Here is a 56,134-nt window from a genome sequence, read left to right on the forward strand (position 1 = left end):
ACGCTGGCCGCCGCCGTCGGGCTGGGCCTGCAACTGTGGATTCCTGGCGTCGTGCTTTGGATCGTCGGCCATTCGCTGGCGGTATGGGGTGCGCGCGTCGATCCGCAGTTCATGGCCGTGTTCGCCCGGCACATCAAGCACCGCCCGCTGCTGGACGTGTGAGGGGATGCCGCCATGCTGAACCTTGCCGAATACCGCCAGCGTCCCGCGCTGCTCGCCGACTGGTTGCCCTGGGCCGGGCTGGTGGCGCCGGGCGTCGTCTTGAACAAGGACGGCAGTTTCCAGCGCACGGCCCGGTTTCGCGGGCCTGACCTCGACAGCGCAACGCAAGGCGAGCTGATCGCCACGTCGGCACGCTTGAACAACGCGCTGCGCCGGCTGGGTTCGGGCTGGGCGCTGTTCATCGAGGCCGAGCGCCGCGCTGCCGCCGATTACCCGCATTCCGAGTTTCCCGAGCCGCTGTCGTGGCTGGTGGACGAAGAACGCCGCTCGGCCTTCGAGGATACCGGCCATCACTTCGAGAGCGGCTATCACCTGACGCTGGTGTACCTGCCGCCCGAGGAATCCCGCGCCCGCGCCGCCAAGATGCTCTACGAGAACACGCCGACGAATGGCGTGGACTGGCGCGAGCGGCTGCAGGCCTTCGTCGCGGAAACGGATCGGGTCTTCGACCTGCTCGATGGCGTCATGCCGGAAATCGCCTGGCTGGACGACAGCCAGACGCTGACCTACCTGCACGCGACCATATCGACACGGCGCTACCGCATCGGCGTGCCCGAAGTGCCGTTCCACATCGACGCGCTGCTGACCGACTCGCCGCTGGTCGGTGGCCTGGCGCCCATGCTGGGCGACCAGCACCTGCGCGTGGTGTCGGTGCGCGGTTTCCCGACCTCGACCTGGCCGGGGATTCTGGACGACCTCAACCGCCTGGGATTTGGGTATCGCTGGAGTACGCGCTTTCTGTGCCTCGACAAATCCGAGGCGGAACGGGAGTTGGGGCGCCTGCGCCGGCAGTGGTTCGCCAAGCGCAAGAACGTCATCGCGCTGCTGCGCGAAACGATCTTCCAGCAGGAAAGCCCGCTGGTCGATACCGACGCGAACAATAAGGCGGCGGACGCGGATGCCGCCTTGCAGGAACTGGGCAGCGATCAAGTCGCCTTCGGCTACCTGACGGCGACCGTCACCGTCATGGACGAGGACGCCGGCGCAGCCGACGAGAAGCTGCGCATGGTGGAGCGCGTCATCCAGGGCCGGGGCTTCGTCACCATCCCCGAAACGCTCAACGCCGTGGATGCGTGGCTGTCCTCGCTCCCCGGCAACGCCTACGCCAATGTGCGCCAGCCCATCGTCTCGACGCTGAACCTGGCGCACATGATGCCGGTGTCGGCGGTATGGGCCGGGCCGGAGAAGAACGACCACCTCGACGGCCCGCCGCTGATCGTCACCCGCACCGATGGCGCGACGCCGTTCCGGCTGGTGACGCACATCGGCGACGTGGGCCACACGCTGGTCGCCGGCCCGACCGGCATGGGCAAGTCGGTCCTGCTCGCCACGCTGGTCATGCAGTTCCGCCGCTATCGCGGCTCGCGCATCTTCGCGTTCGACATGGGGCGTTCCATGCGCGCCACCATCCTCGGGCTGGGAGGCGAGCACTACGACCTGGGCACGGATGGCGAAATCGCCTTCCAGCCACTCGCCCGCATCGACCGCGAGGGCTACCGCACCTGGGCGGCTGAGTGGATCGAAGGCCGCTTGCTGCACGAAGGCGTGGCGGTCAGTCCAGACGAGAAGGCGGCCATCTGGTCAGCACTCGGCAGCCTGGCCGGTGCGCCGGTGGAGCAGCGCACCATGACCGGCCTGTCGGTGCTCTTGCAGTCCAACGCGCTGCGGCAGGCGCTCGCACCCTATGTGCTGGGCGGTGCCCACGGCAAGCTGCTGGACGCCGACCACGACCGGCTGGGTATGGCGGACGTGCAGTGCTTCGAGATGGAGGAGCTGATGCACAGCAAGGCCGCTGTCATGGCCGTGCTGCAGTACCTCTTTGCGCGTTTCGACGAACGCTTCGACGGTGCGCCCACGCTGTTGATCCTCGATGAAGCGTGGCTGTTCTTGGATGACCCGGTGTTCGCAGCGCGCATCCGCCAGTGGCTCAAGACGCTACGCAAACGAAACGTCAGCGTCATTTTCGCCACGCAGTCGCTCGCGGACATCAAGGATTCGAGCATCGCGCCCGCGATCATCGAAAGCTGCGCAAGCCGCATCTTCCTGCCCAACCCGCAGGCGACCGAGCCGCAGATTCGCACGATCTACGAGGGCTTCGGCCTCAACAGCCGCCAGATCGAAATCGTCGCCACCGCGCAACCCAAGCGCGACTACTACTACCAATCCCGCCTCGGCAACCGCCTGTTCGACCTCGACCTGGGGTCGGCAGCGCTGGCGTTTGCGGGCGCGTCCACGCCGCAAGACCAGCGCGACATCGACCGCGCGCTGCTGGACGCCGGCGTGCCCGGCTTCGCGGGCGCCTGGCTGCGCCATCGCGGCCTCGATTGGGCGGCCGACCTGCTGCCCTCGTTCCCCGGCCTCGCGCCGGGTTCCCTCGCTGACCCCCCCCTGGAGAACCTGCCATGAAAAAGCGCCTTATCGCTGCCGCCGTCGCAGCCATGCTTTGCACCGCCACCGCCCATGCGCAATGGGTCGTGGTCGATCCAACAAACCTCGTGCAGAACACGCTGACCGCGATCCGCACGCTGGAGCAGATCAACAACCAGATCCAGCAGCTCCAGAACGAAGCGCGGATGCTGATGAACCAGGCGCGCAACCTCGCCAGCCTGCCGTCCAGTGTGGTGAACCAGTTGCGCGCCAACCTGGCGACGACCGAGCGGCTGATCGCCCAAGCCAGAGGCTTGGCCTACGACGTGACGAACCTCGATCGAGAGTTCGCGCGCTTGTACCCCGAGCAGTACGCCGCCACCGTCAGCGGCGACCAGATGTACCGCGACGCGCAGGAGCGTTGGCGGAACACGCTCAACGGCTTGCAGACCACCATGCAGATGCAGGCCCAGGCATCGCAGAACCTCCATGATGACGAGGGCGTGCTGGCGGATCTCGTCGGCAAGAGCCAGTCGGCGCAAGGCGCGCTGCAAGCGATGCAGGCCATGAACCAGTTGCTCGCCTTGCAGGCCAAGCAGTCGATCCAGTCGCAGCGGCTCCAGATCACGCAAGACCGGGCCGCCTCGCTGGAACTGGCGCGGCAGGCGGCGGCCACCGAGCGCGCCCGCGAAGTGCGGCGGCGCTTCCTCGGGGAAGGCACGCCGTACACGCCGCAGTCCGTCAACTTCTACCGCGACTGACGGGGGCCGACATGCGATGCGTCCTCGTCCTTGGTGCCGTGCTGCTGGCCGCCTGCGGCGAGCAGCCGGCCGATCACCTCGCCAATGCCCTGGCCGCCGATCCCGTGCGGCTCAAGGCATTGCGCGCGCAATGCGCGGCCGACCGGCAGGCCACGGGCGAGGACGCTTGCCGCGCCGCCGCCGAAGCCTTCCGGCGGCGCTTCTTTTCCGGCGAGGCCGGGCCGGATGAATACCGGACGCTGGCCGACCTGCCGCCGATCCCGCCCAGCTTCGAGGAACCGGCCGATGGCACCGCGCCGGCCTTGCCTGCCGCCCAGGAGGACACGCCATGAATGACGTGACCATCATCGACCAGTTCCTCAACACCTTCGCCACCTACATCGACTCGGGTTTCGGGCTGCTGCGTGGCGAAGTGGCGTTCCTCACGGCCACGCTGATCGTCATCGACATGACGATCGCCGGGCTGTATTGGGCCATGAGCCACGCCACCGGCCAGGGCGAGGACGTGATCGCCAAGCTGCTGCGCAAGGTGCTCTACGTCGGCTCCTTCGCCTACATCCTCAACAACTTCAACTGGCTGGCCAGCATCGTGTTCCGCTCGTTCGCCGGGCTGGGCATCACCGCCACTGGCTCGGCCATCACGATGGAGAACTTCTTGCAGCCGGGCCGGCTCGCCAAGACCGGCATCGACGCCGGAGCGCCGATTCTGGAGCAGATCGGCGAGATGGCGGGCTTCCCCGAGGTGTTCGTGAACCTCGATCCCATCGTGGTGATGTTCCTTGCGTGGCTGGTCGTGGTGCTGTGCTTCTTCGTACTGGCGATCCAGCTTTTCATCACGCTGATCGAATTCAAGCTGACCACGCTCGCCGGGTTCGTGCTGGTGCCCTTCGCGCTGTGGAACAAGACCTCGTTCCTGGCCGAGAAGGTGCTGGGCAACGTCGTGTCCGCTGGCGTCAAGGTCCTGGTGCTGGCCGTGATCGTCGGCATCGGATCGGGCCTGTTCTCGCAGTTCCAAGTCCATCCCGCCGAACCGAACATCGACCACGCGCTGGTCATCATGCTGGCCTCGCTCACCTTGCTGGCGCTCGGGATCTTCGGCCCTGGCATCGCCACGGGCCTTGTGTCCGGTGCGCCCCAACTCGGCGCGGGCGCGATGGCCGGCGCCGCCGTCGGCGCGGCCGGAACCGCAGTGGCCGTCGGTGCTGTCGCGACGGGCGTTGGCGGCGCGGTGGCCGCTGGTGCGCGCATGGCCCCGGCCGCCGCCAAGCTGGCCGGCAGCGGTGCGCGCGCCGCCACGTCGGCGGCCAGCAGCGCGAAGTCGGCGTTCCAGACCGGTTCCGCCGCAGCAGGCGGCGGCGCCAAGGGCGCGATGGCGGGACTGGGCAACGTCGCCAAGACCGGCGCGCAGTCCGCCGGACGCGCTGCCGCATCCCGCGCTTCCGCTGCCGGGCAACGCATGGCCGCGCCGTTCCGTGCGGGCTGGAACGGCGACGCTGGCGCGTCAGCCGGCCAGACCACCACTAGCGAAGCCCCCGCAGGCGCTGCCGCTGCACAGCCCGCCGAGCAGCCCGCCTGGGCCAAGCGGCTGCAACGCCGCCAGCAACTCACCCACGCCGCGACCACCACCGCCCACACGCTGCGCGGTGGCGACGGCGGCGGCTCAGGGCAAGGCCCGAGCCTGCGCGGCTCCGACGACTGACGCGATTCACAAGGAGAACAGACCATGCGATTCAAGAAACCGCAGGTGCGCTACGCCGACACGCCGCAGCCTGCCACGCCGTACCAAGCTGCCGGCCAGGTATGGGACGACCGTATCGGCTCGCCGCGCGTGCAGGCGAAGAACTGGCGCTTGATGGCCTTCGGCTGCCTCACGCTCGCGCTGCTGATGGCCGGCGGCCTGGTGTGGCGCTCGGCGCAATCCATCGTGACGCCCTACGTGGTGGAGGTGGACAACGCCGGTCAGGTGCGCGCCGTCGGCGAAGCCGCTACGCCGTACCGGCCCAACGATGCGCAGACGGCGCACCACATCGCGCGCTTCGTGACGCTGGTGCGCTCGCTGTCCATCGACCCCATCGTCGTCCGCCAAAACTGGCTGGACGCCTACGACTACACGACCGACAAAGGCGCAGCCGTGCTCAACGATTACGCGCGGGTCAACGACCCGTTCGCGCGCATCGGCAAGGAGTCGGTGACGGTGCAGATCACCAGCGTCGTGCGCGCCAGCGACACGTCTTTCAACGTGCGCTGGACGGAACGGCGCTACGTCAACGGCGCAGCGGCGGGCCTGGAACGGTGGACGGCGGTGGTGTCCATCGTGCTCCAGCCGCCGCGCACCGAAGAGCGCCTGCGCAAGAACCCGCTTGGCATCTACGTCAACGGCCTGTCGTGGAGCCGCGAACTGGATTCTTCCGAAGGAGCAAAGCCATGAATGATGTTTTCCGTAAATCCGCCTTGCCGCTGATCCTGCTGGCCCTGGCGGGCTGCGCCACGCAGGGCAAGCCGCCGCCGACCATCTCGCTCGATGAGCCGGTGCCGGTGCAGGCCCAGCCGATGCCGGAGCCGCCCGCGCCCGTGGAGGTGGTGGCCGTGCCCGAGGTGCTGCCGATGCCGGCGCAGTTGATGCCGACTCCCGAGGCCGAGGACGCCAAGCCCACGCCTGAACCTGCCGACGAGAAGGTGCGCGTTTCGCGGGCCAATGCCGAGGCCCGTGTCGCGCCCACGCGCGAGGGCTACGTCAACGCGATTCAGGTGTGGCCGTTCACCGATGGCGCGCTCTATCAGGTCTATGCGGCCGTGGGTCGCGTGACCGTGGTGTCGCTCCAGCCGGGCGAGGAACTGGTGACGGTGGCCGCCGGCGATACCGTGCGCTGGATCGTGGGCGACACGTCCAGCGGCAGCGGTGCCGACCTGCGCGTGAACGTGCTGGTGAAGCCCATCCGCTCGGGCCTCAAGACCAATCTGGTCATCACCACCAGCCGCAGGACGTACTTGCTGGAGCTGACTTCCACGGACAAGACGTGGATGGCGTCAGTCTCGTGGGAGTACCCGCGCGACCGGATGCTGGCCTTGCAGCGCCAGGCGCAGGCGGCCAGCGCCGCCGCGCCGGTCGATCGCGGCCTGTCGCTGGAGAACCTGCGCTTTCGCTACGCGATCAGCGGCAGCAATCCGCCGTGGAAGCCGCTGCGCGCGTTCGACGATGGCGCGAAGGTCTATATCCAGTTTCCCGCAGGCATCGCGCAGGGCGATCTTCCGCCGCTGTTCGTGATCGGGGCCGAAGGCGACGGGCAACTGGTGAACTACCGCTTCCGCTCGCCGTACTACATCGTGGATCGCCTCTTTGGCGCGGCCGAGCTGCGCTTGGGCGGCGACAAGGGCGACGTGGTGCGGATCGAGCGCACGGATGGCGTGGCACGGAGGAACTGACCATGAGCCAGGACGACACCCCCGACCTCGCCACGCCGCAGGCGGGCAAGATCGCGCCCGAGACGGTGGCGCTGCGCGCCCAGCCGCGCCCGGTCACGCGCCTGAATCGCCGCACGCTGGCCGTCCTCGTCGGCGGCCTGTCGGTCGCCGTACTCGGGGCCACGATCTGGTCGCTCCAGCCGCAGCGGCGCGGGGCCAATGAGCAGACCGAGCTTTACAACGTCGATCGCGTCTCGAAGTCCGAAGGATTGGACGGCCTGCCGGCCGACTACTCGAAGCTGCCGCCAGCCTTGCCGCCCGCTGTGCCCGAGCTGGGGCCGCCGCTGCCCGGTGACCTTGGCCCGGCCATCGTCGCTTCGCAGCAGCCGGTAACGCCGGGCTATTCGTCGCCAGGCCATGATCCCGAAGATGCCTTGCGCAAGGAGGCGGACGCGGCGGCGGCCTCGTCGGTGTTCTTCCGCTCAGGCGGCCAGAGCCAGGCCGCCGCCACGGTCGCGCAAGCTGCGCCGGGTGCGCCTGGTGTTGCAAACACACTCGCGGCCTTCGATCCTCTCGCTGCCGGGCCTGCCCCGACGGCGGCCCAGCCCGCCGACCCGACGACGGTGCAGGATCGGCAAGACCAGAAAGAGGCTTTCCTGAAAGCCGGTTCTACGGAAACCCGCAATTCCGGCAATCTGGCGTTGCCTGCGTCGCCTTATCAGGTGATGGCCGGAACGGTGATCGCCGGCGCGCTGGTGACAGGCATCAAGTCGGACTTGCCGGGCGACGTGATCGGCACCGTGACGGAGCCGGTCTATGACACGGCCACCGGCAAGTTCCTGCTGATCCCACAGGGGTCGCGCATCCTCGGGCGCTACAACAGTCAGGTCAGCTACGGGCAGAGCCGCGTGCAAGTGGTGTGGAACCGGATCATCTTGCCCGACACGTCCTCGCTGACGCTCGACAACCTAGTGGGCACCGACCCGGCTGGCTACGCAGGCTTGGAGGATGACGTGGACTGGCACTGGAACCGCATCTTTGCCGGTGCGGCGCTGACGACGCTGCTGGGCGTCGGCGCCGAGCTGGCCGCGCCGGAGAACCGCCAGGATGGCAACCGCATCGTCATCGCCGGGCGCGACAGCGCCCAGGACAGCATCAATCAGGTCGGCCAAGAGATCACCCGACGCAACATGAACATCCAGCCGACGCTGACCGAGCGGCCTGGCTTGCCGGTTCGCATCATCGTCAACCGTGATCTGGTGCTGCGGCCGTACCAGCCGCTGTTCTTCAATCGGGGAGCTTCGCAATGAGCACGACCAAGAAGCTGCGGCTCGGGCCGCTGCCCAAGACCGAAAGCGTCAAACTGACCTTTGCCTGCCCGGCCAGCTTGAAAGCCGACCTCGACCGCTACGCCGCGATGCACGCGCAGACGTATGGCGAGGCGGTCGATGCAGAGAAGTTGATCCCGCACATGCTGGAGGCGTTCATGGCGGGGGATCGGGGCTTCAAGCGAACACAGCCCAAAAACGGAAAAGCCGCCCCTGCGTGAACAGGGGCGGCTCTGGATTGGTGCCCGAGGCCGGAATCGAACCGGCACGCCTTTCGGCGAGGGATTTTCTTACCACTTCGACTTTCGCCGCCGCCCTGCTCAACGCATGGCGTTCGTGGTCTGGAGCACGCCTTCACCATAGCCTTGCGGCCGTAGGTGCCCGCCGTCTGCTCTCTACACCTTCCCAAGCTGTGCTTGGGCTTGGCTCGGCGTTGGCTCGGGTGCAGAAGCATCCAGGGCGTTCGCCGACTTTGACGGGCTTCACTTCGGGCGTTTCCCCCCGAAGGCTCAAATTGTTCAAGTCCCTTGTGTCTACCGATTTCACCACTCGGGCGTAGTGCTCAACGCACCGAAAACACCTACCTCCATCTACTGGCGCCTAGTTGGCCCCTGGCCCTCAAGCCAAACTGCAAGGCTACAACTTGGATGCCCGCAAACCGTTGTCACTATTGACCTTCTGGCCCGGTAGTTCTAGCAGAAAGGACTTGACAAAACAGATTTTAAGTCCCTTGCGTCTACCGATTTCGCCATCCGGGCAGGATCTCGCTTCAAGTGAGCCGGCAACGGGAACCAAACCGGCATCCCAACCCGAGACCCACCCCAAACGGTAGATAAATCATTGTCTTACGTTACCCTAGCCGGCGCAACAGTTAATTTCCGTGGGCTCCGCCCAGGTTGCCGGGCGATTCCAGGGGAAGCACGATCCGGAAAGCGCTGCCGACTCCCGGCTGGCTACGTACCTCGATGGTGCCGCCGTGTTTCTGGACGATGCCGTAGGAGAGCGACAACCCCAGGCCGGTCCCCTTGCCTACCGGCTTGGTGGTGAAGAACGGATCGAAGATGCGCGGCAGGATCTCGGGGGAGATACCCTGCCCCGAGTCTTCCACCTCGATCCAGGCATGCTCCACGGTATGCCCCGTGCGAATCACGATGCGACCCCGCTCCGGCCCCATCGCCTGGGCCGCGTTCATCACCAGGTTCATCACCACCTGGTTGATCTGCGACGGCAGGCACTTCACCTCGGGCAGATCGCCGTATTCGCGGACCACGTCGGCCCGGTACTTCAGTTCGCTGGCGACGATATTGAGGGTCGACTCGATCCCCTGGTGCAGATCGGTCCACTGCCAGTCGTCCTCGGCGTCGACGCGGGAGAAGTTCTTCAGGTCCTGGACGATCTTGCGCACCCGCCCTATACCTTCCCTGGATTCGCGCAGCAACACGGCGACATCCTCCTTGACGAAGGCCAGTTCGACCCGCTCACCGAGCTGCTCCAGGCGTCTTGCCAGCGCCTCGTCGCGGATCGCGGGGCGAGCCTCTTCATAGGCTTCAAGTACCTCCAGCAAACGCCTGACGTGCTCCTCCAGGGTGGTGTAGTTGGAGGAAACGTAGCTGATGGGGTTATTGATCTCATGGGCGACGCCGGCGGCCAGGTGGCCGATCGAGGCAAGCTTCTCCGTCTGCACCAGTTGGCTTTCCAGTTCCTTGCGCTCGCCGATCTCTTTCTCCAGCGCCTCCTTGGCCTGGCCGACTTCCCGGGTGATCTCCTGGATGGCAGCCTCCATCCGGCTCATCTGCAACTGGAGGTGAGCCGTCACGTTCCACTTGGCGCTGAGATTGCCGGCCATCTGGCGGACCTCCTGTCCCTGCAAAGGCAGGCCGAGGAGCAGCAGGCGCTCTTCCGCAGCCCACGGCGCCAATAGCGGAAAATCGGCGGGAGGCGCATGCACCACGACCTGCAAGCGGGAGTCGAGACGCCAGAACCGCTCTAGAACGGGAATATCCGCGCCTACCGACGGCATCCCGAGAAACACCACGGCATACGGCGCATCGGCCTGGAGGGCCGAGCGTATCCGCCCCAATGCCTCCTCGGCGCTTCCCGCCGTATCCACCTGGTAGCCCCGCTCAGGCGCCACGGGAGGCGATTCGGCCCCTAGGGTTCCCTGCAACAACCCGCATACACGGTCTCGATCCGCCTGCCGCTCATCGATCACCAGCAAGCGCCGGTTCCTGATGGGTAACGTCTCCATGATCCGCACCTCCGCTCGCCCAGCCGCCGCGTGCATGCGCCCTCGTCCAGGCCAGACTCGGACTATGCTTGCCTGAAGTATTCAGGCAAAACTCACCCGGTGGACAGACACTCATGAACGATAGCGCACCTCCTTCCAACGAGACGGAGATCCGCTTCAGCGTGCTGCTGGTCGACGACGAGCCGCTGATCCTCAGCAGCCTGCGCCGGCTGCTACGAAACCAGCCCTACGACCTGTTGCTGGCGGAGAGCGGCGAACAGGCCCTGCAACTGCTGGAAAGCCGGCCCGTGGACCTGGTGGTGTCCGACGCCCGCATGCCGAACATGGACGGTGCTGCCCTGCTCGCGGAAATCCATCGCCGCTCCCCGGAAACCATTCGCATCCTGCTCACCGGCCATGCCGACCTGCCAACCATCGCCAAGGCCATCAATGAAGGGCGCATCCACCATTACCTGAGCAAGCCGTGGAACGACGACGAGTTGCTGCTGACCCTGCGCCAGTCGCTCGAATACCTGCATTCCGAGCGCGAGCGGCGGCGCCTGGAGCGACTTACCCAGGAGCAGAACGACCGCCTCCAGCAACTCAACGCCACGCTGGAAAAGCGCGTTCAGGCGCGCACCGCCGAACTGCAGCAGACCGCCGACATGCTCGACCTCGCCTATGAGGAGCTAAAGCGCAGCTACGTGGTCGGCACCGAAGTCTTCTCGCTGCTGGTCAACCAGCGCCTGCCCAAGGACAAGCAGACCAACCAGCAAATCATCGAACTGGTCCGCGCCTGCTGTGCCAGCGGCCTCGTCGACGAATCGGATGGTCGCGACCTGGCGATGGCCGCAGCGCTCTACAACATCGGCAAGCTGAGCTGGAACGACACCCTGCTCAGCTCGCCCTCGGACCTGCTCTATCACCACGACCGCGATCGTTTCCGCGGCTACCCGGAGCTCAGCGAGTCGCTGCTGATGTCGCTGGAACCGATGCAGGACGCCGCCCGCCTGATTCGCCATCACCAGGAGCACTGGGACGGCAGCGGCTATCCGGACCACCTCAAGGGCGAGGCCATTCCCCTGGGCTCGCGCCTCTTGAAGCTGGCGGTGGATTTCGTCGAGCTGCAGCGCGGACTGATCCTCGAACGGCGCATGAATCGCGACGAAGCACTGATGTACATCCGCAAATACGCCGGCCGGCTGTACGACCCCGAGCTGATCGAACCGTTCATCCAGGTCTGCGCGACGACCCTTGCCGATGTCACCCTGGCCGATCCGCAAGTCCGTGCCCATGGCACCCGCGACCTGGTTCCGGGCATGGTGCTGGCGCGCAACCTCACCGCCAACAACGGCATGCTGCTGCTCAACGCGGGCAAGGTCCTGAACCTGGCGCTGATCGAGAAGCTGATCGCCTTCGAAGCGATCGAAGGCGCACGCTACACGCTGTTCGTGCGCCTCCCGGAGTCGACGACCTAGGCGGCTCCCGTCAGATCTTGAAGCGCTCCACCGACGAGCGCATGGTCGCTGCAACCTCGTTCAGGCGCCTGGCGGTGGCGGCCATCTCGTGCATCGCCTGGGTGTTCTGCTGCGAACGCTGGGCGATGAGTTCCACGCGCTGGGCGATTTCATCACTGGCGCGCGACTGCTCGCGGATGGTCTGGGAAATCTCATCGACCACCGACGCGGCATGACGGGTTCCATCGAGGATCTCGTTGATCGACACCCCTGCCTGACGGGCGAACGACACCCCCTCGTTGACCCGGCTCACGCCGGCCTCCATGCTGTTGATCGCTTGCCCCGTGCTGGCGCGGATGCGCTCGATCATCGCGGTGATCTCCTGGGTCGACTGGGTGGTCCGCGCCGCCAGCCCGCGTACCTCGTCGGCGACCACGGCGAAACCGCGCCCGGCCTCTCCGGCCCGCGCCGCCTCGATGGCGGCGTTCAACGCCAGCAGGTTGGTCTGCTCGGCGATCCCCTTGATCACCTGGATGATCGAATGGATCTCGTCCGACGACTGGCCGAGAGCGGTGATGCTGGTGGAGGACTGGTTGACCACGTCGGCGATGCGGCTCATCCCTTCCACCACGTTGAGGATCACCTGCCCGCCACTGCTGGCCAGCTCCTCGGACTTGGCCGAGATCACCCTGGCGTTGTCGGCGTGGTCGGAAATCTGCGAGATATTGGTGATCATCTCTTCCATGCTCGCAGCCATGCTGGTGGCGCTGTCGGCCTGTTGGCTGGCGCCGTGGACGATCGACTGCGAGGTCTGGCCGATGGATTGGGAGGTGTCGTGGAGCTCTTCGCTTTCCTGGCGGATGATGGTGATCATCTGCCGCAGGTTCTCCTGCATCTCGCCCAACGCCCGCTGCAACTGGCCGGCCTCGTCATTGCTGTCGACGCCGATCGGCTCCTGCAGGTTGCCCTGGGCGATCACCCGGGCCGATGAGACCAGTTTGCGCAGCGGCTGCAGGACGGCGCGCAGCAACTGGCGACAGAGCTGTCCAAGGACCAGGCAGGCGACCAGGATGCCGCCCGCGAGCATCCAGGCGGAATAGCGCATGCTGTCTTCGCGCGCCCGGTTGGTCTGCTCGACGTGTTTCTCGATCAGGCTGCTGAGCGCTTCGTTGCGCCCTTCCAGCTCCTTGAAGGCCTGGACGAACTGCGGCAGCTCGGCCCGCGCCGCCACGGGATCGAGCAACGCCTTGCCGACGATGCTCTCGGCGGCGCCGATGTAGGCTTCCAGGTCGGGCCGCAACTCGACCAGCGCCTGGTGGATGGCGTCGTTGAGAGGCAGCCCCTGGTTCTGCTCGACCACCTTGCGAAACCACTGGCTGTGCTCCTGCAGGTCCTCGCGGACCTGCTCGGCCGCCGCGCCGTCGCCGGGCTGGACCACGAACGCCGCGAGGACGTCGGCGCGCAAGGCGTCGTGCATCATGTCGCCTTCCATGTGGTTGCGCAGCGCATTGACGCTCAGCTCGTTCTCCGACAGTGCCTTGCCCAACCGCAATTGCCCCCAGAAGCCGACCCCGCCGAGCAGCACCACAGCCACGATGCCGATGGCGCCCGAAGCGAGGATTCTCTGCCGAATGTTCATCCCTGGGCTCCTTTCCGTGCCGAGATATCGCTAAGGATAGTCAACCCCAGGCAAGGCGGGATTGCCCGAACGAAGAGCTATTCGGGCACGGAGCGGGGACGCCGGCCATTCTCAGGAAGCTGCCGGCCGCTCGCTCTGTTCGGCCGTCAACTGGAACTCTTCGCCCGCATAGTAGGCCCGCACCTTGGGGTCCATGACCGCCCGCCACAGCGGCGGGATCAGCGCCAGCACCACCATCCCGGCATAACCGCTGGGCATCTGCGGGCTATCGTCATAATGACGGAGGACCTGATAGGGGCGTTTGGCGAAGGCATGATGGTCGGAATGCCGTTGCAGATGGAACAGGACCAGGTTGGTGAAGACGAAGTTGCTGTTCCAGGAGTGGGTATGGTTGGTCCGCTCGTAGCGCCCGTCCTCGCCCTTTCGCCGATGCAGGCCGTAGTGCTCGACGTAGTTGATGATCTCCAGCAGGGTCACCGCGACGAACGCTTGGCCAAGGAAGAAAACCATCCCCAGCCAGCCGAACGCCCAACCGAAACCGACCAGCAACGCCAGGCTCAGCAGGTACCACCAGATCAGTTCGTTCTGCCAGCCGAACACCGGCAGGCCCTTCTTGCGCAGCCGCACCGCTTCAAGGCGCCAGGCGTTGAGGAAGTTGTACTTGTAGGCATGCGGCAGGAACTGGTAGACCGACTGGCCGAAACGCGCCGACGAAGCGTCCTCCGGCGTAGACACATGCACATGGTGGCCGCGCACATGCTCGACCTTGAACCCCGCGTAGCACACGGCGGCCAGCAGAATGCCGCCGGCAGCCTGCTCCAGCGCCGAGTCCTTGTGGATCAGCTCATGGGCGACGACGATCCCCACCGCTCCCATCACCGTGCCCATCGAGAGGATCCAGCCCAACCGGCCGAGCCAGCCCCACTCCTGGAAAGCGACGAACACGCCAGCGGCCCACACCAGCGTACCGATGAGCACCGGCACCGTGGCCAGGGTCAGCAATACGTAATAGCCCTGGCCGAGCAACTGCGGCGTCTGCGTTTCCTCGTCGGGGTTGGCCGGGTCGCGGCCGAACAGCATGTCCAGCAGCGGCCCGATGCCGAATACCGCAATCACCAGGGAAAATGCCCAGAAGGCCGGATGTGCGCTGTCCTGGGCCATCCAGTAGTTGAACGGCATGGACAACGCCAGCAGCAGCCAGAGCCAATAGGCGTACTTCTTGATGGCCAGCATGGTGCTGGGAGAGAAATTTTCAAACATCGTGCGCTCCAGTTTTTGTCCGACAATCCTACAATCGAACCATCACCGAGCCGGGCTGCCAGGTCACCATCACTAAAGGTTGGCCGCCTCCCCCGCCTTCACCCTGCTTGACCTGAATCAAAGGCCAAGTCCTCGCGGTTTTATGCCCATCGACTTTCTCGATATTCCATTTTCATCCGTACTTGCCGTCTCTCGCTGCCGGCCGCGCTGGACCGTGGATACCCGGCTTTCCTGGAGAAGCCGGGTATCCATCGCATCAGCCGATAGGAATCACCGGTTATTTCCCATTGATCTCATCGAGGCCGTCGCTAATATCGAATCCAATTTCCAAACAAGGAGCCTCACGATGTCTGACGCATTCCTCTCCTCCATCAAGAACCGCCGCACCATCTACGCCCTGGACAAGCAACTGCCCGTCTCCCAGGAGAAAATCGTCGAACTGGTCAAGGAGGCCGTCTCGCACAGCCCTTCCGCGTTCAACTCGCAGAGCTCGCGGGTGGTCGTCCTGTTCGGCGCCGAGCACGAGCAGTTCTGGAACATCGCCAAGGACGAGTTGAAGAAGATCGTTCCCGCCGACGCTTTCGCCGCCACCGAAACCAAGCTCAATTCCTTCGCCGCCGGTGCCGGCACCGTACTGTTCTTCGAAGACCAGACGGTAGTGCGCCAGCTTCAGGAGCAGTTCGCCCTCTACGCCGACAACTTCCCGGTGTGGTCGGAGCAGGCCAGCGGCATGGCCCAGTTCGCGGTCTGGACCGCCCTCGCCGAGCACAAGGTCGGCGCCAGCCTGCAGCACTACAACCCGCTGGTAGATGCGCAGACCCACAAGACCTGGAACCTGCCGGAAAGCTGGAAGCTGCGCGCACAGATGCCTTTCGGCGCCATCGCCGCTCCGGCGGGCGAGAAAGCCTTCATCGCCGAAAGCGAACGCTTCAAGGTCTTCGGCAACTGATCGGCCGAGATCGCCGTAGAAAAGCCCCGCCTCGTCGCGGGGCTTTTTCTTTCCCCCGCGCCTCAGCCGCGACGCACCGCCGGCCTCGGCAGGCGCACGCTCCAACCCTGCTGCATGCCCGCCGCGGCGAGCAGGATGGCAGCCACGCCAAGCCACTGGGCCAGGCTCAGGCGATGTTCGAAGACCAGCCAGTCCACCAGGATCGCCGCGACCGGATAGATGAAGGACAAGGCACCGGTCAGCGCCGTCGGCAATTTCTGAATGGCGCCGTAGAGCAGTACGTACATCAGCCCGGTATGGACGATTCCCAGGGTCGCCAGGCTGGCCCAGGGAGCAACGTGCCGGGGCAGTTCGGCAAGGTTCGCCAGCGGTGCGAGCATCAGCACGCCGGTGCCCACCTGGATCAAGGCGATAAGATGCGGCGGCGTGCCTTGCAGGCGCTTCACGATCAGCGCGGCAAAGGCATACAGCAGCGCGGCAGCGAGCGCCAGGAGGATACCGAACAGGTAGTCCCCGCGCGGGGCGTCGCTGTCGCCGTGGGCGCTGACGATCGCCAGCATGCCGGCGAACGAAAGCCCCAGCCAGCCCAGCTTGCGCGCCGTGACCTTCTCGCCGAGAAACACCGCGCCTAGCCCCACCAGCATGAACGGCTGGACGTTGTAGACCGCGGTACCGATGGCGATCGAAGCCCGTGAGTAGGATGCGAACAGCAATACCCAGTTGCCGACGATGAACACCCCGCTGAGGAGCGCCAGCAGGAACGCCTCGCGCCCCAGGCTGCCGCGGCGCAGGAAACCCAGCGCGGCACAGGCGACCAGCAGCGTGGCGAAACCGAATACGCAGCGCCAGAACACCACGTCCAGCACGGGCTGCCCGGAGAGCAGCACCAGCCAGCCAATGGTGCCGCAGATCAGCATGGCCGAAGTCATTTCCAGCGTACCGCGACGGATCGGATCGTTCATGGGCGCTCTCCCGCAAGACAGGCCTATGATTATCCAAAGTCGTCTTCCAGCCCTCCATCGCATTACTCAGGCAAAAACCCGTGACGACCTTTTTTATCAGGGCTATTTTGAAAAAAAACTTTCGAGGCCGACATGACCGACGACATCGACCAACGCCTGATCAACGCCCTCATGGCTGACTCGCGACTGTCCCTCAAGGCTCTCGCCCAGGTCAGCGGGCTATCGGCCCCGAGCGTCGCCGAACGCCTGCGCAAGCTGGAAGAACGCGGCGTGATCCGCGGCTACACCCTGGATGTCGACCCCCGCTGTTTCGGCTACCAGTTCCAGGCGATCGTGCGCATCCGCCCCCTGCCCGGCAGGCTGCACGAGGTCGAGCGACAGATCCAGGACATCGCCGAGTTCACCGAGTGCGACAAGGTCACCGGTGACGACTGCTTCATCGCCCGCCTCCAGGTTCGTTCGATGGAACAGCTCGACACGCTGCTGGACAGGATCAACGGCTACGCGGAAACCAACACCGCCATCGTCAAGAAGTCCCCGGTTAAACGCCGGCTCCCCCCGATGACCTGAGCGAGGCACTCCGCATGCCCACACCCGGCACGGGTTCCGTCCCGGAACTGCAACTCGTCCCGTTCCAGCTGGAACACTTCCCAATCCTGCAACGCTGGTTCGCCACGGAAAAGGAGCTGGTGCAATGGGCCGGCCCCGCCCTGCGGCATCCGCTGAGCCTCGAGCAGATGCATGAAGACCTCGCGGAAAGCCGCCGGCGACCGCCGCTGCGCCTGCTCTGGAGCGCTTGCCGGGATGACCAGGTCATCGGCCATTGCCAGTTGCTGTTCGACCGCCGCAACGGCGTCGTCCGCCTGGCTCGCATAGCCCTGGCGCCAAGCGCGCGCGGCCAGGGCCTGGGGCTGCCGATGCTGGAGGCGCTGCTCGCCGAGGCCTTCGCCGACGCCGACATCGAGCGCGTTGAATTGAACGTGTACGACTGGAACGCTGCCGCCCGTCATCTCTATCGACGCGCGGGGTTCCGCGAAGAAGGCTTGCGCCGCTCCGCCACCCGGGTCGGCCGGGAACGCTGGAATGTCGTTCTCATGGGGCTTTTGCGGCAAGAGTGGGCGGCGGGAGGCGCCGGCAACGACTGAGGCGCAGGCGGATGCTGCGCCTCATCCGGTACTACAGGTTGGAACGGAGCCGCCACAGTTCGGGGAAGAGGATGGTATCGAGCATGCTGCGCAGATACCCCACTCCCTCGGTTCCGCCCGTGCCGGGTTTGAAACCGATGATGCGCTCCACCGTGGTCACGTGACGGAAGCGCCACTGGCGGAACGAGTCCTCCAGGTCGATCAGTTTCTCCGCCAGCTGATACAGGTCCCAGTAGCGTTCCGGCGCCTGGTAGACCTGTCGCCACGCCGCCTCCACCGAGGCCTCGTAACAGGTGCCGGCCGCCGCGTCCCGGGCGAGCCGCTCCTGGCTTACCGGCAACCCCTGGGCGGCCATCAGGCGGATCGCTTCGTCGTATAGCGACGGCGTATGCAGGGCCTGCTCCAGGGCCGCCAGCAGCTCGGCACGGTGAGCATGGGGCTTGAGCAGGGTGGCGTTCTTGTTGCCGAGGATGAATTCGATCTCGCGGTACTGGTAGGACTGGAAACCGGAAGACTGGCCCAGGTACGGGCGGATGGTGTTGTACTCGGTCGGCGTCATGGTCGCCAGCACCGCCCAGGCGTGTACCAGCTGGTCGAAGATCCGCGAGACCCTGGCGAGCATTTTCAGCGCCGGACCGAGCTTGCCTGACTTGACGTGCTCCCGGGCGGCCCGCAGTTCGTGGAGCATCAGCTTCATCCATAGCTCCGAGGTCTGGTGCTGGATGATGAACAGCATTTCGTTGTGGTCGGGCGAAAGCGGGAACTGGGCGTCCAGGACCTTCTCCAGCTTCAGGTAATCGCCGTAGCTCATCGCATGGGTGAAGTCCAGGGCGGCGTTATGCCACTCAGCCTCTCCGTCCGTTTCTCCCTGGGTCTGGGAGTGAGGGCAAGGACACATGTGAATCTCCTGAATTCGGCGGCAGGCGTCGGAAGTCGATGAGCGACCTGCCGGCAACGTTGTCGGGGGTGGCTTCGACACGGTCGAAGCGCGCTCATTTTACGATGCGCCCATTCGAATATTCGTGCAAAGCATCCTTTCCTGCCCGTCCCCGATGAAATCTAATTCGACGGATCGATGGAAAAATCGAATTTCGGATCACTCGCGGGTCGTGGCCGAGAAAAGCCCGGATAGCGGATCCGTGACCATTAGGCCTCGTCCCGAGAGCCTGGATTTCGACCCGCCACTCCATCCAGCGAAGCGACACGAGGCTCGCCGTCGAACTCAGCCGGCGCGCCCGAACACCCTGTCCAGGTGCGCCTGGTAGGCAGCGACGGTAGCCGGGACGTCCGGGCGCTTCATCACATCCACCGCGAGGAACGTCGGCAGGCCGGACATGCCGAGGAACTGGTTGGCCTTGTGGAAGGGGAAATACACCGCATCCACGCCTTTCCCTTCGAAGAAGTCGCTCGGATCGTCGAACGCCTGCCGTGGTGCATTCCAGGTCGCCGAGATCATGTAGCGCTTGCCCTGCACCAGACCGCCGCTGCCATATTTCTGCGTGCTGTCGGAGCGGGTACGACCGTCGTTGGCATAGAGGCTGCCGTGTCCGGCCGTGAAGACTTCGTCGATGTAGCGCTTCACTGTCCATGGCGCGCCCATCCACCAGCCGGGCATCTGGTAGATCACCACGTCGGCCCAGAGGAACTTGTCCACCTCCGTCGGGATGTCATAGCCACCGTCGATGAGGGTCTGGCGCAGGTCGAAGCCACGGCGGTCCAGATGGGCCAGGGCGGTTTCGTGCAGGGTCTGGTTGAGGCGACCGTCGGAATGGGCGAAACGCTTTCCGCCGTTGAGCAGGAGAATGTTTTTCATGGTGTTCCGTACATGCTGGAACCGCAGCGGAGATGCCTGCCGATCCCGGGTTGAAGAGAGCGGCAGGTTAGATAGGCGCAGGGAACGGAAAAAGTCGTTCGGCGGTAAAACAGATTTGATCCGCACTCACGAATCGCCAGAAGAGCTGGGATGCGCGTCTTCATTGCGCCCCCACGCAGCCAGCCCTCGATGACCGGCACGAACTCTACCCGCAGCGAGCCATCACCAACGCAGTACGCACTGGCTCGCCAGCATTCGAACGCATGTGAGTACCCAGGATTGCAGCAACAGGCTGTGACGCGCTCGACTCAAACGCTCCTTCCTACGCGCGGGACGAACGCTCCTTGGGAATCCGCAAGGAGTAGATTAGGATTCTTCCCGCACTCGCCTTAAGTCATTGGCCCGTATAGATAAGGATATCTCATGAAAACCATCGCTCGGCGTCTGAGCCCCTTCGCGATCCTGCTCCCGGCAAGCCTGTTGTCAGCCTGCGCCTCCCTAGGCAACGCCGGACTCGGCGGCTCCCAGCAGAACCCCACCAACCAGCTCCTGAACATGATCGATGAGGCTACCCGCGAAGGTATGTCCGTGGTGCTGGTACCGGCACTCATGCCCAACAAGAGCGTGACGGACCTCTCCAGCTACTCGCATCGGGTCATATTCAAGAATAAGGACGTGCCCGGGATCGCCTACATGCAGGCCTTTGCCAACAACGACCTGGAGAAGATCAAGGAAGCCGTCTATCTGTGGGACTTCCTCGAGGTCAACATCGTCCCGCCGGGAACCTACCTGCTGTCCGGAGGGATCGACTACAAGATCGACAGCACCCTTGCCCAGATCAAGGCGCCAAAGGGGCAGCCGGCTGCCAGCCCACTTGGTTCGGTGAACCTGTCCGCCGTGCTGTATCGCCGGTTCGTGAAGGAGAACTACTGGCGCGACGCCTCCTATGCAGATAAAACCTACACACAGAATGTCTGCAGCGCCGTGCACATGGCCTCCGGCCAATGCGTGGGCTGGACCGAGCAGCAATACAGCCAGCGGGAAATGGTCTCGGATGCCGGTTGGGCCGAAGGCACGAAGATCGAGGACGTTCCCTCCATCAAGCTGCAAGCGCAGATACCCGACGCCTATGCCCCGCTGTCCTTCACCATTCAGCCTGGGCAGATCCTGCTCAGCGATCGGTTCCACTTGAAGACCCCGGCCGTGAGCTATGACAGGAAGACCTGCAAGGCCGTGGACACGCAAAACATCAAGTGCGCCTTGCAGGATATCCAGGTCTTCATGAGGCCAGCGCCCATGGAGCTGACGAAAAGGTTCATCGATCGCGAGCAGCCAAGGCTGGATGAAACGGGCCGCCAGGTGCTCGCGCGCATCCAGCCGATGAAAACCGAGATACTCGGCGAAGCAGGCATGGAAGACCTGACCTGGGGCCTGCCGGTTTCCTTGAAACGCAAGGCAAGATGAAACGGGCCCTCCGCCGAGCGCCTTCCGCTCGCGGTCGCCACAACGGTTGATCGATAGAGGCCCGGAAGGCAGGCGGCAGGACAGACCGGCTCGGCTGGTCATGTTCGATGACGACCAGCCGATGACCGACCCAGACCGGATCTTGCGTCCAGATGAAAGCCGCGCACGGGGCTGGATTGCAGGCAACGGCCGAAAACGTGACAGGTGCTGGGGTACTCCTCGGACACTCCGGGAAAGTAGCAATTACGGAGCGGTTATCGGGAAAGGGAGGCGGTTGCGAGACCGTAAAAGTATGAAAGCGTTATGGGGGCACCCCAAGGAACTTGCTTCAGCAATACCGGACAGGAAAGAAAAAAGCCCCGTAACTCACTGAGCTACGGGGCTTTCCTGTTGGAGGCTGAGGTCGGAATCGAACCGGCGTTCACGGATTTGCAATCCGGTGCATAACCACTCTGCTACTCAGCCTTTGAGCGAAGCGACATGCGTTTGGCATATCGCTGAAATTTCTTTCCTGGCGCGATTTTGAACTTATAACCCTTTGATTTCAAAAGATTTTTAGCTCACCCATCGCTGGAATGGACGCAATTATGGACGGATTCGCCGAGCTTGGCAAGCGCTCTACGAAAAAAACTTTGCAGATCAGGCTATTGCGTAGCACAAGCCGGGAGAAACGGGCCCAGACGTCCGCGAAATGGGCCCGCAGCGACCGGCAACCGAGGAGCGCGCCAGGATCCGACGCGCCCTGCCCCGGCGATCAGTTCGCCTCGGGGCTCGCTTCGGTTGCGGGCGCTTCAGGCGTCGGCGCCTCCGTGGCGGCCGGCGCTTCGCCACCCGCCTGTGCACGCTTGGCGCGCTTCTCGCGCATCTGCTCGCGCTGCCGGCGAGACGCCTGCCGCCGCGCATACACCGCCTGCTCGGCGGTTACCTTGCCGGCAACCTGGCCTTGCAGATCCAGTCGCGGCGCATCTTCCACCATACAACTCCAGTAGCGGCTGCCCTGGCACCAGGTGGCGATGGCCTGTTTCAGTTGTTCGGCGGTGATTCCCAGTAGTTCGAGGTGCTGCTGCGCATCCTGGAGAATACCCTGCTTGAGCGGAACCTTGGCCGCGGGACTTTTCGGAAACGCCAGCGGAAAATGCCGTTGCAGCCTCCAGATAGCCTCGACTCCCGGCTCGACGGCTTCACGTTTCTTCGCGCGTCCCGCGGAGCTTTTGGTTTGAGCCGGTTTCGCCTGCGCCGCCTGTGCGCGCAGACGGTCTCTCAGCTCGGCAAGTTGTTCAAAACCCATCGTTCGCTTCACTAGTGCTGGTTCATTTCTGCGAGAGATTACCCGATACATCCGCTCGCGGCACGCAAAACGGCAACCAGTCGGGCACTTTCATTGCGAATCGACGCTCGTAGGCATGAGCGGCTCTCCCCCGTTCAGCGCCCGAGCGAGCTCATCGAGCGTAGTCGGCTTGAACAGGACCCGGTCCATGCCGGCAGCCAGGCAACGCTCCAGCGCATCCTTCTCGGCGCTGGCGGTAAGCGCTATCACCAAGCAGCGACGCCGACCGCCAAGGGCCTCTTGCGACCGGATACGTCGCGCCAGCTCGTAGCCATCCATCCGCGGCATCATGCCGTCGGTAATCACGACATCGAAGTCTTCGCCCTGCCAACGTTCGAATGCTTCCTCGCCATCTTCCGTGGAGGTCACCCGGTGCCCAAGGCTTTCCAATTGCATGGTCAGGGTCAGCCGATTGAACGGATGGTCTTCCGCAAGCAAGATCGAGAGCGCCCTTGCCTCTTTCTGCTCCTCGACCTCGGCAACTCCGGAACGCGCTTCGCTGGACTCGCTGGGCGGAGGCCCGGTCAGCGGAAGATCGAACTCGACCGAGAAGCAGGAGCCGTTGCCCAGTTCGCTGCGCAGGCTGATCTGGCCGCCCATCAGGTGCACCAGGCGTCGGCTGATGTACAGCCCCAGGCCGCTGCCGGACGCCTGGCCAAGCGCAGGAGAGCCGACCTGCGAGAATGGCCGGAACAGCCTGGCCTGGTCCTCCTCCGAAATACCGAGGCCGGTGTCGCTTACCTCGAGCAGCAAATGAAGCCTCTCCGCCTCGCGCCGCCCCACCGCCCGCACCGTTACCCCTCCGCGCTCGGTGAACTTGATGGCATTGCCCAGCAGGTTGAACAACACCTGCTTGAAATGCAGGGGATCCACCAGCACCCAATGCTCGAGATCCCCGTCGAGTTCCAGTGCCAGGGAAAGATTCTTCTGCCGCGTCAGCCCACCAACCAACGGCAGGATTCCTCTGATCAACTCGCCAGGAAGCACTGGTTCGGGAGCTGAATCGAACCGACCGGATTCGATCCGCGACAAATCGAGAATATTGCCCAGCAGAAGCAGCAACCCCTGGGCCGCCTCCTGGGCAATGCTCAGCGAATCTAGGTCCAACACGCCCTTCTCGCCCTTTTTCAGCACCAGTTCCTGCAGGCCGATGACCGCATTCAATGGCGTGCGGATCTCGTGACTCATCGTCGAAAGAAACACGCTCTTGGCACGGTTGGCAGCGTCGGCTTGCTCTTCTGCCTGGCGGGTCTTGCGCACCTGGCGCATCAGGTAGAAACCCCAGATGAGGGAGATGGAAATCAGTACGCCGAACAATCCGCCGATCTGCAGAATCTTGCTCCGGTGATCGCGCCAGAAGTCCGCCCCTCCCTTGGCGAAGCGAGGCTCCCAGCGGTGGAGGATTTCCGCCACTTCTTCCGGAGCGATCGCCACCTGGGCCTTCTCCAGGATGCCCCGCAGCTCCGGCTGGTTCCTCGCCACGCCGATGCTGATCGGGATGGAGAGGTCATCGAGGATACCGACGACCTGGATCCGGTTGTCGAAATGCTGGGCGGACAGATAGCGACCGGTATAGTCGCTGCTGATGGCGGCCTCGCTCTGGCCGGCGTCTACGCTGCGCATGGCGGCGAGGAAGGTCGGATAGACCTGGAGCTTGATCTCCGGGTGCTCGCGTCGAATGAAGTCGTTGAGAAAGTAGCCAATCGTCGTCGCCAATCGCTTGCCCGCCAGGTCCGCGAGGCCATGGACACGCCCCACCCTTTCATCCCGCCCACCCTGGCGGGCGCCCATCAGCACCGTGGTGCTGCGTAGATAGGGCGTCAGCACTTCGAGGCCGGAATCGAAGCGCTCCGACGAAGGCATGGTCGGCGTAACCAATGCCTCCCCCGCATCCAGTCGGCTTTTCGTCTCGACGAAGTTGCGTGCTCCAGTGAAGGAAAACCGCAGGCCACTGCGCTTGCCGATCAGGTCCAGATAGTCACGCCCGATACCACTCAGCCTCCCCTCGTTATCCAGTTGCCCGAGCGCGCCAAGGGAATGGTTGATCACCACCGGCACGACCGGGTGCGCGGAGAGCCAACGCTGCTCCGCCGGCGACAGCGTCACCCGGGGCTCGTCGAAGCGCAGGCGCCGCCCGGCGCTCCAGCTGCGCAACAGTTCGTCGCCGTAGCGCCCGCTAATATGCGGCAGGGCGCGATCGATGAGCGCGAGCAGAGGTTCGTCACCTGGCCGGAGCAGGAAACGGAAACCCTGGCTGTCGATGGGTGCGAAGTTCTCGATGCGCAAGTTCAGCAGGTAATGGGTCTGGATGAGGTAGTGCGTGGAAACTGCGTCCCCCAGCACGCCATCGACATCCCCCATGCTCAGCGCTTCCAGGGCAAGCTGCGGCGAGTCGAACCAGATGATCCTGCTGTGCGGATAGGCAGCCTTGATACGTTCGGCGGGAAGATAGCCCTTGACCGTGGCCAGCCAGGACTCCGCCTGCGAATCGAACGGGGCACCGCTGGAAGACACCAGTACCGGCCGGTCGGAAAGATACGCAGCGGATGCCAGCAAGCCGTGTTGTCGGGCCTCGACCTCGCTACCGACGCCAAGCAGGTCGATCTCCCCTTGCGACAACGCGTCGATTGCCGCCTGCCGCGACGGAAAGTCCCTGACGCGCAACGGCCGCTCGAACACCAGGGCCAGGTAATCGGCCGTGAAGCCCTTGTAGGAGCCTGCGTAGAAGATGGACAACGGCGGATAGTCGGGGGAAACCACGCCTACCGTCAGCGGCTCCCGTGCATCCAGCCACTGCCTGGCTCGTTTATCGAGCCAGGGACGCATCGTTGTCGTCGTACGCCCATCCGGCAGGATGGATTCGGCTTCGACGGGCAGCGGCTGCAGAGCGATCAGCAACAGGCAAAAGACCGCGGACAGCAACGACCTTGTCAGCATGTCGAGTCTACGATGGCAAAGTTCTCCGGCCGGACAGAAAGCAGCGCATCCGCGACCCGGAGCCTGCGGATACATCGGCAACGATGCCGCCATGTTAGCAGGTAGATGGATACTTTTCCCAGGAACCCACGCCTGTCGACACTCGCTCTGGCAGCCGCCTTATGCCCGGCTCGCGAAAACCCTCGACTCTTTCGCGTCGCCGGCTAGATCGATGAAGCCGCTTGCGATGACGTGCGCACTGGCCGTGGCATGCCTGCACTCGAAAGCCCAGTTCGAGCCGCACATCGCCGAGGGCAACTGGTAGCGTGCTGGAAGGTTGGTGCGATCCATTCCCGGGCTATTACCTCCATCACCCAAGTCAGAGGCAACCTTCGCCGACCTTCTCAGTGGTCGTCGAAGCGCTGCGATACCGAAGCGCTGGCCTTGGGACGGCTCGGTCGAACGTGGCAGCCAAAGCAACAGGCGCACGAAGGCGGTCCAAGGTGCAATGAATCGAGCCCCCCTGGAGTGCGACAGCCACACTTCTGATGTGCCGAGGCAGCATCTTGCGGCAAGCCGCCTCGCTGGCGAGACGAAGGGCTTCGCGAAACGTACGGCCCCGGTCGCCGGGAAAGCGGCAAGGAGAACCGCCCCTCGGCGCGGACGCTCCACGAACGGGTACGGGACTTGGAGGCGGAACGAAAAAAGGGCCCGAAGGCCCTTTCTCAATGATCTACAGACTTCATTGGAACTCTATAGATCTATATTTGGAGCGGGAAACGAGTCATGCACTAGAGCGCTAAGTCTCTGTTTCCCAATCACTTTCTTCACTGTGGTGATCAGTGAAGAACTCAATTATAGCCTTGTTTTTCGCCCTCGGCAACAAAGTTCATCCAACCACTTCCACCAGCGTCCAAGGATGATCCATCCACCCGTCGTTACGCCTGATGCGTCCAGCTGCTGAGCGGGTTCGCTATCGAACTCCAACTTGCGACGATCATGACTTGCGCTCGCTCCGCAGGCAGCGCGGGGTGGTGTCGCGTGGACTGCCTGGCACCTGGACGGCTGTAGGACACGACCGCCGGCATCGGAACACCGCAAGTACTCATCTTTACATCGCTGCGGCTAACTTCGCCGGAGCGCAACGCGGCGCCAGTGTAGTGGCAGCCAGCCTCAACGAAGGCGTGCAGCAATCCGGTTCATCTGCTCGATCTCCGCGCGCTGGCCATCGGAAATCGCTTGGCATAGGTTGACGAGTTCCGGATCTGAGAGCTGCGCCTCGCGGCACATGAGGATCGCTCCCGAATGGTGCGGGACCATAGACGCGATGAACTGTCGATCGCCGATTCCGGTTTGAGCACGGGTAGCGGCAAAAGAACCGAGTGTGAGAACGGCAAACAAGCCGTACAGCACGAGATTGAGCCGCCGGTTTGGAAACATGCCGGGCATTGTCGCTAGCATGAAGATACCCATTGGCGCCCACATAGTGACCGCCATGTAGAGCATGTTGAGATTGTTTCTGAAGTCCCTGGCGCCGTCGATCATGCTGAACATTACGAAGTACATGACGACGAGGCCCAACACCATGTTCACCCAGAACTTGGCGTATGGTCGGCCGTGCTTACCCATCTGACCGGATGTGTGATGTTGATGTTCATGGGAATGTTCAGCCATCTCCGTCTCCTATGTGCTGGGGCAACTTGGCAGGGTCACTGGTACTGCGGCAGATACTTTGTCGATATATCAGCTTGTGGAGCGATGCATCACTAACCGCTGATTTCCAGTCCCCAACTGGACGTTGGGGGCGTCGAACGCTTCAACTCGCGGGTCTTGAACCGTCTGGATATCAGACCATACCAAATCGGTCTTGATGGGCTTTGCGCCACCTATGACGCTGGTACCGTGAGCGCCAATATCGAGCTTGCGTCCTCATCGCTCGATGGGCCGGCAACTGATCGATTCTTGCATATCAAGCAAGACAAGGCCACCTGCGGCGGACGCCAATGGCCTCCTCAGCCTTCGCTTATGGCATCGCCTCAAGCGTCCGTCGCAGGCCATAACGACACAACAGCCCTTGGGCAAGAAAGGAGCCGGTGATGTAGCGCACCCGAAAGGAGACGAAGACATGCACAAGGACATTTCAACATCAAAGGTGTTCTATCGTCCCATCGAGGCGGCCATCCGATGGGCTGGGTTGCTGCGGTATCTCCCGATGATCCTGGCCACGATCGCGTCACCGCGTGTCCTGCCTCGGTCGCTAAACTGCCCTCGATGGAATGAGTGCCGGCTGCACTCGGAACGTATCTATGACGGCATCCTCAACGGAGAGCTGCCCTACGGCAAGAACGGGATCACGCTCAATGATCCGAAGCTGCTCAATTCTCTGGATCTGACTGTTCGCCATGTCGATCTAAAACGCTGGATGCGCACCCACTATCCCGAGCACAGGCCAGGATTTCTGTTCAGCCGTGGCGAACGCATGGCGCATCCTTTCATCACCATGGAAACAGGACAGGCGATCCTCGTGGAGCGGCTGGCCCTTCAGGCCGCGCTTGAACAAGCCCGACGTGAGATGCGAGAACTGCAGGAGCAGCACGACACGCTACTCAAGCAATCCTCGGTGCTGTTGGCATCCAAGCAATGCGAGATCAGCGAACGGGCGGAAACGACCTATCTCAACATCATTGGAGGGATGTTGACGCTGATGCTGAGCCAGTCGCCTTCAGGCGTGCCCTATTCCAGCTTCAAAACGCAGGAGGCCCTTGTCTCTGCATTGGTCGCCCACTACGGCGGCACCATGGGCATCACTGAGCGCACCTTAAACGGAAAGTTCGCCAACGCTAAGAGGTACGTCCGTAGCGCAAGCGCATGAGGTTATCCAGCTTGTATGTGCAATCGCGGAGATTGCATTTGCAATGTCTTTCCGCAGCCAGGTCTATTGAATAGAGGTCACGCCAACAAACGCCACCGAGCGTTCAGGAGTGACCGCCATGTCGCAGACCCCTGTACTCCCGCCGAACGAGCGCCGCATCCTGCGGCTCGATGAAGTCGAAGCGAAGTCCGGCTTCAAACGCGCCCACATCTACAACCTGATGAAGAAGCGCCAGTTCCCTCAGGCGCTGCGCCTGGGCGTGCGCGCTGTCGGCTGGGATTCGATCGAAATCGACCAGTGGATCGCCGAGCGCCTCAACCACCGGACCTGACCCGCCCTCCCGCGGACTTCCCATTCCCAGCCGGAGAGCGCCATGCAGGTCGTGTCCATCATTTCAACGAAGGGCGGCGTCGGCAAGACCACGACGGCCGCCAACCTGGGCGGGCTCGCCGCGGACGCGGGCCTGCGCGTGCTGCTGCTCGATCTCGACGTGCAGCCCACCTTGTCCTCCTACTACGAACTGACCCAGCGCGCGCCGGGCGGCATCTATGAGCTGTTGGCCTTCAACGAGCGCGACCTTGGCCAGCTCGTGTCCCGCACGATCATCGCGGGCCTGGACCTGGTGCTGTCCAACGACCACCGGGGCGAGCTGAACACGTTGTTGCTGCATGCGCCGGATGGCCGCCTGCGGTTGCGGCATCTGCTGCCAGCACTTGCTCCCCTCTACGACCTGGTGCTGATCGACACCCAGGGCGCGCGTTCCGTGCTGCTGGAGATGGCGGTGCTCGCCTCCGATCTCGCGCTGTCGCCCGTCACGCCGGAAATCCTCGCGGCACGCGAGCTGCGGCGCGGCACCATGCAGTTGCTCGAAGACATTGCGCCGTACCGGCACCTGGGTATCGAACCGCCGCCGCTGCACTTGCTCATCAACCGCGTCCACCCGGTGTCCGCCAACGCACGGCTGATCCAGCAGGCCCTGCGCGACCTGTTCCAGGACAGCGCCGGCATCCGCGTGCTCGCCACCGACGTGCCGGCCATTGAAGCGTATCCACGCGCCGCAACGCGCGGCCTGCCAGTGCATCGGGTCGAGCACCGCCAGCCGCCCGGCAGAGTCGCCCCTGCCGCGCTCGACACGATGCGCGCGCTCGCCAGCGAGTTGTTCCCGCAATGGCAGGACCGACTGGCTCAAGTATCCGGCCGCCCGCAGCGACCTCTTGATCCTGGGAGGCCCCATGGCGAACGCACATGAGCTGGCCCGCGGCCACAAGCGGCTGCGCGCCCTGATCGAGTTCGCGGTCGGTGAGGGTTGGCACGTCAAGCGCACGCCGGGCGGGCACCTCAAGTTCACCAAGGCCGGCTGCGCGGCGATCTACACGAGTTCGACAGCGAGTGACCACCGGGCCGAATTGAACGCCCGTGCGCAGATCCACCGCGCCGAGCGAGAGGCCCGCATGGCGCCGGCCGGCGGTCGTGGGGACTGCGAGGGGTGCGGCCATGGCTGACATGACCTCGCAGGACATGGCCGGCAAGCTGCTCGCGGCCGGCTTCGAGCGCAGCGGCCCAGCGGCTACGGCCTTGAGCGACCCGATCGCGGACACGCCCATGGTCGTGACGCTGGACCAGTTGCGGCCCTACGACCATGACCCGCGCATGAAGCGCAACCCGGCTTACGAGGAAATCAAGGCGTCCATCCGCGAGCGCGGCCTGGACGCGGCGCCGGCCATCACGCGCCGGCCCGGCGAGGACCACTACATCATCCGCAACGGCGGCAACACGCGACTGGCGATCCTGCGCGAACTCTGGTCGGAGACCAAGGAAGAACGCTTCTTCCGCATATCGTGCCTGTTCCGGCCATGGCCCCAGCGCGGTGAAATCGTCGCGCTAACCGGGCATCTTGCGGAGAACGAACTGCGCGGCGGCCTCACATTCATCGAGCGCGCGCTCGGCGTCGAGAAGGCACGCGAGTTCTACGAGCAGGAGAGCAGCGCCGCCCTGAGCCAGTCGGAACTGGCCCGTCGCCTGGCGGCCGATGGCTTCCCCGTCCAGCGGTCACACATCACCCGCATGGCCGACGCGGTGCGCTACCTGCTGCCCGCCATTCCCACTGTGCTCTATGGCGGCCTGGGGCGCCACCAGGTCGAGCGGCTGTCGGTCATGCGCACGGCCTGCAAACGCACCTGGGAGCACTATGCCAAGGACCGCACGCTGCCGCTGGAATTTGACAGCTTCTTTCAGGAGGTGCTGGCGCAGTTCGACACGCAGGGCGACGAGTTCGCGCCGCAGCGCGTGCAGGACGAGCTGATCGGCCAGATGTCCGAGCTGCTGGGCGTCGGCTACGACGTGTTGGCGCTGGACCTGACCGAATCGGAAAGCCGCCACCGGGCGCTGGTCAGCGACCCGACGCCACCTGCGGCGCCGCCGGCGTTGCCTTCGCCCACCGCCAGCACGCCGACTCGACCGGGCGCAGCATCGTCCATCGCCACGCCTGCAGCGGCGGCCGGTCCTCCACCCGCCAGCCCTCCGGCGTCCGAGCCCACCTTGCGCCACGACGACACGGCGGCTGGCGAAGCGGCCACGGGAAGCCCGGCGGCTGCACCGAGCGATCTGCTTCGCGAGCACATCGTCTCGCCGGCACCGACGACCGAACGGCTGCAGTCGATCCAGCGCATGGTCGCCGACCAGTTGGGCGATGCGCTGCCGCCCGACTTCTCGGCGAGCGTGCTGCAGTCCATCCCGGTGCAAGCCGGCGGACTCTATCCGATCTCCGACGTCTGGTACATCGACGCCGGCCTGGACACGCCCGATCGGCTGCGCATCCACATCGCGCAGTTCGCGCGCGAGATCGCCGGGGAGGCTGGCCTGGACGAGTGCATCGAGGACCGCGCCGACGGCATCGGGTTTGCGTGCCGCGCCCACGGCCAAGCCCCGTCGCCGCTCGGCCGCGCGGTGCTGACGCTGCTCGCTTCCCTGACGGGTCAGCCCGTCGCCGAAGCGGGCGTGGACGGCGCGCAGCTTGCCACCGACCTGCCGACCCTGTTGCATGGCCAGAGCCAAGGCCATGGCAGCGGCGCAAGCCGCTTGAGCGACACGGCTTTGGTCAAGCTATTTCGGCTGCTCCGTCTGGCGCGGCGTCTGCTGGACCTGGAAGCCGGCTCCTCGGCGCCCGGGACGTGAGCGAGGGAGGCCGCATGTCCACATCGCATCCGCTCAACCAGGCCGTGATTGCCCAGGCGCTGTATGACCTTCGCAACGGCCAGCTGCGCCGCTGCAAGGCCATGGGCTTCGGCGAGGCCGAGCTGGATGCGCTCAAGCATCCCGCGCTGATCAGCGTGCTGGCCAACGCCAGCGTCTCGTGGTGCTCGGTCACGGTCAACCGCGAAGTGCTGCAGCGCCTGCTCAACCAGGCACAGGACGTGGAGAAGGAAATCGCCACGGTCGATCGCATGCTGCGGTTGGGGGGCAGCACGGAGATGGTCAGCCGCTTCTATGGCCTGACCCATCAGGAAGTCGCCTTGAGGCGGGAGATCCTCGGCCTGCCCAAGCGCAAGGGGCGCCACCCCGTCCTGGACGAGACTCAGGACACCGAACTGTGGCGGCAATGGAAAGCCATGACCAGCAGCAGGAACGTCGATCTGGAGGACGAGACCTCAGTTCTCGATGCGGCCATGGACCTGGCCGAGGGCATGTCACTGCCGCTCTCGGTGGTCTGGGCCGCGATCAGGAACTGGGTCGATCAGGGATTGGGCTAGGCCATGGCCGTGGACGACACCGCCCCACGAGCCCAGCGCCCTGGCCCCATCGCCCTCGCCGACCTGTTCGACGCTGCGCTGAAGGACCTCACGCCCAAGCCAAATCCCAGCGCGCCAGCGCCCATGGCAGTGCCCACGCCTGCGGCGTCCGGCGACGCCTTCCTGTTCAGTGGCAATCGGCATGAGAGCGTGCCGCGGCGGCTGTTCCTCGACCGCCGCCTGACACCGCTGGAGCGCAACGCCTGGCAGGTGTTCCGGCTGATGCTCAACGACGACGGCGTCACGGCGTTCCCGACCTATGAGCAGTTGCGCCCCTGGCTGGCGTCCATGCCCTGCGCGGGACAAGCCTCCCACGAGACCGTCGCGCGGGCGCTGACGCTGCTGCGCCTGACGCGCTGGCTGAGCCTCGTGCGGCGACGGCGCGACCCCAAGACCGGCCGCATCCTCGGCAACCTCTACGTCCTGCACGACGAACCCCTGACACCGTTCGAGGCCATGCAACTCGACGCCGACTACCTGGCCCTGGTCAGCCAGTCGCTGGGGCATTCGGCCAAGGCCGTTCAGGTGGTGGGACTCAATACCCTCCAGGAGATCGCGGACGACCCGATGTTGTCCGGACGCACCTTGCCGTCGCGGCTGCAAGTGCTCGCCGAGCGCCTGGCCGACCAGGGCATCACCGCCTCCGAAAGTTATCCACAGGAGGATGCGATCCACGATTCCGAAGAAGGGCTCACAAGCCTTCTTCGGAATGGCGAACGCCCCTCTTCGGAATCCGAAGCAGGGCCGAAACCCGCGCCAGACGGCGCTCTTCGGAATCCGAAGCAGGACCGTACAGTACGTAGTAGTCGTATTGATGAAGTACGTACTACCGCGCAGGCGCGCGCGCTGGGCGACCTGCAATGGCCCAAACGCTTCACGGATCTGAAAGCGGAACAGCAGGCCGGCGTCAGGATGGCGTTGCAGCAAGTGGACGCTGCCCTGCGGCAGGCCGTGCTGGACGAATGGGCCGCACGGTGCGGCAAGCATGGCATCCGCAACCCCGCCGGATATCTGTTCGGCATCATCCAGCGCGCCATGCGCGGCGAGTTCAATGCCTGGGCCAAGCAGACCGGCCCGGCACCGCCAACACCATCGGCGACGCGAGCGCCACCATCCGAGCCGCCGCGCAACGTCGTGCCGCCCGAGGTGGCCCGGCAGCACATCGAGCGCCTGCGCGACCTGCTGCGCAAGACCTGAGCGCAGGGCTTGGCAAAGCCGTGAAGTAGACGTCTATGGCGGTCAACAGAACGGTCCCCAGGGGACGGCTGTGCGGTGAAGCGCCGGGCGACGGCGCGACCCGCTGCGCGAAACCTGGGCAAAGCGCCTTGGCAAGGCCATGAAGCAGACCTCCATGGCGCTCAACGGAACGGTCCCCTGGGGACGGCTGCGCGGCGAAGGATCGTGTCGAACGGCAGCGCGACGTGCGGTGCAGCACGCATACCGTCAACAACCGAGGACGGGAACGCCGACGTGAGTGCCTATCTGCGGAGCGGTCCCCAGGGGACCGTTGCGCGCTGCACCGCCAGCGCGCACAGAACCGGGGCCGGCTCATTTCGGTTTGTTGACTGACTGCCTTCCGCCGCATGCGGATGCTGGCGGCTCCCTGTCCACCAGCGAGCGATCACCATGGCAACCAGCAACGAACCATTGCAACTCAACCTCGGCTCCCTGCGCAGCGCAATGTCGCTGACGCTGCACACCCACCACGCCTCGCGCATCTGGCATGGCCGCGCCGCCGCTGAGGGGCGACCTGGCATCGTCGGCCTGAACGGCTACATCGCCGTCATGAACAAGATGAAGCGCGGCTCGGAGCAGGACGACCCGTACAGCGACTGGTGGATGCTGCGCATTGAAGACAAGCTCGACCAGACCAAGACCACGCTGCAGACGCTGCGCGAACAGGTGGACCAGGCCCTGGCCGGCGTGCCCGCCGCGTTGACCCTGGGCGAGAATCTCAACGTGCAGCCCGTCAAGCTGCCGCTGTTCGTCAATGCGCAGTTGGGCTTTGCCGCCGTCTATCTCCTGGCCGACTACGACGACATCGCGCGCAAGCTGATCCTCGCCCACCACACCGCGCTGATCGACCGCAGCACTTTGGAGCGCTGGCTCAACGAGGGCGCGCACGCGCTGCGCAGCCTGTTCTCGCTGGCCCAGCAGTACCGCTACTCGGGCTGCACGCGCGACGACTTCGCGGCGAAGAATGCCGCAGCGCGGGCCGCGCTGGAGAAGTTCGGCGAGTTGCCGCAGGACGTCCTCGAAGGCACGCACCGCTCGAAGTTTGCGCCACCCATCGTGCGCCGTGGTCTACAACAGCGCGGTGAGAGTCCTGCCGCAGCCGCTACCAGCGCCGATGGTGATGCGGCCGCTGCTGCCGACCCGTCCGAAGGCGCAGCCACTGCCGGCGAGGACGAATCCGCATGAGCGATCTGTACCAGCCGACCCGCTACTTCCGGGGCCTGCAACAGGGAGCCTTCATGCGCCTGGAGCACGCGGCCTCTCTAAAAGGCCTTTTAAAGCCTTTTAAAGGTAAAGGGGACTTGGAGGCCTGGGCCAGCCAGTGCTTCGCCATGCGCGACGAGTTGATCGGCCTGGCGCAGCGACAAGTGCTGCAACAGGCCAGTGGGCATCCCTTCCACCTGCTGCCCGTGGAACTGGCCCAGCAGACCACTGGCGCGGGAACGACGTTCCTGCGCTGGCGCAGGCACGACCGCTCGGCCATGGGCGTGGCCCTGTGGCAGGAGCTGATGGCGAGCACCAGCACGCCGGTCAACCTGCTGGCCGACCTGCACGCGATCGAGCTGCAGCGCATCACGCTGAACATGCAGATCAGCCTGTTGCACACCCTGGGCAGGCAGGCCCAGGAGTGCGCCAGCAAGGCCGCCGAGGCGGAAGACGCCTACCTGCGCCGGCTCGCGTCCATACCCCCCGCAGTGCGCGATCGGTGATCGCGTCGGGCACCCCAGCACGCGCCCGGCGGCAGTGAGGCGCGGGTATTTCAACCACCACGGAGATCACACCATGAGCACGCATTTTTCCGGCGAAGGCAACATCGGCTCGCCCCCCGAGTACCGGGAGTTCCCCAACGGCAACGACGAACCGCGGCGCTTGCTGCGGCTGAACGTCTATTTCGACAACCCCGTTCCCACCAAGGGCGGCGACTATGAGGATCGCGGCGGCTTCTGGGCGCCGGTGGAAATCTGGCACCGCGACGCCGCGCATTGGAAGGACCTCTACCAGAAGGGCATGCGCGTGCTGGTCGTCGGCCGCATGGAGCGCGAACCCTGGACCGACAACGAGGAGCAGCCGCGCGAGACCTGGCAGATCAACGCGCGCAGCGTCGGCATCCTGCCGTTCCGCATCGAGTCCGTCGTCCTCAGCCCCAAACCGCAGGAGACCGCGCAGGACGCGCAGCCCAAGCCCCAGCCCGCCCAGGAACCGGCTGCGCCGAAGGAGACCAAGAGCAGGAAGTGACCCAGCATGGGGGCGGCCGCGGCTCTTCGCCGCCCCCCATGTCCTCGCGAGCTATCCCCTGGGGATAGCTCCACCGACGTCCACCGGCTTCCACGCGCTCCCGAACATCGCGGCTCCCGGCCAGCACACCACCGGCTGCACGCCATCCCCGCCGCAGCCATCCCATCTCGTGAAAGCGGTCGCCACCGCATGCGGCTTGTTTGCTGCTGCTTCCGCAGGCGCTCGGCATCCTCGATCCCGGCAACTCCATGAACAACGGGAAGCGGATGGACGGACATGCGGCTGTTTCTGTGCGAGAAGCCCTCCCAGGGCAAAGACATCGGCCGGATTCTCGGCGCCACCCAGCGCGGTGAAGGCTGCCTCAATGGCTCCGGCGTCACGGTCACCTGGTGCATCGGCCATCTCGTCGAAGCAGCAGCACCCGAGGTCTATGACGCGGCGCTCAAGCGCTGGTCGCTGGAGCAGTTGCCCATCATTCCCCAGCAGTGGCGGGTCGAGGTCAAGCCGAAGACCGCCACGCAGTTCAAGGTCGTCAAGGCGCTTCTGGCGAAGGCGACCCACCTTGTCATTGCCACCGACGCCGACCGCGAGGGCGAGCTGATCGCCCGCGAGATCATCGACCTGTGCGGCTACCGCGGTCCCATCGAACGCCTGTGGCTGTCGGCGCTCAACGATGCGTCCATCCGCACCGCGCTCGCCAAGCTGCGGCCCTCGGCCGAGACACTGCCGATGTATTACTCGGCGCTGGCGCGCTCGCGCGCCGACTGGCTTGTGGGCATGAACCTCAGCCGGCTGTTCACCGTGCTCGGGCGGCAAGCCGGCTACGACGGCGTGCTGTCGGTCGGGCGTGTACAGACCCCGACGCTCAAACTCGTGGTGGACCGTGACCGAGAGATCGCGGCCTTCGTGTCCGTGCCGTACTGGGCCATCGACGTGTCCTTGTCCGCAGGCGGTCAGACGTTCACCGCGCAGTGGGTGGCACCCGATGCCAGCGCCGACGACGCCGGCCGCTGCCTGCAGCAGCCCATCGCACAGCAGGCCGCGCAGCAGATCCGCGCCGCGGGCAGTGCCCAGGTGGTGTCGGTCGAAACCGAGCGCGTGCGCGAAGGCCCGCCGCTGCTGTTCGACCTGGGCACCTTGCAGGAAGTCTGTTCCAAGCAGCTTGGGCTGGACGTGCAGGAGACACTGGAAATTGCCCAGGCCCTGTACGAGACGCACAAGGCCACGACGTACCCGCGCTCGGATTCGGGCCACCTCCCCGAAAGCATGTTCGCCGAGGTGCCCACGGTCCTGGACAGCCTGCTAAAGACCGATCCCACGCTGGCCCCGATCATGGGCCAGCTCGACCGCACCCAGCGCTCGCGCGCCTGGAACGACAGCAAGGTGACGGCGCACCACGGCATCATCCCGACGCTCGAACCCGCGAACCTCTCCGCCATGAGCGAGAAGGAGCAGGCGGTGTACCGGCTGATCCGGGCGCATTACCTGGCCCAGTTCCTCCCGCACCACGAGTTCGACCGCACCGTGGCGGACCTCTCCTGCGGCCAGCAGAAGCTGGTGGCCACGGGCAAGCAGGTCGTCGTCAAGGGCTGGCGCCTGGTGCTGGCCGAGCCAGAACGTGAAGGCAGCGCCGACGAGGACGGCGATGCCCCGCGCAGCCAGGTGCTGCCCGCATTGCGCGACGGGATGGCATGTCAGGTCGCCGGGGCCGACATCAAGGCCCTCAAGACGATGCCGCCCAAGCCCTATACCCAGGGCGAACTGGTCAAGGCGATGAAGGGCGTTGCGCGTTTCGTGACCGACCCGCGCCTGAAGCAGAAGCTCAAGGACACGACGGGCATCGGCACCGAGGCGACGCGGGCCAACATCATCAGCGGGCTGATCGCCCGCGGCTACATCGTGAAGAAGGGACGCTCCATCCGCGCATCGGATGCGGCGCTCACGCTGATAGACGCCGTGCCCGCGGCGATTGCCGACCCCGGCACCACCGCCGTCTGGGAACAGACGCTGGACATGATCGAGGCCGGACAACTCACCCTGGATGTGTTCATCGGCAAGCAGGCTGCATGGATTTCGCAGTTGATCGCGCAGTACGGCAGCACGTCCCTGTCCATCAAGGTTCCCCAAGGACCGGCTTGTCCGCAGTGCGGCGCACCCACGCGCCAGCGCACCGGCAAGAGCGGCCCGTTCTGGTCGTGCAGTCGCTACCCCGCCTGCAAAGGCACGCTGCCGGTGGCAACCGGCACGTCCAGGCGTGGTGCCTCGCGTCCACGCCGTACCAGTGGCGGTGGCTGCAAAGGCGCCTGACCGCCCCCGTTCCCCGTGAGCCATGCCCGCCATCGGCGGCGTGGCCCGTGTCCCGCATGCCCTGCGGGACGCCCCAGCGCGCAACGCCTTCTTGCTCCGTGTGCGCGTCCCGTCCGGCCGTCCCCGGCCGCGGGACCTGAAGGTGGCTTCTCCGCGAACCGCACCCCGCGCGTTCTCCTCGTCTGCATTCCTTCCGCCGCTGCGAAGGGTCCCCCGATGGCTTGCCTGTGCGAGCCATCCGGAGACCCTTCGCGGTCAGCGGTATTCGGTGCCGGTGCCCGCCGGCGCAAAAACGGGCTCCCTTTGTGCGCGGATGTGCGCCAGACGATGCCGGCCCCAGCCACGACATGGGCCGGGTGTGATTGCTTGATGAGCAGACGGTTCTAGCGACGACCGGGCCTGCCAATCAGCCCACGGGTGGTTCTTCTTTCCTCCCGAGCCGAAGGCCCCTGGGGCCTTCGGCGCCTTTCTCCTGCCTTTCAACGCCCCGGCCAGGGCGATGGCCCTGCGCCATACGAACAGGAGACCGACATGCACCCGAATCTTTGCGCACCGCCGCGCAACACGCCGCTGCTCTACGGCAGCGTCTGCAGCGGCATCGAGGCCGTGAGCCTCGCCTGGCAACCCCTCGGCCTCGAAGCCGCGTGGTTCGCCGAGATCGAGCCGTTCCCGAGCGCCGTGCTCGCCCACCGTTACCCCCGCGTGCCTAACCTGGGCGACATGACCGCGATCGCCCGCCAGGTCCGCGCCGGCACCGTGCCAGCGCCCGACATCCTGGTCGGCGGCACGCCGTGCCAGTCGTTCAGCGTGGCCGGCGCGCGCCAGGGGCTGAACGACCCACGTGGTGCCTTGACCCTTGCCTATGTGGAGCTTGCAAATGCCATCGACCAAACCCGCCACCAAGACCGCCGCCCGGCGGCAACGCTCGTCTGGGAAAACGTCCCCGGCGTCCTCAGCGACCGCAGCAACGCCTTCGGGCACTTCCTGGGAGCACTGGCTGGAGAAAGCCGTGCGCTCGAACCGCCAGGGCAAAAATGGGCGCACGCAGGTTGTGTGTCTGGACCCCGGCGCCGCATCGCCTGGCGCGTGCTCGATGCTCAATATTTCGGCGTCGCCCAACGGCGCCGTCGCGTGTTTCTTGTGGCAAGTGGTGGAGGTGGCGTCGATCCCGCCGAGGTACTTTTTGAGCGCGACGGCGTGCGCGGGGATTCTTCGCCGGGCTTCGTGCCGTGGCAAGACGCTGCCGGCGCTGCTGGATCGGGCGCTGCGGCAGCAGGCGGGTACTCGGGATATGCAGGACTGAAGCAGCCCTACGGCAAGGCCACGGTGACGTTCGGATTCGGCGGGGGCAACACCGCAGGCCCCATTGACGTCGCGGCCTGCCTGACCGCGGCACCTGGCCCGAAGAACGACTTCGAGGTCGAGACCTTCGTGGCGCAGTCCATCGCGGGCAGCATCAGCCACACGCTCAGCACCGCCAACGGCGGCAAGGGCTGCAGCGAGGACGGCACCGGCAAGGGTGTGCCGATCATCGCCTTCACCGCCCAGGGCTGCGGAGCCGATGCAACGATGGCCTGGGCACCGACGCTGCGCGCGGGCGGGCATCGCCTCAGCCACGCGAATGCCGGCGTCGTGCCGGCCATCGCGTTCGCGCAGAACTCGCGCGGCGAGCTGCGGCTGGAATCCGGCCACGGCCAGCTTGCCGGGACGCTCTCCACGGGTGGCGGCAAGCCGGGCCAGGGCCGGCCGATGGTGATCGGCGTGGCGCTGCGCGGTCGCACCGAAGGCCTGGCCGCTGAACTGGGCGATGGCGTCTCGACCGCGCTGCGCACCAGCAGCGGCGGTGCCGACAAGCCCCATGTGCTGGCACCGGACTTGAGGCACATTTCCGCTACGACTGGAACGACCCCGGCCCGGGCGACTGGTCGCAGTGGCGGGTACGTCGGCTGATGCCTGTGGAGTGCGAGCGGCTGCAAGGCATGCCCGACGACTACACGCTGGTGCCGTACCGCGGCAAGCCCGCCGCCGACGCGCCCCGCTACAAGGCGATCGGCAACTCCATGGCCGTGCCGTGTGTCGCGTGGCTGGGCCAGCGGCTGTTGCAGTGCCCGCACAAGACGGGATCGAGCGCTTCGGATTGATGCACGACGCGGCCGGCGGGCCGCGTGATCCTCCCTCCTGCATTGCCGACGCATCGGCAACAGCCAGCAGCCAGGGTGTCAAGGCTGCCGTGGGTTCCTCCCACGCCACCCGCCAGTTCGCCCCGGCATCTCTCCGGCGAACGCTGCCCACCGGGCATCGATGCCACCTTCCTCCAACCCACGGGATGTATGCCGCGTCCCGTCAGGGGCGTGTCGTCAACCCGGTCGATAACAGGACTTCCTATGGACACCATCACCCGACAAGACCGCATCACGCTCAAGAACCTCAAGGTCGCGGATTTCGCGAGCGAGGAAACGCTGTGCTTCACCGCCACCGTCATGTTCGACGGCAGGCCCATCGCCGAAGCCCGCAATGACGGACACGGCGGCTCGACGTTCGTGCGCCCGCTGCAAGGCCAGGCCGCGCTGCTGGCCCAGGCCGAGGAATTCGCCAAGAGCCTGCCGCCGGCATCGCTCGACGTCGAACGCGAGGACGACGAGCCGCTTCTCATCGACATGACGCTCGACTTCCTCGTGGACCAGTTGGCCGATGCCATGCATGCGGAGCGCAAGCTGCGCACCGCGTTCAACCGCGACATCGGCAACAAGGTGCTGTTCATCAAGGACGGCCGGCTGCTGTTCCTCAAGGGCATCAAGCTCAAGGCCATTGCCGACCGCGCGGCGTATTTCGCAAAGCTGCGCAGCCGACAGGACCAGCCCATCGTCATCCTGGCCGAGCTGCCAGCGGACGAGGCATTCGCCATCTGGAAGCAGCATGTCCTGGGTGACAAGCCCCGCTGATCCAGCCTCACCGCACCGTCATGACCGCCCCGCACTCGTTGCGGGGCTTTTCTTTGTCCTGCGCACATCAATCGGGGCTGGACCAGATGCCGATTTCCAACTGACGTGGCGCGGCACCCTCACGAAGCTGTCCGCATGTTCGCTGATTCGTCAGCACATGCCAGCAGCCAGGGTTTCAGGCTGCCGCGGGATTCTCTCCGCGCAACCCACCAGTCCGCATCGCATCCATTGCGCGGACGCGCGTTCCCAAGACGCTGATGCTTTTTTTTCAACCGCGTGCGGGAGCTGCCATCCCGTGAGGGACAGGGCCCCGCTTTTCCAAGGAGCCCATCCATGTCCCAGCAAGCCTCTTTCGGCCGATTCGGTCAATTGGCCTTGACCTACTGCGGCAAGTTCCTGCCGCTCGAAGTCCTGCACAGCGCCGCCGGCCACTACATCGGCACGCGCGATACCGAAGGTCCCGTTTCGCGGGAATCTCGTGAGTACTTCCGCAGCCATGCTGCGGCTCAACGTGCCCTCGAAAGAGGCGGCTGGTCCCAGCTCGCCATTCCCTGATCCAACTGGAGGAATCACGTCATGAACCAGCTACTGCCGCAGGAAGTCGTCGATCAGATCGTTCGGGAAGAACGGCATTTCAGCGCTGCGCCCCAAGCCTTTTTTGAGGCCTGGAAGCGTGGTGTCGAAATCGCCGGCCCGCAATGGTTTGGCGATGGCACCCGTGAAGGTCTGAACCAGGCCAAGAGCAAGTGGGATCTGCGTCCCGACATGCTGCGGCTCAACGACGCCCTCGGCGTCCTGAGCAGCGGGGAACGCATGTTCCTGTCCGCGATGGTCAGCTTCTACAACGCGCGCGAGGGCGGTGCCATGCTCAAGCGCTGCCACTTCAACGGGTTGTCGGACTTCGACGGCCTCGATCTGCCACGTCGCCAGGTGATCGCCGACCTGCTGCTGAACTACAGCGGTTGGTGAGCCGGTCCCTGGCACACCTTCATCACTGCGTTCACGGGACCCCATGAGGGACATGCGCCTCGTTCGAGGCCATGTCCCTCGCGTTTTCTCCCCGCCCAGCGCCATCCGGCATCAGGCGGTTTCCCCTGCGGATGCCATCGTCCGCAAGGGCTGGCTCCGTTCATTCATCGAAAGGAGCCTTCATGGCCAACAACTACTACGAAGCCACCGGCGTTCTCGTGCTCGACCGTGTGACGCCCGTCATCCAGGCGCTGTTCGGCGCCTTCGCGCTGGACGAGAGCCACCCCGGCAACGGGCAGGCCTACATCGCCCAGATCGCCGAGACCACCAATCCGCAATGGCCGGACGTGCTCGATGGCCTGGAAGACCTGGCCACGCAACTCGGTATTCCGATGCCGGACGACGAAGGGCTGTCGATCCCGCCGCTGCTCGAACTGCTCGCCGTGCACTTCCGTGCCGATGAGGACGAAGAGCTGGGGAACTTGATCGACCGTCATTCGTTCGAGGACACCGCCGATCTCGACGCATTGTTTCTGATCGCCACCCGGTTCGATGACGGGCACCACCTGACCGCCATCCAGTTCGAGGGCTGCTGGTACTGCAGCAAGCCGCGGCTGTTCGAGTTCGGCGGCAACGGCTGCTACCTGAGCCGCGAGGTCCGCTTCATCAGCTCCTCCTCCCAGGCCCTCCAGCTCGGCGACCAATTGCGCAAGACCATTGTGGCCGCCGACATCGAAGAGGCTTCGGCCCTGATCGCGCTGGAGACCATCAATCTGCTGGCGGGCGTCAGCGACGAGCCATTCCGCATGAATTTGCGCCGGCGCGTCGCCGAGCGATTGGCCCAAACGCCAACGATCAGCGTCACCTGACGCTGTTTCCTTTCTTTCCACCCACCGGGGTCAATTCCCGGTGGCGGGGATTTGCTCCATCATTATTCTGTTGGAGAAATCCCATGTCCCAGAATCCCAATCCCTTTCTACGCGGCTACTGGAATCTGAAAATCGTCCACACGCTGTCCATCAGCTACGAGGACGGAAGCCCGCATGTCTGGCGAAACATCCACCCGAGCCAGCAGCACCTCTGCGACGCGGCGCTGGTTTCTTCTCCTTGCATCATCACCAGCGACTTCGCGGTGGTCAGGACTGGCACCGAACCTGTCGGCGCCGCACTGATCGCCGAATGCGACGCGGCTGAAGGGGGCAGCGGCGAAGGCATGGTGGGTGCCGTGGTGTACGCGATCCACGGCGACGACTTCGACGGCCGCCCCGTCCACATTGGCGACACCTATTCGGCCGAGGCCGCACGGGAAGTCGTGCAGCGGTTGAGCTTCGAGATCGGCTACTACAGCCGGTGCTGGGAAATCAGCAGCGCGCACATCAGCCGCGAAACCGGCCAGTACCTGGCCAACCTGGCTGACCTCGCGACGCCGGAGGCCTTTTTGTTCATCGCGTTCCGGATTCCCTACAGCCCGGCGATCGGCGTCAAGCTGATCTCCACGCCCTGGACGGACCAGCACCTGCAGGACGTCGAGGGGATCGCCGCCGAGCAGCTTCGGCAGGAGCACCGCAGCAAGGGCATGCCGGACGAGCTGGCACAGATCCTTGAACTGGCCGGCCAGGCCGACGTGCGCATCCTCATCCTCGATGCCGACGCACCCGTGTTGCCGGGCCTATCGCTGGCCGGCGAATAGCTGCCACACACATCCCCGGCCTTCCTTGTCCTCACCGCATGCCGGCCCGGTCTCCCGCCAGAGAGCCGGGCCGGCGCACTTTCACAGGAGCGATCCCATGTTCCCCGACCTCATCACACCCGCATCCGACTTCGAGCACCAACTCGGAGCCTGCGTCAACGCCATGAGCCAGGAAGATGCCATCGGCCAGATCCTGGTATTCGAGCGCATGAGCGGCACGCTGCACATGCGCCATATCGCCAGCGCCGACCTGGTGGACACCGACGTGGACGACTACGAAATGGTCGTCTTCGACGGTGGCAACACAAGCGGCGACACGTGGAAACACGTGTTCTTTCCGCGTCAGCGCGAGCACTACTTCGTGTACCAAGCCTGATTCCTCCAGCCCCTTTCGAGGGGCTTTTTCTTGCCCGCAGCACAGGAAAACGGTTGTGGTGCGGTGCCGTTTCCTGCGGGCAGGCAGACCGCCCCAGGGCCATGCTTGCCCCATGTTCGTCGGCGTTGCCGGCACATGCCCAGGCAGTCGAGACCTTCGAGGCTGCAAGCGCGGGAAACCGTGCTGGTCGTTTCTTCCTACGGACCTACCGCGTCCATCCACGCCACCCACAAGGGACCTCTCCCTTGCGGGCGGGGAATCCCTTGTTTTTCCTCAAGGAGTTTCCCCATGGATCGTTCCCTCATCAAATCCATGATGCCTTCGCTGGTCGCAGGCCATGTGCCCCGCAACGTGCGGTCGTTCAAGTACCGCGTGTTCGATGATCAGCCGCTGTCCTCAACGCTGGGCTTCGCCATCGACCCCCAACCCTTCGACGGCAAGGTGGTCGCCGCGACCGACGATGCCATCGTCGTCAAGCTCAAGCCTTCCGAGTTCGCGGTGCTCGATCCCAGCCTGGTGACCACGGTTCCTGCCGAAGGCGCCAAGGTGCATGTCCAACCCTATGCCCGTCGTCGCTTCGACGGACTGCGCGCGGACACGCCGGAGGTCATCACCGAGGAGACTTCGGACGGCACGCCGTACACCATCACGAGGCACATCCTCGGCTCGGCGCCGGCCAAGCTGCCCATTCCCACGCCGCAGTGCATGGAGTTGGGCCAGCTCATCGAGCAGTTGGAGGAGATGCCGGCCCCCGATCGCTTCCGGCGCATCACCCACATGCTGGTGGATGCCGGTGCCCGCGACTTCACCTGGGTCGATCCCACGCCCTCCAAGATCATCGAGACCCCGCCGGCGATCAGCTTCACGGTCTCGACCGCGAAGTTCGAGGGCCGGGTGACGATCCTCTACGACCGCGGCGGAGACACCTACGTGGTGGAACTGCACCGTCAGAACGGTGAATCGGTCGAACTGGTCGATCGGCACGACGAGGTGTATTTCGACATGCTCGGCGAAGTGCTGGAGAGGCTCATCGACGACGGGCGCTGGCGCCAGATCGACGTGAGCATCCTCGACGCGAAAGCGGCCCGCAAGCGCCAGGCCGTCCCGGCATGACGCCCCGCAGCGAAACCGGGCGGTCCTGCGGCTGACCCGAGGCATCCGCCACGGCGTTCCAGCCGTTCCGGCCGCGTGCACTACAGGCCCTTCATCCCATCGGATGGAGGCCTTTCTCATTCTTCCACACAGGAGATTTCATCCATGTCACTGCGATTCAAAGGCGCTGACCTGCGCCCCGTGCTGACCGAAGCCATCGCCAATCAGGGGTCGTCTCAGAAAACGGAAAAAAATCGTACGCTAAGAGCCGAAGTGGGCCCTTTAGCAGCAATGCAAAGCTGCGATCAACGGGCAGGAAACATTGCCATGGTGCGCGTTGCACTCTCTCACTAGCGTCGACAGGGCCTCTTCCATCCGCGTGAGGTCCGCCATGCGTGCGCGCACATCGGCCAGCCGGTGAGCAGCCAGTTCGGCCGCCTCGCTGCAATGGGTGCCGTCCTCCAGTTTCAGGAGCTGGCCGACTTCATCCAGGCTGAATCCCAGGCGCTGGGCTGACTTCACGAACTTCACCCGCGCCACGTCCGCCTGCCCGTAGCGGCGGATGCGACCGTAGGGCCGCTCCGGCTGGGGTAGCAAGCCCTTGAGCTGATAGAAGCGGATCGTCTCCACGTTGACCCGGGCTGCCTTGGCGAAGGCCCCGATGGTCAGATTCTCTTGAGCGTTCTCCATGGCGCTTGACTCCGTAGTTGACTACGGAAGTAACGTTACAGCATCAAGCGAAGTCCCGGAAGGAGAACCTTATGTCGGAACCCAAGAACGGCCGCGGCGCACTGGCGACCGGCGGCGTCGCGGCCGTCCTCGCCTCGGCCTGCTGCCTCGGCCCCCTTGTCCTGGTCGCGCTCGGCTTCTCTGGCGCGTGGATCGGCAACCTGACCGTGCTGGAGCCGTATCGGCCGATCTTCATCGGCGCAGCGCTCATCGCGCTGTTCTTCGCCTGGCGCAGCATCTTCCGACCAGCCCATGCCTGCAAGCCCGGCGACGTTTGCGCCGTGCCCCAAGTGCGGACTGCCTACAAGGTGATCTTCTGGATCGTGGCCGCCCTGGTTCTGGTTGCCCTCGCGTTTCCCTACGTCCTGCCGCTGTTCTACTGAAAGGAGATCACCATGAAGAAACTCACCACCCTCACCACCCTCATCGCCCTGGCCGCCGCTCTAAGCGCGCCCGCCTGGGCTGCCACCAAGACCGTCACCCTGTCGGTGCCCGGCATGACCTGCGCCGCGTGCCCGATCACGGTCAAGACGGCTCTGTCCAAGGTCGCCGGCGTCGAGAAGGCCGAAGTCAGCTTCGAGAAGCGGGAGGCCGTCGTCACCTTCGACGAGGCCAAGACCAATGCCGACGCCTTGACCAAGGCCACCGCAAACGCGGGTTACCCGTCCAGCGTCAAGCAGTGAGGGCGTAATCATGGCCGAGGCGATCACCCTCCACATCGAAGGCATGACCTGCACGTCGTGCGCCGAGCACGTCCAGCAGGCTTTGACGAACGTGCCCGGCGTGCGCGCGGCCTCGGTGTCCTATCCGCAGCGGCAGGCCGAAATCGAGGCGGATGCAGGCGTGAGCGTGGCCCCGCTGGTTGCCGCAGTGGCCACGCTCGGCTATCGCGCACGGCTTACCGACACGCCGAACAAGCCTGCCGGCCTGCTAGACAAGGCGCTGGGCTGGCTCGGTGGCGAAACGAAGCATGTTGGCGGTGAACAAGCGCTGCACGTGGCTGTGATAGGCAGCGGCGGCGCGGCGATGGCGGCTGCCTTGAAGGCCGTGGAGCAAGGCGCCCGCGTCACGCTGATCGAGCGCGGCACCATCGGCGGCACCTGCGTCAATGTCGGCTGCGTGCCGTCCAAGATCATGATCCGCGCCGCGCACATCGTCCACCTGCGCCGCGAAAGCCCGTTCGATGCTGGCCTGCCGGCCGCAGCGCCCGCTGTACTGCGCGAGCGGCTGCTGGCCCAGCAACAAGGCCGCGTCGAGGAGCTGCGCCATGCCAAGTACGAAGGCATCCTGGCAAGCACTCCGGCCATCACCGTGCTGCGCGGCGAGGCCCGGTTCAGGGACACGCGCACGCTGACCGTGGCGACCGCTGACGGCGGCACGCACGAGGTGAACTTCGACCGCTGCCTGATTGCCACCGGCGCGAGCCCGGCGCTTCCGCCAATCCCGGGCCTTGCGGACACACCCCACTGGACCTCCACCGAGGCGCTGGAAAGCAGCTCGCTCCCCGAGCGGCTGGCCGTGATTGGTTCCTCCGTGGTGGCGGTCGAGTTGGCGCAAGCCTTCGCCCGGCTGGGCAGCCAGGTCACGATCCTGGCGCGCAGCACGCTGTTCTTCCGAGAAGACCCGGCCATCGGGGAAGCCGTAACAGACGCCTTCCGCGCCGAGGGCATCGAGGTGCTGGACCACACCCAGGCGAGCCACGTTGCCTATGCGGGCGGGGAATTCGTGCTCACCACCGGGCAGGGGGAAGTGCGCGCCGACAAGCTGCTGGTCGCCACCGGTCGCGCGCCGAACACGCGCAGCCTGAACCTTGAAGCGGCAGGCGTCGAAGTCAATGCGCAGGGAGCCATCGTCATCGACCGCGCCATGCGCACGAGCGCACCGCACATCTTTGCTGCCGGCGACTGCACCGACCAGCCGCAGTTCGTCTATGTGGCGGCGGCGGCCGGCACGCGCGCCGCGATCAACATGACCGGCGGCGACGCGGCGCTGGACCTGACGGCGATGCCGGCGGTGGTGTTCACCGATCCGCAGGTGGCGACCGTGGGCTACAGCGAGGCGGAAGCGCACCACGACGGCATCGAGACCGACAGCCGGCTGCTGACGCTCGACAACGTGCCGAGGGCGCTCGCCAACTTCGACACGCGCGGCTTCATCAAGCTGGTGGCGGAAGCTGGCTCAGGGCGGCTGATCGGCGTACAGGCGGTCGCGCCGGAAGCGGGCGAACTGATCCAGACGGCCGCGCTGGCGATCCGCCACCGGATGACCGTGCAGGAGCTGGCCGACCAGTTGTTCCCCTACCTGACCATGGTCGAGGGACTGAAGCTCGCGGCGCAGACCTTCAACAAGGACGTGAAGCAACTGTCCTGTTGCGCCGGATGAGGAAAAGGGAGGTGTTCGATGAACGCCTACAGCCGCGCCAACCGCCGCATCTACGCGGCCTTGTCCGATCCCCTGTCGGCCACCCACCGGCACCGCCTCGACGATCTGCTCAAGCGCCACGACAACGGCAAGACGACCTGGCTGGCCTGGCTGCGCCAGTCGCCCGTCAAGCCGAACTCGCGCCACATACTCGAACACATCGAGCGCCTCAAAGCCTGGCAGGCGCTCGACCTGCCTTCCGGCATCGAGCGGTCGGTGCACCAGAACCGCCTGCTCAAGATCGCCCGCGAAGGCGGCCAGATGACGCCCGCCGATCTGGCCAAGTTCGAGGCACAGCGCCGCTACGCGACCCTGGTGCGCTCGCCATCGAGGGCATGGCCACCGTCACCGACGAAATCATCGACCTGCACGACCGCATCCTGGGCAAGCTGTTCAACGCTGCCAAGCACAAGCATCAGCAGCAGTTCCAGGCGTCCGGCAAGGCGATCAACGCCAAGGTGCGGCTGGCCACCTCGATCAAGCAGGGCACGGTGACGGCCTCGCTGATGCTCAGGAAACTCGGCAGCTACCCGCGCCAGAACGGCCTGGCCGTGGCGCTGCGCGAGCTGGGCCGCATCGAGCGAACGCTGTTCATCCCGGACTGGCTGCAAAGCGTCGAGCTGCGCCGCCGCGTGCATGCCGGACTGAACAAGGGCGAAGCCCGCAACGCGCTAGCCCGCGCCGTGTTCTTCAACCGGCTGGGCGAAATCCGCGACCGCAGTTTCGAGCAGCAGCGCTACCGGGCCAGCGGCCTCAACCTGGTGACGGCGGCCATAGTGTTGTGGAACACGGTCTATCTGGAACGGGCCTCAAACGCCTTACGCGGTCACGGCCAGACTGTCGATGACGCCCTGTTGCAGTACCTGTCGCCGCTGGGCTGGGAGCACATCAACCTGACCGGCGATTACCTCTGGCGCAGCAGCGCCAAGATCGGCGCGGGCAAGTTCAGGCCGCTACGACCGCTGCAACCGGCTTAGCGTACGATTTTTTCCGTTTTCTGAGACGTCCCCAATCAGTGCCGCATTGTCCTGGTCAAGGATCAGGGCGTGTACTTCCTCGCCGAGCGTGGGGAGCGTCGCCCGGATGGGCGCCAGGCACTGCTCGCCTACGCCGTCGGATGCAACCCGGACACCGACCCGTTCGATGACTGGTGGCACCTCGCCGGCCGCGAGCTGGGCGGCGATGACTTCGCGGAGTATTTCGACCCGAAGGACGGCCTGTTCACGCGCCTCCAGCACTCGGCGGACGATCTCGTGCTTTCCGCCACCGCCACGCACCTGTCCTTAGCAGTGGTGCCTCCCGCCTGACGCGGCAACCGCCTCGCAGCCCCCGCATCGGGGGCCTTCTTTTGTTCGCACCGCCGCCATCGCCGCGCGTGCGCGTTTGTCTCCAGCCGCCGAGGCACGCCCCGCCGGCCACAACGCCGGCATGCCACCGGAGACAACCGCATGAACACGCCATCGACCTCGCCGAGGCTGCACCTCCTACCGGTGTCGCTGCGCACGGCCAATGCATTCGTTCTGTCGCACCATCGCCACCACCGCCCGGTCCAGGGCGCGAAGTTCGCCCTGGCCGTCACGCTGAGCGACAGCGACCTGATCCACGGCGTGGCCATTGTCGGCCGCCCGGTCGCGCGGCACCTGGACGCTGGAAGTCACGCGGCTGTGCACCGACGGCACACCCAGCGCCTGCAGCAAGCTCTACGGCGCGGCCTGGCAGGCGGCAAGGGCGCTGGGCTACATACGCCTGCTCACCTACACCATGCCCGACGAAGGTGGCGCCAGCCTGCGCGCCGCCGGCTGGCGGCTGATCGGCGCGCGCGGTGGCGGCGCCTGGAGCCGTCCCGGCCGTCCGCGCGCCGATACCCCCGAGCACCTGCGCGGCGCCAAGTGCCTGTGACAGGCGCCGGGTGGCGCGGACAAAGGGAAGCGCCCGGGTGCCGATTGATTGCTGCCGCGCGCGCGAGGCCCCGCCATGCTGGCCCCATGCCTGCTGACGTCGTCAGCGACATGCCAGGCAACCATCGGTCTTCGAGGTTGCGGCGCAGTTCCCACTGCGTGACCGAGCCAGCTCGCACCGCATCCTTCCGCGAGCGGCCACCAGCCTCTGGTGGCGGATGCTTTCGCCTTATCAACCCACCGCGGGGTCACGCACCTTCCCCGCATGCGTGGGCCGGTGTGTCTCCGCTTCATCCCAATGGAGATTCACCATGAACACCACGTCCAACGAGAAATCGTATTTCGACCTCCACACCTCGGGCATCGGCTACATCCAGCGTGTCCGTGAAGTGCCCGTCCGGGGCGGCCGCCGTGCGCAGCCTTTCCTGGCATGCACCATCGCCGCGCTGGTCGGCCCCGCCCGGGACCCCAGCTACCGCTACTTCGACGTCAAGGTCTCGGGTGCCGAGGCCAAGAAGCTCGTTCAGCGCTACATCGGCGTTGACGATCCCAAGCAGCGCCCGCTGGTGCGCTTTCGCCTCGGTGACCTGTGGGGCGATGTGTACATCCGCGACAAGGGTGAGCAGAAGGGTCAGGCCGCCGCGTCCCTCAAGGCGCGACTGCTCAAGGCCGAACTGATCGACCGGGCCGAACTGGCTTCGATCGAGCAGCACGAGTTGATCACCCGCGGCATCGGCTATCTCAATCGTGTGAAGGACGTCACCCCAAAAGCTGGCGACTCGTTCCTCTCTTGCACCGTCGCGGCACTGGCCGGGCCTGTCGATGAACCGGAGTATCGGTACTTCGACACCATCGTCGCCACCCCGGAAGCCGAGCACCTGGTTCGCCGGTGCGTTCAGGCCATCGAGGGTGACCGCAAGGTGCTGATCGCCTTCCGTCTGAACGACATGAAGATCGATCCGTACATCCGCACCAAGGGTGAGCACGCCGGGGAACCGGCCGCCAGCCTGGAATCGACGCTGGTCCACATCGGTCTCATCAAGATCGACGGCACCCAGGTCTATCCGACGAGCCAGGCGCAAGCCGAGGCGCCGCCGGCCGAAGACGCATCCGCGTCCGAAGCCGACGATGCCATCGACACGGCCACCGAGCCCGCCGAGCGCGAGCCCGAGGCGCAAGTCCAGGAGCAGGAGCCGGCATTGGCTGCTTCGTTCTGATCCGGCACGGCCTCTCACGGGGCCTTGTCGCTTTTCCTCCCCACGTACGCCGCGTCCCCAGGACGCGTGCTTGCGCATTTCATCCCCCGAGTTCCGCGTGGTCTCACGGCCACGCGGTTGTCGAATTTCTCAAAGGAGATCAGCCATGTCTCTGGTATCCCGCTTTGCTCCGCAATCCCCGATCCTGCGCTCTGATCGCCCACTCTCGGACGACCGCATTCGTGCCGTCGTTCCGTCGATCTTCGCCGACGCTCCACATGGGAGCCGGTCCGATCGGTATGCCTACATACCGACCTCGACCGTGCTGACCAAGCTGCGCCAGGAGGGCTTCGAGCCCTTCATGGTGTGTCAGACGCGCGTGCGCAACGAAGACCGGCGCGAGTACACGAAGCACCTCATCCGACTTCGCCATGCAAGCCAGATCAACGGCGACGAGGCGAACGAGATCATCCTGCTCAACAGCCATGACGGCACGAGCAGCTATCAGATGCTCGCCGGCATGTTCCGGTTCGTCTGCCACAACGGCCTGGTTTGCGGTGACACCACCGCCGACATCCGCGTTCCCCACAAGGGCGACGTGGTCAGCCAGGTGATCGAAGGTGCCTACGGAGTCCTCGACGGCTTCGAGCGCGTGCAGAACGCGCGCGATGCGATGCGCACCATCACCCTCGATGAGGGCGAAGCGGAGGTCTTTGCAAACTCCGCGCTCGCACTCAAGTACGACGATCCAGCCAAGTCCACGCCTGTCACGGAGTGCCAACTGCTGGCACCCCGGCGATGGGACGACCGCAAGAACGACCTGTGGGCCGTCTTCAACCGCGTCCAGGAGAACCTCGTCAAAGGGGGCCTGAACGGACGCACGGCCAACGGCCGCAATCAGCGCACCCGTCCGGTGCAAGGCATCGACCAGAACCTGCGCCTGAACCGGGCGTTGTGGCTGCTGGCCGAAGGCATGCGCCAGCTCAAGGCGTGATGCCACGCGGACCTCGCCCACCTCGGGCGAAGCCATTTCCTCTCATCCACCGGGTGCCGTCGGCGGCCCGTCATTCATCATCAGGAGAACCATCATGGCAACCCCATTGGCACCCGAGAAATCGGTTGCGCCCATCGTCGTCCCCGGCCAGCTCACGCTGCGTACCATCCGCGGCAAGAACGGCCCGTTCACGGTTGGCCGCCTCGCCACGCACCTCGGTACGTTCGAGGTCAAAGACCCGGAGCTGGAGCAGTACCCCGAAGGCAAGTACGACGGGGAATTCATCATCAGGTACATCTTCCCGAAGTCCTATCCGGTCGGCGGCGGCATGCGGTTCGAGATCCGTGCCAGCCTCGACGGCATGACGCTCAACGGCATCGACAAACTCAGCCGCGACGAAGCCCGCAGCTTCGCCACCCAGGACGTCGATCCGCTCGATGAAGAGCAAGGGGCGCAGCCTGCGGCAACGCCGGCCAAGCCCACCAAAGCGTCCAGGCCCGCCAAGCCCGCACCCGTGCAGGCGTCCGCGGACCCGATGGTCGATACCACGCCCTTTGGCGTGGATGCGCCGCCACCTGCTGAGGCTGCTGCCCCCGGCAGCACCCAAGACGGTGACCCCGCGCTCTTCGGCCTGCTGTGGCCGCTGGGCGAGTCCGTGAAACTGGATTCGACCATCGACCGCCGCGCTTTGCGTGCACAGATCGTCCGCCTGGGCGAGCTGGGCTACGCGCTGGACTTCAAGACGCAGGAGTGGAGCCGCCAGGCCGAACTGCAACCTGCGTGATCGCAGACGCCGCATGCGCGGTGTTCTTCATCCACCCGCCGGGGTTCCTTCCCCATGCGGGGGAGGCCCTGGCCATCTTCTGGAGGTCTTCATCATGTCCACCATCGCTTGCGATATCCCCCGCTCCGCGCTGGATGAACCCGCGTGGCGGGCTCTCTGCGAGACGGCAGCCGCACAAGCCACCAAGGGTTGCGGACTGTCTCACGACTACTACGTCGAACGCTTCAGTTCGGCGATCGACGCGCAACTCGGTCGATTGCCCGAAGAACAGCGCGCACAGGCGCTGAAGATCGCACAGGAATGAGACTACGCAACACCGGCCGAACGGCAGGAAACCCAGGACTGGAATGCGGAGCACGGCTATTGCTCGCATGGGATCGAGTTCGGCAGCTGCCCGGCTGGTTGTGATCGCGACGATGACGACTGGGACTAAGGGCAAGGCATAGGTTTTCCTTCGCTGCACCTGCGGCATTCCATCACCCACTGGGGGTTCTTCCCCACGGGGAGGCCTCCAGCTCAACTTTTCGAGGAGGCCTCTCATGGGCTGGTATTTCTCTCCCCAATCGCGGTCTGAACTGATCGCGGAACTGATCGCACCACAGCAGACCGAGCGCGTCAGCGCGAAGGTTATCGCTCACGCATTGCGCAGCAACGTGCTGTGGTCCGTGGTCGAACTGACCGCCAAGGTCGAAGGTGTGCATCGTGATCTCGCGCCGGGCCAGTCCCTGCGCTACATCCGCTGCGATCTGCTGGAACGAAGCGGCAACCAGTGGGGCTACAAGCCGCTGGAAGAGTCCATGCATCCGTACTATTACTCGTGCCCGCTGTCCTATCTGGACCTCGCACCGGAGCAGTCCGCCGACTGGCGTGCAGGCGTTCGCGCCTACCACGCACGGCGGCGCACACCCACGGCTGTCACGGCACCCGCCGCGGCGCTGTTGGCCTGAGCCAGGAGGAACCGACATGGACCCGATCCTGGCTGCACTCCCGCTCTCGCTGTTGAAGCTCGTTGAAGGCAGTTTGTCCAACGACGAAGTTTCCTCCGACGAGGAAATGCTGGGGTACTTCATCGACAACGGCCTCACCGAGGAGCAGGCACGGCAGGCGCTGACCTACCGCGACCAGTACCTCAACAACATCTACCTGGACGGCTTCACGCCGATCACCGCGGTGGACGAGGCGCTTCACTTCAATCCGCACACCCAACAGTTCGAGCCGGACTGAGCGGTTTTCTTCCACCCCCTGGGGCAGTACTTGCCCCAGCGGGCGGTGCTGTTCCCGTTCATCCGAGGACACCACCATGCCCGCGAACACTTCTTCCACGCTGTACCGCATCGACGAATGCCCGGACGTGATGGCCGACGCCTGCGTCGGCGATGACCAGGGCAACCTGATCTTCCTGTCCATCTGGGCGCGGGACACCGCCGTCCAGCAGTTCCTTGCACGCCTGACCCTCGGGCGCGACGAGCAGGGACTGGACCAGTTCCACGTCATCACCGACCAGGGCGGCAGCGTCCCGGTATTCATCGGCAACGTCGATCGCCTGGAAAAGCGCATCACGCGCGCCTACCGGCGAACGCTGTTCGGTTCGCTGTCCAACGTGTGGCTGTTCGACCGGCGCTGCGTCAAGCCCGACAAGGCCAACGCCAGCGCATTGGCACTGCTGCCACGTGACAGCGCCCACCGGCTTGACCGCCTGTGGATGCTGGTGCGGGACACCTGCCCGTTGCCGCTGCTCGACCACTGGCGCGAGACCGTGCTGGAACTGCTGCAAAGCCGCGAGATGCTGGCCCGCCTTCCGTTCGCCCTCGGGCCGCTGGAAGGCCATTGGCTCGCCATCGACGTGCCGGCGCTGAGCTTGGCGCTGGGCTCCCTGATCCGCAGTGACGCGCTCACCGCCTATCCCTATCCGGCCAAGATTTGGACGCCGGAAGCGGTAGCGGCTTGACCCACCCTCGGAGGCACGCCTTGGCGTGCTTCCGTCGTTCATCCCCGCCAACCAGGAGACTTCCATGGCTCTCATGTTCCCGCGGCTCGCCCGCAATTTCGCCAAAAATGGGTACTACCCGACCGACGAACCCACGCTCGAAAGAGCCCTCAACGCACTGATGCCCAGCGACGGGCCGATGTGCATCCTCGATCCCTGCGCCGGTGAAGGCGTGGCAATCGCCGAAGCCTCTCATGCCCTCGGGCGCGAACAGGCCAAGGCGTTCGCCGTCGAATTCGACGCCGAGCGGGCGCGCCATGCCCGCGGCCTGGTCGATCACTGCCTGCACGCGGACCTGATGGACACGATGATCTCCAAGCAGTCCTTCGGACTACTGTGGCTGAATCCACCGTATGGCGACCTGTCCAAGGACGTCAACGGCAACATCGGCTATCAGGGCCAGGGCCGTGCCCGCCTCGAAAAGCTGTTCTATCAGCGTTCGCTGTCGCTGTTGCAATACGGCGGCGTGCTGGTCTTCATCGTCCCCGGCTACGTGCTCGACGCGGAGCTGGTCGGCTGGTTGACGCGCCACTACACCGATCTGCGTATCTACCGAGCGGTGGAAACGCAGTTCAAGCAGGTGGTGATCTTCGGCCGCCGGGTCCGTCAGCGGGAGCTGGCACCCGATGGCGTCAAGGCCGTGCGCAATCTGCTGCTGCAGGTTGGGCTTGGCGAAGTCGAAGCCGAGGAACTGCCGAGCGAATGGCCGTTCCTGCCGTACATCGTCCCCGCCAGTCCGGCCGAGCCGGAGCATTTCTTCCGCGTGACGATGGAGCCCGAACAGTTCGCCGACGAGGTTGGCCGGCTGCAAGGCCTTTGGCCGTCGCTGGACACGCACTTGGGGACCGCGCAACAGTCGCTGCGTCCACCGGCGCGGGCCTTGTCCCACTGGCATCTCGCCCTGGCTCTGGCCGCGGGCGCGATCTCCGGCGTCGTGCGCTCCCAGACGGGGCGCGTGCTCGTCGTCAAAGGTGACACCCACAAGGACAAGACGCTCCAGCGGGAATTCACCGAACGCGAAGACGGCTCCATCGCCGAGACACGCATCCTCACCGACAAGTTCGTGCCTGTCATCCGCGCGTGGGACATGACGCCTGGCTCCCCGACACGGGGCGAGGTGTTGACCATCCGCTGATCCACCGGACGCGCTGCCGTCCTGCTGTACCACCTCGAAGGAGAAACACCATGTTCCCCAATCCATTCAAGCGGCCTGCGCCGCGCAAGCAACCCTTGTTCGCACCGAGTACGTTGAAGTTGAGCGAGAAGGTGCATTGGCTGGCTCGGCGAGGCCTGATCGACCCCTTAGCCTATGTCCAGCGCCATGTGCGCGGGGACTGGGGCGAGATCGATGAGGCCACCCGCCAAGCCAACGACGTCGC

The 56,134-nt window shown here is 65.2% G+C and carries 53 protein-coding genes, 1 tRNA gene and 5 pseudogenes (1 of these 59 cut by a window edge); 48 read left to right on the top strand and 11 right to left on the bottom strand.

Annotation, left to right across the window (positions count from 1 at the left end):
• From HMPREF3014_RS13230 to HMPREF3014_RS13270, 9 genes and pseudogenes are all read left to right on the top strand, one after another.
• Window positions 1–162 (top strand): annotated as a pseudogene (locus tag HMPREF3014_RS13230) (conjugal transfer protein TrbD); the annotation flags it as partial.
• Window positions 163–174: 12 nt separating this feature from the next.
• A complete protein-coding gene (gene trbE / locus HMPREF3014_RS13235) occupies window positions 175–2,628 on the top strand; it encodes a conjugal transfer protein TrbE (RefSeq protein WP_034068110.1) in 2,454 nt (817 codons plus the stop codon).
• Entirely contained in the window at window positions 2,625–3,350 is a 726-nt protein-coding gene (gene trbJ / locus HMPREF3014_RS13240) for a P-type conjugative transfer protein TrbJ (protein ID WP_034017158.1), read from the top strand. The genes trbE and trbJ overlap by 4 nt, the downstream gene beginning before the upstream one ends.
• A gap of 11 nt (window positions 3,351–3,361) precedes the next feature.
• Window positions 3,362–3,682, top strand: a complete 321-nt coding sequence (locus HMPREF3014_RS13245) for a hypothetical protein (RefSeq protein WP_034017159.1) — start codon at window positions 3,362–3,364, stop codon at window positions 3,680–3,682.
• Window positions 3,679–5,049 carry a P-type conjugative transfer protein TrbL gene (gene trbL, locus HMPREF3014_RS13250; RefSeq protein ID WP_034017160.1) on the top strand — a complete coding sequence of 457 codons (1,371 nt, stop codon included), beginning with the start codon at window positions 3,679–3,681 and terminating at the stop codon, window positions 5,047–5,049. Before HMPREF3014_RS13245 ends, trbL begins: the two co-directional genes overlap by 4 nt.
• Window positions 5,050–5,073: 24 nt before the next feature.
• Window positions 5,074–5,778, top strand: coding sequence for a conjugal transfer protein TrbF (gene trbF, locus HMPREF3014_RS13255; RefSeq protein WP_033470270.1), 705 nt, complete (start codon window positions 5,074–5,076; stop codon window positions 5,776–5,778).
• Window positions 5,775–6,773 (top strand): P-type conjugative transfer protein TrbG, encoded by a 999-nt coding sequence (gene trbG, locus HMPREF3014_RS13260; protein WP_034017163.1) that lies wholly within the window; start codon window positions 5,775–5,777, stop codon window positions 6,771–6,773. The genes trbF and trbG overlap by 4 nt, the downstream gene beginning before the upstream one ends.
• 2 nt (window positions 6,774–6,775) lie before the next feature.
• Window positions 6,776–8,062 (top strand): TraB/TrbI/VirB10 family type IV secretion system protein, encoded by a 1,287-nt coding sequence (locus HMPREF3014_RS13265; RefSeq protein ID WP_034017165.1) that lies wholly within the window; start codon window positions 6,776–6,778, stop codon window positions 8,060–8,062.
• Window positions 8,059–8,301, top strand: coding sequence for a DUF2274 domain-containing protein (locus HMPREF3014_RS13270; RefSeq protein ID WP_033943920.1), 243 nt, complete (start codon window positions 8,059–8,061; stop codon window positions 8,299–8,301). The genes HMPREF3014_RS13265 and HMPREF3014_RS13270 overlap by 4 nt, the downstream gene beginning before the upstream one ends.
• A 650-nt stretch (window positions 8,302–8,951) precedes the next feature.
• On the opposite strand, the gene HMPREF3014_RS13275 is transcribed toward HMPREF3014_RS13270, so the two are convergent.
• A complete protein-coding gene (locus tag HMPREF3014_RS13275; RefSeq protein ID WP_003120048.1) occupies window positions 8,952–10,364 on the bottom strand; it encodes an ATP-binding protein in 1,413 nt (470 codons plus the stop codon).
• A gap of 77 nt (window positions 10,365–10,441) precedes the next feature.
• On the opposite strand from HMPREF3014_RS13275, the gene HMPREF3014_RS13280 reads away from it, so the two are divergent.
• Window positions 10,442–11,785: a response regulator c-di-GMP phosphodiesterase, NosR family gene (locus HMPREF3014_RS13280; RefSeq protein WP_003102481.1), complete on the top strand. Its 1,344-nt coding sequence runs from the start codon at window positions 10,442–10,444 to the stop codon at window positions 11,783–11,785.
• Between the two features lie 10 nt (window positions 11,786–11,795).
• Here the strand turns inward: HMPREF3014_RS13280 and HMPREF3014_RS13285 are convergent, their stop codons facing one another.
• Both HMPREF3014_RS13285 and alkB1 read right to left on the bottom strand, forming a co-directional pair.
• Window positions 11,796–13,403, bottom strand: a complete 1,608-nt coding sequence (locus tag HMPREF3014_RS13285; protein WP_004350033.1) for a methyl-accepting chemotaxis protein — start codon at window positions 13,401–13,403, stop codon at window positions 11,796–11,798.
• 111 nt (window positions 13,404–13,514) lie between these two features.
• Window positions 13,515–14,663, bottom strand: a complete 1,149-nt coding sequence (gene alkB1, locus HMPREF3014_RS13290) for an alkane 1-monooxygenase AlkB1 (protein WP_003102475.1) — start codon at window positions 14,661–14,663, stop codon at window positions 13,515–13,517.
• A 346-nt stretch (window positions 14,664–15,009) separates the two neighbouring features.
• Here alkB1 and HMPREF3014_RS13295 point away from each other — a divergent pair, with 346 nt between their 5' ends.
• Window positions 15,010–15,612: a nitroreductase family protein gene (locus tag HMPREF3014_RS13295; protein ID WP_003113348.1), complete on the top strand. Its 603-nt coding sequence runs from the start codon at window positions 15,010–15,012 to the stop codon at window positions 15,610–15,612.
• Window positions 15,613–15,674: 62 nt separating this feature from the next.
• Here the strand turns inward: HMPREF3014_RS13295 and HMPREF3014_RS13300 are convergent, their stop codons facing one another.
• A complete protein-coding gene (locus HMPREF3014_RS13300) occupies window positions 15,675–16,574 on the bottom strand; it encodes a DMT family transporter (protein ID WP_003116840.1) in 900 nt (299 codons plus the stop codon).
• A gap of 132 nt (window positions 16,575–16,706) precedes the next feature.
• On the opposite strand from HMPREF3014_RS13300, the gene HMPREF3014_RS13305 reads away from it, so the two are divergent.
• Window positions 16,707–17,144, top strand: coding sequence for an Lrp/AsnC family transcriptional regulator (locus HMPREF3014_RS13305; protein WP_003102469.1), 438 nt, complete (start codon window positions 16,707–16,709; stop codon window positions 17,142–17,144).
• Window positions 17,145–17,158: 14 nt separating this feature from the next.
• Entirely contained in the window at window positions 17,159–17,719 is a 561-nt protein-coding gene (locus tag HMPREF3014_RS13310; protein ID WP_003102467.1) for a GNAT family N-acetyltransferase, read from the top strand.
• A gap of 31 nt (window positions 17,720–17,750) precedes the next feature.
• Here HMPREF3014_RS13310 and kynA read toward each other — a convergent pair whose 3' ends face one another.
• Together kynA and HMPREF3014_RS13320 are read right to left on the bottom strand one after the other, a co-directional pair.
• Window positions 17,751–18,617 (bottom strand): tryptophan 2,3-dioxygenase, encoded by an 867-nt coding sequence (gene kynA, locus HMPREF3014_RS13315; protein WP_003160422.1) that lies wholly within the window; start codon window positions 18,615–18,617, stop codon window positions 17,751–17,753.
• A gap of 324 nt (window positions 18,618–18,941) precedes the next feature.
• A complete protein-coding gene (locus HMPREF3014_RS13320; RefSeq protein ID WP_012614078.1) occupies window positions 18,942–19,532 on the bottom strand; it encodes an NADPH:quinone oxidoreductase MdaB in 591 nt (196 codons plus the stop codon).
• Between the two features lie 423 nt (window positions 19,533–19,955).
• On the opposite strand from HMPREF3014_RS13320, the gene HMPREF3014_RS13325 reads away from it, so the two are divergent.
• The gene (locus HMPREF3014_RS13325) at window positions 19,956–20,996 is read left to right on the top strand and encodes a hypothetical protein (protein WP_003102461.1); all 1,041 of its coding nucleotides are present in this window, start codon (window positions 19,956–19,958) and stop codon (window positions 20,994–20,996) included.
• Between the two features lie 391 nt (window positions 20,997–21,387).
• Here HMPREF3014_RS13325 and HMPREF3014_RS13330 read toward each other — a convergent pair.
• The 4 genes from HMPREF3014_RS13330 to HMPREF3014_RS13345 form a co-directional block, all read right to left on the bottom strand.
• Window positions 21,388–21,461: transfer RNA gene (locus HMPREF3014_RS13330), tRNA-Cys, on the bottom strand.
• Between the two features lie 289 nt (window positions 21,462–21,750).
• Window positions 21,751–22,284 (bottom strand): ProQ/FINO family protein, encoded by a 534-nt coding sequence (locus tag HMPREF3014_RS13335; protein ID WP_003099002.1) that lies wholly within the window; start codon window positions 22,282–22,284, stop codon window positions 21,751–21,753.
• Between the two features lie 90 nt (window positions 22,285–22,374).
• A complete protein-coding gene (locus tag HMPREF3014_RS13340) occupies window positions 22,375–25,353 on the bottom strand; it encodes a response regulator (RefSeq protein ID WP_031633383.1) in 2,979 nt (992 codons plus the stop codon).
• A gap of 1,059 nt (window positions 25,354–26,412) precedes the next feature.
• A complete protein-coding gene (locus HMPREF3014_RS13345) occupies window positions 26,413–26,913 on the bottom strand; it encodes a DUF305 domain-containing protein (RefSeq protein ID WP_003098996.1) in 501 nt (166 codons plus the stop codon).
• A gap of 451 nt (window positions 26,914–27,364) precedes the next feature.
• On the opposite strand from HMPREF3014_RS13345, the gene HMPREF3014_RS13350 reads away from it, so the two are divergent.
• From HMPREF3014_RS13350 to HMPREF3014_RS13440, 19 genes and pseudogenes are all read left to right on the top strand, one after another.
• Window positions 27,365–28,111: a hypothetical protein gene (locus HMPREF3014_RS13350; protein WP_003120040.1), complete on the top strand. Its 747-nt coding sequence runs from the start codon at window positions 27,365–27,367 to the stop codon at window positions 28,109–28,111.
• Window positions 28,112–28,229: 118 nt separating this feature from the next.
• A complete protein-coding gene (locus tag HMPREF3014_RS13355) occupies window positions 28,230–28,442 on the top strand; it encodes an AlpA family transcriptional regulator (protein WP_003090093.1) in 213 nt (70 codons plus the stop codon).
• A 42-nt stretch (window positions 28,443–28,484) separates the two neighbouring features.
• Window positions 28,485–29,360 (top strand): ParA family protein, encoded by an 876-nt coding sequence (locus tag HMPREF3014_RS13360; protein WP_003090095.1) that lies wholly within the window; start codon window positions 28,485–28,487, stop codon window positions 29,358–29,360.
• A complete protein-coding gene (locus HMPREF3014_RS13365) occupies window positions 29,344–29,613 on the top strand; it encodes a hypothetical protein (RefSeq protein ID WP_023087326.1) in 270 nt (89 codons plus the stop codon). The genes HMPREF3014_RS13360 and HMPREF3014_RS13365 overlap by 17 nt, the downstream gene beginning before the upstream one ends.
• Window positions 29,606–31,285, top strand: coding sequence for a ParB family protein (locus tag HMPREF3014_RS13370; protein ID WP_023087325.1), 1,680 nt, complete (start codon window positions 29,606–29,608; stop codon window positions 31,283–31,285). The genes HMPREF3014_RS13365 and HMPREF3014_RS13370 overlap by 8 nt, the downstream gene beginning before the upstream one ends.
• Before the next feature lie 14 nt (window positions 31,286–31,299).
• Window positions 31,300–31,860, top strand: coding sequence for a DUF2857 domain-containing protein (locus HMPREF3014_RS13375; protein ID WP_023087324.1), 561 nt, complete (start codon window positions 31,300–31,302; stop codon window positions 31,858–31,860).
• A 3-nt stretch (window positions 31,861–31,863) separates the two neighbouring features.
• The gene (locus tag HMPREF3014_RS13380; protein ID WP_023087323.1) at window positions 31,864–33,096 is read left to right on the top strand and encodes an STY4528 family pathogenicity island replication protein; all 1,233 of its coding nucleotides are present in this window, start codon (window positions 31,864–31,866) and stop codon (window positions 33,094–33,096) included.
• Between the two features lie 429 nt (window positions 33,097–33,525).
• Window positions 33,526–34,320, top strand: coding sequence for a PFL_4669 family integrating conjugative element protein (locus HMPREF3014_RS13385; RefSeq protein ID WP_023087322.1), 795 nt, complete (start codon window positions 33,526–33,528; stop codon window positions 34,318–34,320).
• Window positions 34,317–34,844 (top strand): DUF3158 family protein, encoded by a 528-nt coding sequence (locus tag HMPREF3014_RS13390; protein WP_023087321.1) that lies wholly within the window; start codon window positions 34,317–34,319, stop codon window positions 34,842–34,844. Before HMPREF3014_RS13385 ends, HMPREF3014_RS13390 begins: the two co-directional genes overlap by 4 nt.
• Before the next feature lie 73 nt (window positions 34,845–34,917).
• A complete protein-coding gene (locus HMPREF3014_RS13395; RefSeq protein WP_013391788.1) occupies window positions 34,918–35,370 on the top strand; it encodes a single-stranded DNA-binding protein in 453 nt (150 codons plus the stop codon).
• A gap of 276 nt (window positions 35,371–35,646) precedes the next feature.
• Window positions 35,647–37,677 (top strand): DNA topoisomerase III, encoded by a 2,031-nt coding sequence (locus tag HMPREF3014_RS13400; RefSeq protein ID WP_023087320.1) that lies wholly within the window; start codon window positions 35,647–35,649, stop codon window positions 37,675–37,677.
• A 531-nt stretch (window positions 37,678–38,208) separates the two neighbouring features.
• Window positions 38,209–39,818, top strand: a pseudogene (locus HMPREF3014_RS13405) (DNA cytosine methyltransferase).
• 243 nt (window positions 39,819–40,061) lie between these two features.
• Window positions 40,062–40,619, top strand: coding sequence for a hypothetical protein (locus HMPREF3014_RS13410; protein WP_023087317.1), 558 nt, complete (start codon window positions 40,062–40,064; stop codon window positions 40,617–40,619).
• Window positions 40,620–40,952: 333 nt separating this feature from the next.
• On the top strand, window positions 40,953–41,174 hold the full coding sequence (locus tag HMPREF3014_RS13415) for a hypothetical protein (protein ID WP_003120032.1): 222 nt from the start codon (window positions 40,953–40,955) through the stop codon (window positions 41,172–41,174).
• Window positions 41,175–41,195: 21 nt separating this feature from the next.
• Window positions 41,196–41,588: a hypothetical protein gene (locus tag HMPREF3014_RS13420; RefSeq protein ID WP_003050375.1), complete on the top strand. Its 393-nt coding sequence runs from the start codon at window positions 41,196–41,198 to the stop codon at window positions 41,586–41,588.
• Between the two features lie 182 nt (window positions 41,589–41,770).
• Window positions 41,771–42,457, top strand: coding sequence for a hypothetical protein (locus tag HMPREF3014_RS13425; protein WP_003116830.1), 687 nt, complete (start codon window positions 41,771–41,773; stop codon window positions 42,455–42,457).
• A gap of 83 nt (window positions 42,458–42,540) precedes the next feature.
• Window positions 42,541–43,278 (top strand): DUF5983 family protein, encoded by a 738-nt coding sequence (locus HMPREF3014_RS13430; protein ID WP_023087316.1) that lies wholly within the window; start codon window positions 42,541–42,543, stop codon window positions 43,276–43,278.
• 97 nt (window positions 43,279–43,375) lie between these two features.
• Window positions 43,376–43,654 (top strand): hypothetical protein, encoded by a 279-nt coding sequence (locus HMPREF3014_RS13435; RefSeq protein WP_003116828.1) that lies wholly within the window; start codon window positions 43,376–43,378, stop codon window positions 43,652–43,654.
• Between the two features lie 288 nt (window positions 43,655–43,942).
• Window positions 43,943–44,767, top strand: a complete 825-nt coding sequence (locus tag HMPREF3014_RS13440; protein ID WP_003098941.1) for a hypothetical protein — start codon at window positions 43,943–43,945, stop codon at window positions 44,765–44,767.
• Window positions 44,768–45,028: 261 nt separating this feature from the next.
• Here HMPREF3014_RS13440 and merR read toward each other — a convergent pair whose 3' ends face one another.
• Complete coding sequence (gene merR, locus HMPREF3014_RS13445) at window positions 45,029–45,436, bottom strand: Hg(II)-responsive transcriptional regulator (protein WP_003098939.1); 408 nt, start codon at window positions 45,434–45,436, stop codon at window positions 45,029–45,031.
• 71 nt (window positions 45,437–45,507) lie between these two features.
• On the opposite strand from merR, the gene merT reads away from it, so the two are divergent.
• The 15 genes and pseudogenes from merT to HMPREF3014_RS13520 form a co-directional block, all read left to right on the top strand.
• On the top strand, window positions 45,508–45,858 hold the full coding sequence (gene merT / locus HMPREF3014_RS13450) for a mercuric ion transporter MerT (RefSeq protein WP_011804695.1): 351 nt from the start codon (window positions 45,508–45,510) through the stop codon (window positions 45,856–45,858).
• Window positions 45,859–45,870: 12 nt separating this feature from the next.
• Entirely contained in the window at window positions 45,871–46,158 is a 288-nt protein-coding gene (merP, locus tag HMPREF3014_RS13455; protein ID WP_003116826.1) for a mercury resistance system periplasmic binding protein MerP, read from the top strand.
• Window positions 46,159–46,168: 10 nt separating this feature from the next.
• Entirely contained in the window at window positions 46,169–47,857 is a 1,689-nt protein-coding gene (gene merA, locus HMPREF3014_RS13460) for a mercury(II) reductase (RefSeq protein ID WP_003098932.1), read from the top strand.
• Between the two features lie 9 nt (window positions 47,858–47,866).
• Window positions 47,867–48,873, top strand: a pseudogene (locus HMPREF3014_RS33495) (Tn3 family transposase); the annotation flags it as partial.
• A 45-nt stretch (window positions 48,874–48,918) separates the two neighbouring features.
• The gene (locus HMPREF3014_RS13470; RefSeq protein ID WP_031629745.1) at window positions 48,919–49,203 is read left to right on the top strand and encodes a DUF3085 domain-containing protein; all 285 of its coding nucleotides are present in this window, start codon (window positions 48,919–48,921) and stop codon (window positions 49,201–49,203) included.
• 141 nt (window positions 49,204–49,344) lie between these two features.
• A pseudogene (locus HMPREF3014_RS35405) lies at window positions 49,345–49,795 on the top strand (XF1762 family protein).
• 310 nt (window positions 49,796–50,105) lie between these two features.
• The gene (locus HMPREF3014_RS13480; RefSeq protein WP_003098919.1) at window positions 50,106–51,011 is read left to right on the top strand and encodes a DUF3577 domain-containing protein; all 906 of its coding nucleotides are present in this window, start codon (window positions 50,106–50,108) and stop codon (window positions 51,009–51,011) included.
• Window positions 51,012–51,156: 145 nt separating this feature from the next.
• Window positions 51,157–51,984 carry a DUF932 domain-containing protein gene (locus HMPREF3014_RS13485; RefSeq protein ID WP_003098915.1) on the top strand — a complete coding sequence of 276 codons (828 nt, stop codon included), beginning with the start codon at window positions 51,157–51,159 and terminating at the stop codon, window positions 51,982–51,984.
• Between the two features lie 94 nt (window positions 51,985–52,078).
• Window positions 52,079–52,768 (top strand): DUF3275 family protein, encoded by a 690-nt coding sequence (locus tag HMPREF3014_RS13490; protein ID WP_003098913.1) that lies wholly within the window; start codon window positions 52,079–52,081, stop codon window positions 52,766–52,768.
• A gap of 94 nt (window positions 52,769–52,862) precedes the next feature.
• Window positions 52,863–53,201: pseudogene (locus HMPREF3014_RS13495) on the top strand (hypothetical protein).
• A 106-nt stretch (window positions 53,202–53,307) separates the two neighbouring features.
• Window positions 53,308–53,715, top strand: coding sequence for a hypothetical protein (locus HMPREF3014_RS13500; RefSeq protein WP_003098908.1), 408 nt, complete (start codon window positions 53,308–53,310; stop codon window positions 53,713–53,715).
• Between the two features lie 16 nt (window positions 53,716–53,731).
• A complete protein-coding gene (locus HMPREF3014_RS13505) occupies window positions 53,732–53,992 on the top strand; it encodes a hypothetical protein (protein WP_003098905.1) in 261 nt (86 codons plus the stop codon).
• Window positions 53,993–54,068: 76 nt separating this feature from the next.
• Window positions 54,069–54,716 (top strand): hypothetical protein, encoded by a 648-nt coding sequence (locus HMPREF3014_RS13510; protein WP_023087314.1) that lies wholly within the window; start codon window positions 54,069–54,071, stop codon window positions 54,714–54,716.
• 40 nt (window positions 54,717–54,756) lie between these two features.
• Complete coding sequence (locus HMPREF3014_RS13515; protein ID WP_254919932.1) at window positions 54,757–55,890, top strand: DUF6094 domain-containing protein; 1,134 nt, start codon at window positions 54,757–54,759, stop codon at window positions 55,888–55,890.
• Window positions 55,891–55,940: 50 nt separating this feature from the next.
• Window positions 55,941–56,134: the 5' portion of a hypothetical protein gene (locus tag HMPREF3014_RS13520; protein ID WP_023087313.1), read on the top strand. The gene runs 127 nt beyond the window's last position; the window shows 194 of its 321 coding nt (coding positions 1–194); it begins with the start codon at window positions 55,941–55,943; its stop codon lies beyond the right edge, outside the window.

The organism is Pseudomonas sp. HMSC065H01 (assembly GCF_001815235.1).
Lineage (GTDB): Bacteria > Pseudomonadota > Gammaproteobacteria > Pseudomonadales > Pseudomonadaceae > Pseudomonas > Pseudomonas aeruginosa.

Bases quoted from the DNA above. Each gene is read 5' to 3' on its own strand.
- trbE (WP_034068110.1), top strand. From the start codon at position 175: ATGCTGAACCTTGCCGAATACCGCCAGCGTCCCGCGCTGCTCGCCGAC.
- trbJ (WP_034017158.1), top strand. From the start codon at position 2,625: ATGAAAAAGCGCCTTATCGCTGCCGCCGTCGCAGCCATGCTTTGCACC.
- HMPREF3014_RS13245 (WP_034017159.1), top strand. From the start codon at position 3,362: ATGCGATGCGTCCTCGTCCTTGGTGCCGTGCTGCTGGCCGCCTGCGGC.
- trbL (WP_034017160.1), top strand. From the start codon at position 3,679: ATGAATGACGTGACCATCATCGACCAGTTCCTCAACACCTTCGCCACC.
- trbF (WP_033470270.1), top strand. From the start codon at position 5,074: ATGCGATTCAAGAAACCGCAGGTGCGCTACGCCGACACGCCGCAGCCT.
- trbG (WP_034017163.1), top strand. From the start codon at position 5,775: ATGAATGATGTTTTCCGTAAATCCGCCTTGCCGCTGATCCTGCTGGCC.
- HMPREF3014_RS13265 (WP_034017165.1), top strand. From the start codon at position 6,776: ATGAGCCAGGACGACACCCCCGACCTCGCCACGCCGCAGGCGGGCAAG.
- HMPREF3014_RS13270 (WP_033943920.1), top strand. From the start codon at position 8,059: ATGAGCACGACCAAGAAGCTGCGGCTCGGGCCGCTGCCCAAGACCGAA.
- HMPREF3014_RS13275 (WP_003120048.1), bottom strand. From the start codon at position 10,364: ATGCACGCGGCGGCTGGGCGAGCGGAGGTGCGGATCATGGAGACGTTA.
- HMPREF3014_RS13280 (WP_003102481.1), top strand. From the start codon at position 10,442: ATGAACGATAGCGCACCTCCTTCCAACGAGACGGAGATCCGCTTCAGC.
- HMPREF3014_RS13285 (WP_004350033.1), bottom strand. From the start codon at position 13,403: ATGAACATTCGGCAGAGAATCCTCGCTTCGGGCGCCATCGGCATCGTG.
- alkB1 (WP_003102475.1), bottom strand. From the start codon at position 14,663: ATGTTTGAAAATTTCTCTCCCAGCACCATGCTGGCCATCAAGAAGTAC.
- HMPREF3014_RS13295 (WP_003113348.1), top strand. From the start codon at position 15,010: ATGTCTGACGCATTCCTCTCCTCCATCAAGAACCGCCGCACCATCTAC.
- HMPREF3014_RS13300 (WP_003116840.1), bottom strand. From the start codon at position 16,574: ATGAACGATCCGATCCGTCGCGGTACGCTGGAAATGACTTCGGCCATG.
- HMPREF3014_RS13305 (WP_003102469.1), top strand. From the start codon at position 16,707: ATGACCGACGACATCGACCAACGCCTGATCAACGCCCTCATGGCTGAC.
- HMPREF3014_RS13310 (WP_003102467.1), top strand. From the start codon at position 17,159: ATGCCCACACCCGGCACGGGTTCCGTCCCGGAACTGCAACTCGTCCCG.
- kynA (WP_003160422.1), bottom strand. From the start codon at position 18,617: ATGTGTCCTTGCCCTCACTCCCAGACCCAGGGAGAAACGGACGGAGAG.
- HMPREF3014_RS13320 (WP_012614078.1), bottom strand. From the start codon at position 19,532: ATGAAAAACATTCTCCTGCTCAACGGCGGAAAGCGTTTCGCCCATTCC.
- HMPREF3014_RS13325 (WP_003102461.1), top strand. From the start codon at position 19,956: ATGAAAACCATCGCTCGGCGTCTGAGCCCCTTCGCGATCCTGCTCCCG.
- HMPREF3014_RS13335 (WP_003099002.1), bottom strand. From the start codon at position 22,284: ATGGGTTTTGAACAACTTGCCGAGCTGAGAGACCGTCTGCGCGCACAG.
- HMPREF3014_RS13340 (WP_031633383.1), bottom strand. From the start codon at position 25,353: ATGGCGGCATCGTTGCCGATGTATCCGCAGGCTCCGGGTCGCGGATGC.
- HMPREF3014_RS13345 (WP_003098996.1), bottom strand. From the start codon at position 26,913: ATGGCTGAACATTCCCATGAACATCAACATCACACATCCGGTCAGATG.
- HMPREF3014_RS13350 (WP_003120040.1), top strand. From the start codon at position 27,365: ATGCACAAGGACATTTCAACATCAAAGGTGTTCTATCGTCCCATCGAG.
- HMPREF3014_RS13355 (WP_003090093.1), top strand. From the start codon at position 28,230: ATGTCGCAGACCCCTGTACTCCCGCCGAACGAGCGCCGCATCCTGCGG.
- HMPREF3014_RS13360 (WP_003090095.1), top strand. From the start codon at position 28,485: ATGCAGGTCGTGTCCATCATTTCAACGAAGGGCGGCGTCGGCAAGACC.
- HMPREF3014_RS13365 (WP_023087326.1), top strand. From the start codon at position 29,344: ATGGCGAACGCACATGAGCTGGCCCGCGGCCACAAGCGGCTGCGCGCC.
- HMPREF3014_RS13370 (WP_023087325.1), top strand. From the start codon at position 29,606: ATGGCTGACATGACCTCGCAGGACATGGCCGGCAAGCTGCTCGCGGCC.
- HMPREF3014_RS13375 (WP_023087324.1), top strand. From the start codon at position 31,300: ATGTCCACATCGCATCCGCTCAACCAGGCCGTGATTGCCCAGGCGCTG.
- HMPREF3014_RS13380 (WP_023087323.1), top strand. From the start codon at position 31,864: ATGGCCGTGGACGACACCGCCCCACGAGCCCAGCGCCCTGGCCCCATC.
- HMPREF3014_RS13385 (WP_023087322.1), top strand. From the start codon at position 33,526: ATGGCAACCAGCAACGAACCATTGCAACTCAACCTCGGCTCCCTGCGC.
- HMPREF3014_RS13390 (WP_023087321.1), top strand. From the start codon at position 34,317: ATGAGCGATCTGTACCAGCCGACCCGCTACTTCCGGGGCCTGCAACAG.
- HMPREF3014_RS13395 (WP_013391788.1), top strand. From the start codon at position 34,918: ATGAGCACGCATTTTTCCGGCGAAGGCAACATCGGCTCGCCCCCCGAG.
- HMPREF3014_RS13400 (WP_023087320.1), top strand. From the start codon at position 35,647: ATGCGGCTGTTTCTGTGCGAGAAGCCCTCCCAGGGCAAAGACATCGGC.
- HMPREF3014_RS13410 (WP_023087317.1), top strand. From the start codon at position 40,062: ATGGACACCATCACCCGACAAGACCGCATCACGCTCAAGAACCTCAAG.
- HMPREF3014_RS13415 (WP_003120032.1), top strand. From the start codon at position 40,953: ATGTCCCAGCAAGCCTCTTTCGGCCGATTCGGTCAATTGGCCTTGACC.
- HMPREF3014_RS13420 (WP_003050375.1), top strand. From the start codon at position 41,196: ATGAACCAGCTACTGCCGCAGGAAGTCGTCGATCAGATCGTTCGGGAA.
- HMPREF3014_RS13425 (WP_003116830.1), top strand. From the start codon at position 41,771: ATGGCCAACAACTACTACGAAGCCACCGGCGTTCTCGTGCTCGACCGT.
- HMPREF3014_RS13430 (WP_023087316.1), top strand. From the start codon at position 42,541: ATGTCCCAGAATCCCAATCCCTTTCTACGCGGCTACTGGAATCTGAAA.
- HMPREF3014_RS13435 (WP_003116828.1), top strand. From the start codon at position 43,376: ATGTTCCCCGACCTCATCACACCCGCATCCGACTTCGAGCACCAACTC.
- HMPREF3014_RS13440 (WP_003098941.1), top strand. From the start codon at position 43,943: ATGGATCGTTCCCTCATCAAATCCATGATGCCTTCGCTGGTCGCAGGC.
- merR (WP_003098939.1), bottom strand. From the start codon at position 45,436: ATGGAGAACGCTCAAGAGAATCTGACCATCGGGGCCTTCGCCAAGGCA.
- merT (WP_011804695.1), top strand. From the start codon at position 45,508: ATGTCGGAACCCAAGAACGGCCGCGGCGCACTGGCGACCGGCGGCGTC.
- merP (WP_003116826.1), top strand. From the start codon at position 45,871: ATGAAGAAACTCACCACCCTCACCACCCTCATCGCCCTGGCCGCCGCT.
- merA (WP_003098932.1), top strand. From the start codon at position 46,169: ATGGCCGAGGCGATCACCCTCCACATCGAAGGCATGACCTGCACGTCG.
- HMPREF3014_RS13480 (WP_003098919.1), top strand. From the start codon at position 50,106: ATGAACACCACGTCCAACGAGAAATCGTATTTCGACCTCCACACCTCG.
- HMPREF3014_RS13485 (WP_003098915.1), top strand. From the start codon at position 51,157: ATGTCTCTGGTATCCCGCTTTGCTCCGCAATCCCCGATCCTGCGCTCT.
- HMPREF3014_RS13490 (WP_003098913.1), top strand. From the start codon at position 52,079: ATGGCAACCCCATTGGCACCCGAGAAATCGGTTGCGCCCATCGTCGTC.
- HMPREF3014_RS13500 (WP_003098908.1), top strand. From the start codon at position 53,308: ATGGGCTGGTATTTCTCTCCCCAATCGCGGTCTGAACTGATCGCGGAA.
- HMPREF3014_RS13505 (WP_003098905.1), top strand. From the start codon at position 53,732: ATGGACCCGATCCTGGCTGCACTCCCGCTCTCGCTGTTGAAGCTCGTT.
- HMPREF3014_RS13510 (WP_023087314.1), top strand. From the start codon at position 54,069: ATGCCCGCGAACACTTCTTCCACGCTGTACCGCATCGACGAATGCCCG.